General features: G+C 72.3%; 54 protein-coding genes and 1 pseudogene (1 of these 55 only partly in view). 23 read left to right on the top strand and 32 right to left on the bottom strand.

The features are described from left to right. From tnpB to ACNAVT_RS26065, 4 genes and pseudogenes are all read right to left on the bottom strand, one after another. Positions 1-924 (bottom strand): IS607 family element RNA-guided endonuclease TnpB (gene tnpB / locus ACNAVT_RS26050; RefSeq protein ID WP_416299941.1); only part of this gene is annotated, 924 nt, incomplete at its 3' end. Continuing rightward, positions 921-1504 (bottom strand): annotated as a pseudogene (locus tag ACNAVT_RS26055) (IS607 family transposase). The pseudogene ACNAVT_RS26055 and the gene tnpB, both read right to left, overlap by 4 nt. Positions 1505-1709: 205 nt before the next feature. Next, complete coding sequence (locus ACNAVT_RS26060; protein WP_416299942.1) at positions 1710-2051, bottom strand: RNA polymerase sigma factor; 342 nt, start codon at positions 2049-2051, stop codon at positions 1710-1712. Between the two features lie 93 nt (positions 2052-2144). Continuing rightward, positions 2145-3506 carry a hypothetical protein gene (locus ACNAVT_RS26065; RefSeq protein WP_416299943.1) on the bottom strand — a complete coding sequence of 454 codons (1362 nt, stop codon included), beginning with the start codon at positions 3504-3506 and terminating at the stop codon, positions 2145-2147. 157 nt (positions 3507-3663) lie between these two features. On the opposite strand from ACNAVT_RS26065, the gene ACNAVT_RS26070 reads away from it, so the two are divergent. Further along, positions 3664-4479: a GNAT family N-acetyltransferase gene (locus tag ACNAVT_RS26070; RefSeq protein WP_416299944.1), complete on the top strand. Its 816-nt coding sequence runs from the start codon at positions 3664-3666 to the stop codon at positions 4477-4479. Positions 4480-4594: 115 nt separating this feature from the next. On the opposite strand, the gene ACNAVT_RS26075 is transcribed toward ACNAVT_RS26070, so the two are convergent. The 6 genes from ACNAVT_RS26075 to ACNAVT_RS26100 form a co-directional block, all read right to left on the bottom strand. After that, a complete protein-coding gene (locus ACNAVT_RS26075) occupies positions 4595-5239 on the bottom strand; it encodes a class I SAM-dependent methyltransferase (protein WP_416299945.1) in 645 nt (214 codons plus the stop codon). Between the two features lie 81 nt (positions 5240-5320). Next, positions 5321-5650, bottom strand: coding sequence for a DivIVA domain-containing protein (locus ACNAVT_RS26080; protein ID WP_416299946.1), 330 nt, complete (start codon positions 5648-5650; stop codon positions 5321-5323). Positions 5651-5728: 78 nt separating this feature from the next. Further along, positions 5729-7285 (bottom strand): FAD-dependent monooxygenase, encoded by a 1557-nt coding sequence (locus ACNAVT_RS26085; protein ID WP_416299947.1) that lies wholly within the window; start codon positions 7283-7285, stop codon positions 5729-5731. 69 nt (positions 7286-7354) lie between these two features. Further along, positions 7355-7924: a TetR/AcrR family transcriptional regulator gene (locus ACNAVT_RS26090; protein ID WP_416299948.1), complete on the bottom strand. Its 570-nt coding sequence runs from the start codon at positions 7922-7924 to the stop codon at positions 7355-7357. After that, complete coding sequence (locus ACNAVT_RS26095) at positions 7914-8381, bottom strand: SRPBCC family protein (protein ID WP_416299949.1); 468 nt, start codon at positions 8379-8381, stop codon at positions 7914-7916. The genes ACNAVT_RS26090 and ACNAVT_RS26095 overlap by 11 nt, the downstream gene beginning before the upstream one ends. Before the next feature lie 30 nt (positions 8382-8411). Beyond that, positions 8412-9752 carry a nicotinate phosphoribosyltransferase gene (locus ACNAVT_RS26100; protein WP_416299950.1) on the bottom strand — a complete coding sequence of 447 codons (1341 nt, stop codon included), beginning with the start codon at positions 9750-9752 and terminating at the stop codon, positions 8412-8414. 241 nt (positions 9753-9993) lie between these two features. Here ACNAVT_RS26100 and ACNAVT_RS26105 point away from each other — a divergent pair, with 241 nt between their 5' ends. Both ACNAVT_RS26105 and ACNAVT_RS26110 read left to right on the top strand, forming a co-directional pair. After that, a complete protein-coding gene (locus ACNAVT_RS26105) occupies positions 9994-10554 on the top strand; it encodes a hypothetical protein (RefSeq protein ID WP_416299951.1) in 561 nt (186 codons plus the stop codon). Between the two features lie 9 nt (positions 10555-10563). After that, positions 10564-10896 (top strand): putative quinol monooxygenase, encoded by a 333-nt coding sequence (locus ACNAVT_RS26110; protein WP_416299953.1) that lies wholly within the window; start codon positions 10564-10566, stop codon positions 10894-10896. A 9-nt stretch (positions 10897-10905) separates the two neighbouring features. On the opposite strand, the gene ACNAVT_RS26115 is transcribed toward ACNAVT_RS26110, so the two are convergent. Continuing rightward, entirely contained in the window at positions 10906-12480 is a 1575-nt protein-coding gene (locus tag ACNAVT_RS26115; protein WP_416299954.1) for a Na+/H+ antiporter, read from the bottom strand. Between the two features lie 120 nt (positions 12481-12600). Further along, on the bottom strand, positions 12601-13221 hold the full coding sequence (locus ACNAVT_RS26120) for an L-threonylcarbamoyladenylate synthase (RefSeq protein ID WP_416299955.1): 621 nt from the start codon (positions 13219-13221) through the stop codon (positions 12601-12603). Between the two features lie 128 nt (positions 13222-13349). Here ACNAVT_RS26120 and ACNAVT_RS26125 point away from each other — a divergent pair, with 128 nt between their 5' ends. The 10 genes from ACNAVT_RS26125 to ACNAVT_RS26170 all read left to right on the top strand — a co-directional run bounded on the left by ACNAVT_RS26125 (position 13350) and on the right by ACNAVT_RS26170 (position 25054). After that, positions 13350-13721, top strand: coding sequence for a hypothetical protein (locus ACNAVT_RS26125; protein ID WP_416299956.1), 372 nt, complete (start codon positions 13350-13352; stop codon positions 13719-13721). A gap of 123 nt (positions 13722-13844) precedes the next feature. Next, positions 13845-14582 carry a GntR family transcriptional regulator gene (locus ACNAVT_RS26130; RefSeq protein WP_416299958.1) on the top strand — a complete coding sequence of 246 codons (738 nt, stop codon included), beginning with the start codon at positions 13845-13847 and terminating at the stop codon, positions 14580-14582. A 151-nt stretch (positions 14583-14733) separates the two neighbouring features. Continuing rightward, positions 14734-16131 (top strand): extracellular solute-binding protein, encoded by a 1398-nt coding sequence (locus ACNAVT_RS26135; protein ID WP_416299960.1) that lies wholly within the window; start codon positions 14734-14736, stop codon positions 16129-16131. After that, entirely contained in the window at positions 16106-17053 is a 948-nt protein-coding gene (locus ACNAVT_RS26140) for a carbohydrate ABC transporter permease (RefSeq protein WP_416299961.1), read from the top strand. Before ACNAVT_RS26135 ends, ACNAVT_RS26140 begins: the two co-directional genes overlap by 26 nt. After that, positions 17050-17925, top strand: a complete 876-nt coding sequence (locus ACNAVT_RS26145) for a carbohydrate ABC transporter permease (protein ID WP_416299962.1) — start codon at positions 17050-17052, stop codon at positions 17923-17925. Before ACNAVT_RS26140 ends, ACNAVT_RS26145 begins: the two co-directional genes overlap by 4 nt. After that, positions 17925-19061: an ABC transporter ATP-binding protein gene (locus ACNAVT_RS26150; RefSeq protein ID WP_416299963.1), complete on the top strand. Its 1137-nt coding sequence runs from the start codon at positions 17925-17927 to the stop codon at positions 19059-19061. The genes ACNAVT_RS26145 and ACNAVT_RS26150 overlap by 1 nt, the downstream gene beginning before the upstream one ends. Before the next feature lie 2 nt (positions 19062-19063). Continuing rightward, a complete protein-coding gene (locus ACNAVT_RS26155) occupies positions 19064-20272 on the top strand; it encodes a CehA/McbA family metallohydrolase (protein WP_416299965.1) in 1209 nt (402 codons plus the stop codon). Next, complete coding sequence (locus ACNAVT_RS26160; RefSeq protein WP_416299967.1) at positions 20263-21174, top strand: sugar phosphate isomerase/epimerase family protein; 912 nt, start codon at positions 20263-20265, stop codon at positions 21172-21174. Before ACNAVT_RS26155 ends, ACNAVT_RS26160 begins: the two co-directional genes overlap by 10 nt. After that, entirely contained in the window at positions 21171-22307 is a 1137-nt protein-coding gene (locus tag ACNAVT_RS26165) for a Gfo/Idh/MocA family protein (RefSeq protein WP_416299969.1), read from the top strand. The genes ACNAVT_RS26160 and ACNAVT_RS26165 overlap by 4 nt, the downstream gene beginning before the upstream one ends. Further along, positions 22307-25054 carry a hypothetical protein gene (locus ACNAVT_RS26170; RefSeq protein WP_416299971.1) on the top strand — a complete coding sequence of 916 codons (2748 nt, stop codon included), beginning with the start codon at positions 22307-22309 and terminating at the stop codon, positions 25052-25054. Before ACNAVT_RS26165 ends, ACNAVT_RS26170 begins: the two co-directional genes overlap by 1 nt. 49 nt (positions 25055-25103) lie before the next feature. Here the strand turns inward: ACNAVT_RS26170 and ACNAVT_RS26175 are convergent, their stop codons facing one another. Continuing rightward, a complete protein-coding gene (locus tag ACNAVT_RS26175; RefSeq protein ID WP_416299973.1) occupies positions 25104-25730 on the bottom strand; it encodes an SGNH/GDSL hydrolase family protein in 627 nt (208 codons plus the stop codon). 289 nt (positions 25731-26019) lie between these two features. Between ACNAVT_RS26175 and ACNAVT_RS26180 the strand changes: the two genes are divergently transcribed. From ACNAVT_RS26180 to ACNAVT_RS26195, 4 genes are all read left to right on the top strand, one after another. Continuing rightward, entirely contained in the window at positions 26020-27444 is a 1425-nt protein-coding gene (locus tag ACNAVT_RS26180; RefSeq protein WP_416299975.1) for a M1 family metallopeptidase, read from the top strand. Between the two features lie 287 nt (positions 27445-27731). Beyond that, complete coding sequence (locus ACNAVT_RS26185; protein WP_416299977.1) at positions 27732-29126, top strand: MFS transporter; 1395 nt, start codon at positions 27732-27734, stop codon at positions 29124-29126. Positions 29127-29136: 10 nt separating this feature from the next. After that, entirely contained in the window at positions 29137-29703 is a 567-nt protein-coding gene (locus ACNAVT_RS26190; protein ID WP_416299979.1) for a GNAT family N-acetyltransferase, read from the top strand. Positions 29704-29974: 271 nt separating this feature from the next. Next, positions 29975-31120 (top strand): MFS transporter, encoded by a 1146-nt coding sequence (locus ACNAVT_RS26195; protein WP_416299981.1) that lies wholly within the window; start codon positions 29975-29977, stop codon positions 31118-31120. Positions 31121-31138: 18 nt separating this feature from the next. On the opposite strand, the gene ACNAVT_RS26200 is transcribed toward ACNAVT_RS26195, so the two are convergent. The 14 genes from ACNAVT_RS26200 to ACNAVT_RS26265 form a co-directional block, all read right to left on the bottom strand. Further along, on the bottom strand, positions 31139-31936 hold the full coding sequence (locus ACNAVT_RS26200) for an ABC transporter permease (protein WP_416300041.1): 798 nt from the start codon (positions 31934-31936) through the stop codon (positions 31139-31141). Next, positions 31936-32874: an ABC transporter ATP-binding protein gene (locus tag ACNAVT_RS26205; protein WP_416299983.1), complete on the bottom strand. Its 939-nt coding sequence runs from the start codon at positions 32872-32874 to the stop codon at positions 31936-31938. Before ACNAVT_RS26205 ends, ACNAVT_RS26200 begins: the two co-directional genes overlap by 1 nt. Then, positions 32871-33242, bottom strand: a complete 372-nt coding sequence (locus ACNAVT_RS26210; protein ID WP_416299984.1) for a hypothetical protein — start codon at positions 33240-33242, stop codon at positions 32871-32873. Before ACNAVT_RS26210 ends, ACNAVT_RS26205 begins: the two co-directional genes overlap by 4 nt. A gap of 46 nt (positions 33243-33288) precedes the next feature. Beyond that, positions 33289-33915, bottom strand: a complete 627-nt coding sequence (locus tag ACNAVT_RS26215; protein ID WP_416299985.1) for a helix-turn-helix domain-containing protein — start codon at positions 33913-33915, stop codon at positions 33289-33291. 253 nt (positions 33916-34168) lie between these two features. Continuing rightward, on the bottom strand, positions 34169-35215 hold the full coding sequence (locus tag ACNAVT_RS26220; protein ID WP_416299986.1) for a P1 family peptidase: 1047 nt from the start codon (positions 35213-35215) through the stop codon (positions 34169-34171). Positions 35216-35235: 20 nt separating this feature from the next. Next, positions 35236-35658 (bottom strand): glutaredoxin domain-containing protein, encoded by a 423-nt coding sequence (locus ACNAVT_RS26225; RefSeq protein ID WP_416299987.1) that lies wholly within the window; start codon positions 35656-35658, stop codon positions 35236-35238. 63 nt (positions 35659-35721) lie between these two features. Further along, complete coding sequence (locus ACNAVT_RS26230) at positions 35722-37224, bottom strand: FtsX-like permease family protein (RefSeq protein WP_416299988.1); 1503 nt, start codon at positions 37222-37224, stop codon at positions 35722-35724. After that, entirely contained in the window at positions 37221-37952 is a 732-nt protein-coding gene (locus ACNAVT_RS26235; RefSeq protein ID WP_416299989.1) for an ABC transporter ATP-binding protein, read from the bottom strand. The genes ACNAVT_RS26230 and ACNAVT_RS26235 overlap by 4 nt, the downstream gene beginning before the upstream one ends. Next, positions 37949-38491: a PadR family transcriptional regulator gene (locus tag ACNAVT_RS26240; protein ID WP_416299990.1), complete on the bottom strand. Its 543-nt coding sequence runs from the start codon at positions 38489-38491 to the stop codon at positions 37949-37951. Before ACNAVT_RS26240 ends, ACNAVT_RS26235 begins: the two co-directional genes overlap by 4 nt. A 79-nt stretch (positions 38492-38570) precedes the next feature. Continuing rightward, on the bottom strand, positions 38571-41366 hold the full coding sequence (locus ACNAVT_RS26245) for an FAD-binding and (Fe-S)-binding domain-containing protein (protein ID WP_416299991.1): 2796 nt from the start codon (positions 41364-41366) through the stop codon (positions 38571-38573). 84 nt (positions 41367-41450) lie between these two features. Continuing rightward, the gene (locus ACNAVT_RS26250; RefSeq protein WP_416299992.1) at positions 41451-42245 is read right to left on the bottom strand and encodes an ABC transporter permease; all 795 of its coding nucleotides are present in this window, start codon (positions 42243-42245) and stop codon (positions 41451-41453) included. Further along, positions 42242-43042: an ABC transporter permease gene (locus ACNAVT_RS26255; RefSeq protein ID WP_416299993.1), complete on the bottom strand. Its 801-nt coding sequence runs from the start codon at positions 43040-43042 to the stop codon at positions 42242-42244. Before ACNAVT_RS26255 ends, ACNAVT_RS26250 begins: the two co-directional genes overlap by 4 nt. Beyond that, positions 43035-44003 (bottom strand): ABC transporter ATP-binding protein, encoded by a 969-nt coding sequence (locus ACNAVT_RS26260; RefSeq protein ID WP_416299995.1) that lies wholly within the window; start codon positions 44001-44003, stop codon positions 43035-43037. The genes ACNAVT_RS26255 and ACNAVT_RS26260 overlap by 8 nt, the downstream gene beginning before the upstream one ends. A gap of 75 nt (positions 44004-44078) precedes the next feature. Then, positions 44079-44891: an SAM-dependent methyltransferase gene (locus tag ACNAVT_RS26265; protein ID WP_416299997.1), complete on the bottom strand. Its 813-nt coding sequence runs from the start codon at positions 44889-44891 to the stop codon at positions 44079-44081. On the opposite strand from ACNAVT_RS26265, the gene ACNAVT_RS26270 reads away from it, so the two are divergent. Beyond that, complete coding sequence (locus ACNAVT_RS26270; protein ID WP_416299999.1) at positions 44866-45726, top strand: IS607 family transposase; 861 nt, start codon at positions 44866-44868, stop codon at positions 45724-45726. The two genes, ACNAVT_RS26265 and ACNAVT_RS26270, sit on opposite strands and share 26 nt — an antisense overlap. Before the next feature lie 9 nt (positions 45727-45735). Here the strand turns inward: ACNAVT_RS26270 and ACNAVT_RS26275 are convergent, their stop codons facing one another. The 4 genes from ACNAVT_RS26275 to ACNAVT_RS26290 are packed head-to-tail and all read right to left on the bottom strand — an operon-like array spanning position 45736 to position 50196. Then, positions 45736-46515: a nucleotidyltransferase domain-containing protein gene (locus tag ACNAVT_RS26275; protein ID WP_416300000.1), complete on the bottom strand. Its 780-nt coding sequence runs from the start codon at positions 46513-46515 to the stop codon at positions 45736-45738. Positions 46516-46547: 32 nt separating this feature from the next. Continuing rightward, entirely contained in the window at positions 46548-47594 is a 1047-nt protein-coding gene (locus tag ACNAVT_RS26280) for an ABC transporter ATP-binding protein (protein ID WP_416300001.1), read from the bottom strand. After that, complete coding sequence (locus ACNAVT_RS26285; RefSeq protein WP_416300042.1) at positions 47591-49102, bottom strand: ABC transporter permease; 1512 nt, start codon at positions 49100-49102, stop codon at positions 47591-47593. Before ACNAVT_RS26285 ends, ACNAVT_RS26280 begins: the two co-directional genes overlap by 4 nt. A 56-nt stretch (positions 49103-49158) precedes the next feature. Then, a complete protein-coding gene (locus ACNAVT_RS26290; protein WP_416300003.1) occupies positions 49159-50196 on the bottom strand; it encodes an iron ABC transporter substrate-binding protein in 1038 nt (345 codons plus the stop codon). An 83-nt stretch (positions 50197-50279) separates the two neighbouring features. Here ACNAVT_RS26290 and ACNAVT_RS26295 point away from each other — a divergent pair, with 83 nt between their 5' ends. Together ACNAVT_RS26295 and ACNAVT_RS26300 are read left to right on the top strand one after the other, a co-directional pair. Next, entirely contained in the window at positions 50280-52919 is a 2640-nt protein-coding gene (locus ACNAVT_RS26295) for an AMP-binding protein (protein ID WP_416300005.1), read from the top strand. Positions 52920-52933: 14 nt separating this feature from the next. After that, positions 52934-53452 carry a hypothetical protein gene (locus ACNAVT_RS26300; protein WP_416300007.1) on the top strand — a complete coding sequence of 173 codons (519 nt, stop codon included), beginning with the start codon at positions 52934-52936 and terminating at the stop codon, positions 53450-53452. A 45-nt stretch (positions 53453-53497) separates the two neighbouring features. On the opposite strand, the gene ACNAVT_RS26305 is transcribed toward ACNAVT_RS26300, so the two are convergent. Beyond that, on the bottom strand, positions 53498-54427 hold the full coding sequence (locus tag ACNAVT_RS26305; RefSeq protein WP_416300009.1) for a diacylglycerol/lipid kinase family protein: 930 nt from the start codon (positions 54425-54427) through the stop codon (positions 53498-53500). A gap of 150 nt (positions 54428-54577) precedes the next feature. Here ACNAVT_RS26305 and ACNAVT_RS26310 point away from each other — a divergent pair, with 150 nt between their 5' ends. The 3 genes from ACNAVT_RS26310 to ACNAVT_RS26320 form a co-directional block, all read left to right on the top strand. Next, the gene (locus ACNAVT_RS26310) at positions 54578-55411 is read left to right on the top strand and encodes a hypothetical protein (RefSeq protein WP_416300011.1); all 834 of its coding nucleotides are present in this window, start codon (positions 54578-54580) and stop codon (positions 55409-55411) included. 159 nt (positions 55412-55570) lie between these two features. Beyond that, positions 55571-56251: a hypothetical protein gene (locus tag ACNAVT_RS26315; RefSeq protein ID WP_416300013.1), complete on the top strand. Its 681-nt coding sequence runs from the start codon at positions 55571-55573 to the stop codon at positions 56249-56251. A gap of 135 nt (positions 56252-56386) precedes the next feature. After that, positions 56387-57177, top strand: the beginning of a protein-coding gene (locus ACNAVT_RS26320; protein ID WP_416300044.1) for a transglycosylase domain-containing protein. Its footprint extends 1534 nt past the window's final position; the window shows 791 of its 2325 coding nt (coding positions 1-791); its start codon is at positions 56387-56389; its stop codon lies beyond the right edge, outside the window.

A 57177-nucleotide genomic window follows, 5' to 3' on the forward strand; every position in this document is an offset into this window, starting at 1 on the left:
CTCCACCACGATCGTGCCGTACTCACGAGCAAGGCGGGTTGTGAGCTTGTGCAGACCGTCACGGCGCAGGTTCGCCACCCGCGCATGCGCCTGGGCGACCTGCCTGCGTGCGCGTTCCCACCGCATCGAGGGCCGCTGACCGCTACGACGGTCTGGACCGACACGGCGGGACAACCGGCGAGCCAGACGCCGCATCCGCCGGGCCGCCTCCTCAAGGTGGCTCGGGTTGGGCTCCATCTTGCCGGTGGACAGCACCGCCAGGTGCGTGATCCCGACGTCCAGCCCAACCACCGCCTGCCGGCGAGCGGGGGTGCGCTCGGCCCGGTCGACCTCAACGCAGAACGCGACATGCCACCGCCCGCCGTCACGACGCACCGTCGCGGACAGGATCCGCGCCGTGTCCGCCTCCAGACGCCGGGCGAGCTTGCGGGCAGACTCGTGCAACTTCAACCGGCCCAGCCGGGGCAGCACGACGTGCTGGCGGTCCGGCTCCACCCGGATCGCGCCCGTGGTGAACCGGATGCTCGGCGTGCTGCGGCGCCGTGACTTGAACCGCGGGAACCCGACTCGCCGCCCCTTTCGCTTGCCGGTCCGCGAGTCGGACCAATTCTTCAAGCCGCAGGCCAGGGCGTCGAGGCCGGTGTTGAACGCCTCCTTGGAACACTCCGGCCACCACGGCGCCACGTCCGGCTTCGCCTGGTTCCACGCCTTGCGCAACGCCGGAAGATTCCACCCGACCGTCGGGGTGAGCAGTTCGTCGGGCACGCCGTAGGTGCGTTCCGCGGCGCGCTGGTCCATGACCGCCTTCACTCGGGCCAGGGCCCAGTTGTACGCCACCCGCGCCGCGCCGGCGTGCGCCAACACCGCCCGCTCCTGTGCCGGGGTCAGATCAAGCGCGTACCGGTACGCCTGCACCACCTTCACGCGGTGCCGCCATCGTTCATCGCCGCTGCGACGGCCCGCCGGGCCCGGTCGGCGGCGCCCCGACGCCCATAAAGGCGGACGCACAGGCCGGTCAGAATCTCGCTGACATCCCGCACCAGATCGCCGTCCACCTCCACCGGGTCCACCACCAGCAGCCGACGCCCCGAAGCAGCCAGCACCGCCTCCACACACTCGCCACCGAAACGGGCGAACCGGTCCCGGTGCTCCACCACAATGGTCGCCACCGTCGGATCGCGCAACAGGGCGAGGAACTCCTTGCGATCCCCGTCCAATGCGGACCCGACCTCGCTCACCACCCGCGACACGGCCAACTGCTGCCCGGTCACCCACATGGCACGCGCGCCACCTGCCGGTCCAGATCAGACCGCTGCTCCGCCGACGAGACCCGGGCGTACACCACCACCTGCGCAGTACTGGGCGCCGCCGCGGCCAGAGGCTCACCCACCACGATGAGCCGACCCAATCGGAACGTGGGAACAGGCAACGTCCCGGCCGCGTACTGCCGCCGCGCGGTCACATACGCGATGCCCTGCGACGCCGCCCACTCCTTCAGATTCACCCTGCCACCTATAGGACGCCAGAGCGCCCAAGGCGCGCGGCGCTAACTGCCATCAGCCCTCCCGGCGCTTGGTTCGGCAGCGGGCGGCGCAGCGCCGCGATGGCATAGGAGGTCTGGCTCTTGACGGTCCCGGTCGAGCAGCCCAGCGCCGCGGCGGTCTGCGCGACGTCGAGTTCTTCCAGTAACGCAGGACCAGCACCGCGCGCTACCCACGGGACAGCTTCGCCAGCGCAGCCAGCAGGTCGAGGCGGTGTTCCGCGTCGGCCAGTGGCGCCGTCGAGGGCCCGGTCACGTCTGCCACGGGCCGGACCCGGCGGGTCCAGGACCGCTCCCGCTCGGCCAGGTAGGCGTGGACCAGCATCACCCGGACGTAGCCGTCGAGCGAGTCCGCCGCCGACGCCTTGCGCCAATGCCGGTACAGCGCGACGAGGCACTCCTGCACCAGGTCGTCAGCGGCCGCCCACTGCCCGCACAGTCTGTACGCCAGCCGTCGCATCCACGTCATGCGTGCCTGCGCGTACTCGACGTACTCTCGTTCACTCCGCAACCCAGCCTCCCACCAACACTAGGAGTGGCCCGGGGCCTGTTTCGGTTGTGGCGGGTCGTGATCGAAGTCGCGTGGCATCCGTGGCACTGAGCATCACCGGGGGCCGGGCTCGCGGCTCGTGACGGCGAAGGCGCCGTCGCCGAGGGACAGCGATTCGCCCTCGGTGTACGAGACGGCGTGGGGGGCGGTGAGCGCGGCTGTGCGCAGCGACAGACGCGCGGGTCGCGGGAACTCCACCGCCCGCAGTCTCCACGTGTCCTCACTGTCGGGGACGGCGAGGTTGACCACCGCTGAAGCGTCGCGTACCTCGCCGAACGGGGCGTGGGCGGCGGTGTAGGCGGCCAACGTGAGTTGGGCCTGCGCCGGTAGGTCGACCACCGTGGGCCGGGGCGAGCTGGCCGGAACCACCGCTTGAACCCAGTGGTCATCTGCCAACCAGGCGGCCATCCGGCGGGCCACGCTGGGACTCCCGGTGAGCCATTCCTCGGCCAACCGTCGGAACGCACGGTCGCGCGCCGCCCCCCGCTGACCCGCGGCGGTGAGCACGCCGTCGCCGGCGCCCGCGAAGGCGTCGCACAGCTCCCGCAGCGGAACCCGGCCGACGGCCGACGCGTAGCGCACCGAACGGATCTCGAGCATCGCCTGGTGGAGCACGAAGGCCGCCTCCGTCGCCTGCAGTGGCAGCTTGATCCGTCGAGGCTTGCGCCGGGCGGCGCGGCGGTGTGGGGTGTACGCGTCCGCGGCCTGGCCGGCGTGCGACAGGTGCCACGACGGGTCGTCGAACCCGATGGTGGCCGAGGCGGCGCGAAGGTAACCCTGGGCGCCGAGGCGGACCTCGACTCCGGTGGCGTCGGCGGCCAAGGTCGCACCGGCCCCGTCACCGCTGTCGAACTCCACGGCCCACACGCCGCCGAGGAACAACTGAACGACCGCATCCCCATGGTCGCCCGGTGTGGCGTAGCGGCGCGGCGCCGCGAGAGCGATGTAGCCGGAGAGTTCCTGCCCGGCGCGTTCCACCCGCACGGTGCGGACCTGCGCGCGGGCCAGATCGTAGTCCTTCGCGACGCTCTCGACAGCCGCCGCGGTCAGCGGGATGGCGCCGGGCCAGACCTGCCCCTGGTAGTCGCGGTAGTGCACGACACGGTCGACGAGCGGGGGCAGCAGGGGCTCCAGCCGGTGTCCGGCGACTGCGGCCTGCTCGATCATCCACGCCCGGCGGGACTGTCCCAGGTCTGCCATCCATACCAGCGCAGCCTTCGCGCGCCGCTCACGCAGCCACGCCCCGCGACTGAGCGCCGCACCGAACAGCGGGAAGGTGTTGTTGTCCCAGACGTCCGCGATTTCGGCGACAGCCCACCGGTCGAAGCGGCGGCCATCGGCCGCCAGCTCTCCGATCCGGGCCACCGAGCGGTCCAGCAGTGCGGCGAACATCGACATGGCAGACGTCCCGGGCATAGCCGTGGAGCCTAACGGCGACCCGAGGTGCCCGTCCCAGCCACGGGCCTCGAGTCCGAGCCATCCGCGATCACCGCTTCGGTGCTGACGACGTAGCGACGGCATCAGCCACAAACTCATGCGCGAACGGCGAACAGACATGATGTGATGAACCGCTATGAATGAAGGGAAACAGCGGCTCGGCGGCCGCTCAGACCTGATGATCGCGATGGAGCAGAACCTCGCCGAGCATGCCTGTCACTTGCACCGGCATGTGGTGGGCTCGACCGTCATTGAAACCAACGACCTCCTGATCGCCGACAGCGGCTTGGACGACGACACCTTCAACATCGTTGCGGCGGCGCGTCTCACGCCGGACACCGCCTCGACCCGGATCACGCAGACCCTTCAGGCACTCGCCACCACCGGGCGTCCCTTCTCGTGGTGGGTGGGTCCGGCCTCCACACCAACGGATCTCGCCTCGCTCCTGGAAGGCGCCGGTCTCCAGGCATCCGAGACCGAGACCGGCATGTGGCAGGACCTACGTGAAGCCCCACCCCAGCAACCTGCTACGGATCTGGCCATCCGCCGGGTGAGGACCCCCGGCCAACTCGCCGATTACTCGACCGTCCTGGCTGCGAACTGGAACCCACCGGCTGCCACGGTGCGCCGCTTCTTTGCTGATGCCGCCGACTGGGCCCTCGCCCCCGATTGCCCCGCTCACTACCTGGTCGGCTACGTTGGCGGCCGCCCCGTCTGCTCGGCCGAGGTCTTTCTCCACTCGGGAGTCGCTGGGATCTACAACATCGCTACCCTGGCGACCGACCGTCGGCGCGGCTACGGCAGCGCCATCACCGTGGCGACCTTGCGCACCGCGTACGGCGCGGGCTACCGCACGGTGGTCCTGCAAGCCTCTTCCGAGGGCGAATCTGTCTACCGCCGGCTTGGCTTCCAACCCTGCGGCAGCTTCACCGAGTACGCCATCACGCCCTGAAACCAGATATCCACTCGCGCGGCGTGACCCGTCTTTGGCGGTCAGCCCCTGCTGGTCCTCGTTTCCCGCCCTCGCCGTCTCCTTCCCACTCGTGGCGCCACTGGATCCGTTCAGGCTAGGGCAGGCGGCGCGCGAAGAGGACGGCTCCTGGAACGCTCTCGTCCGGATCGATCATCATCTGCGCCTCGACCGTGAATTCGGCATCGCGTAGCCAGGCTGACACCTGGTCAGGCTGGCGGCGGTGGACGTGAACCTTCATCGGATGGCCGCCGTAGCCCTCTGTCTTTAGCCGCGATTCGCCGCCGACGTGAAAGCCGAGCAGCAGCGGTGCGCCGGGACGCAGCGCCCGCCGGAAGTGGCCGAGAACCCTGGGTACCGCGTCGTCGGGGATGTGAATCAGCGACCAGAAGGCGAGCAGGCCGGCAACCGAGGCGTCGGCGAGGTCCAGGTCCGTCATCGAGCCCACCTCGAACCGCACGCCGGGGTGGTCACGCCGAGCCACATCGACCATCGCGGGTGAAAGGTCGATGCCGAAGGCGTCGACACCCAGCTTGCGCAGGTGGGCGGTGACGTGTCCTGGTCCGCAGCCCACGTCAGCCACCGGCCCGCCGCCAGCGGCGTGAACCAGGTCGGCGAACAACGCCAGACTCGCTCGTAGGTAGGGCTTGCCAGCGAGAGCGTCGCGCAGTTGGTTGGCGTAGCTGACCGCGACCGTGTCGTAAGAGGTCCGAGTGTCAGCCAACCAGCCGTGATCGCTCATCCCGAACAGGGTAGTGACTGGATGATTCCGGCAGCCTCCATCGGCGTCGGGAGTCTCCGTCCTCCTGGAACGGAGAGGACCTCAGTGGCCATTGCCAAACAGCGGATCACCGATGGGCGGCCTCAAGCCCGCGCCGGCAACGGCAGCCTCAAGTCGTGCGAGCCGAATCTTGATCTCCTCAAGCTCCGCGGGCACCCCCGGGCCACTGCTTGGTGTGCCGGAGCCTCGGGGCGGAGGAGCGCTGTGGCCAAGTTGGGCACGCAGCGAGGTGACCTCCTCCGTCAGCGCGGCGATGGTCTGTTCGACGGCGTCCAGAAACGTGTCGACATCCTGCTCGTCGTACCCGCGCTTGCCTAGCGGAGGCTTCCTGAAGGCGACGTTCCGGACATCGGCTGGGGTGAGGTTGTGCATCGGTTTGTCTCCCCGGTCTGCGCTGGGGCTTGATCGTATGCGAGCCGCGCCAAGGGCGGCGGCACTGACCGGGGCGGATCAGCCGAGCCAGCGGCGCAGGTACACCGCCAACCCGGTGAGGTCCCCGCCGCCGGACCGGTAGCCGATGTGCCCGTCTGGGCGTACCAGGCAGAGGCCGGCCATGCCGGGAGCGAGGCCGAGGCGGTGGAGCGCCGGGCCGTCGTCGGCCGAGGTCAGCCGGTGCACGGTGACCTGGCGGGCGCGGGTCAGCCGCGCGATGGGGCCCGGTGGCCAGGCCGCGGGCGGACCGCACAGCAGCAGATGCCAGCCGGGCGGGGCGGTGAGCTCGTGCAGGGTGGTGCCGGAGGCCGGGGCGTCGGGCAGCCGGTCACCGGCCCGGGGCCCGGTGCGCGGCGCGGCCGGGCCCTGCGCCGACAGGGGACTGTGGCGGTAGCCGATGTTCAGTTGCGCCATCGTGCGGAAGGCGGTGGCGCGTACGCGCCTGGGGGTGAGCACGGCGGGCATGAGGACGGGAGCGATCCGGGTCCGGGTGAACCGGGCGAGCGGGCTGGTGGAGGTGGCGGCGGTGAACGCCCGGTCGGTGAAGCGCAGCACCATCCGGCCGACCGGTGCCCGTTCCGCCTCGTAGCTGTCCAGCAGTGCCGGGTCGGTGTTGCCCCGCAGCGCCTGGCTGATCTTCCAGCTGAGGTTGACGGCGTCCTGGATGCCGCTGTTCATGCCCTGCGCGCCGACCGGGCTGTGGATGTGGGCGGCGTCGCCGGCCAGGAAAACGGGGCCGGACCGGTAGCGGGTGGCTGCGCGGTGGTGCAGGCGGAAGTTCGTCATCCAGACCGGGTGGTGCAGTCGCAGCGTCGCGCCGGTGTAGTTGTCGGCGAGGTTCTGCACCTCGTCGAGGGTGAGCGGGACGCCCGGCGGGGTCTGGTCGGTGGATGGTCGCATGGCCAGCAGCCGCCAGGTCGCCGGGTGGCCGAGCGGGAAGAGCAGCAGCATCCCCTGACCTGCGAGGAAGGCGTGTGCGGCGTCGCTGTCGACGCCGTCGACCTCCAGGTCGGCCAGCACGAACGTCTGCGGGTACGTGCCGCCCTCGAACCCGATGCCGGTCAGCTGGCGGACCGTGCTGTGCGCGCCGTCGCAGCCCACCACGAACCGGGTCGGCAGCTGTTCGTCACGGCCGTCGCGGTGTCGCAGCGTCGCCACCGGCGCGTCGCCGGTGCGATCCAGCCCGGCCAGCTCGACGCCGCGCTCGACGGGAACCCCGGCCGCCGCCAGGCGCTCGCCGAGGATCCGCTCGGTCTCCGCCTGGGACAGCATCAGCAGGTACGGGTACGGGGTGTCCTGCAGGCCGAGGTCGAACAGCGGCACCGCCTGCTGCCGATTGTGGGCGTGCAGACAGATACGCACCGCTCGGTTGCCTTCGGCGACCAACTGGTCGGTGACGCCGAGGCCGGCGAGGACCTCCAGGGTACGGGGCTGGATCGCCAGCGCGCGGGATTCGTGCGCCCGGTCCAGCGCCCGGTCGACCACGCGTACCCGGACCCCGAGGGCGGCCAACTGCGCGGCCATGGCGAGTCCGGTCGGCCCCGCCCCGATCACCAGCACCTCGACCGCGTCCATGCACACCCCCACGCCGGGATCGGTGACTGCCTCCGCTGAGCGTGACGATATCGGGGCGCTTCCAGCAACTCACGCTGTCGACGGGGGCGGTGCCGTGATCAGACGCGCGAACAGGTCGGCCGCGGCGTCGAGGACGTCCCGGTCACCGGTGATCAGCAGGTCCAGCAGCAGGCCACGGGTCGCGGCGAGGCCCAGCCGGGCCCGCCGGCGGGCTTCGTCGGGGCCGTGTCCGAGCTGGATGAACATCTCCTCGACGGGGCCCGCCCAGGCGGCGATGACCGAGGCCCGGAACGGCTCGGTCCAGGATCGACCGAACAGCGCCTGCGCGTAGATTTCGAAGAACAACCGTTCCGCCGGGGCCAACTCCGGGTCGGCCAGGCGCTGCCAGAACTGCCGGCTCACCTCGACCGGGTCGTCCGTCTCCATGACGAGCGCGGTGAGCGCCGCGCGCTGCTCGGCCTCGATGCGCCGGACCACCTCCGCGAGCAGGCCCTCCCGGCTGCCGAAGTGGTAGATCAGCATCCGGTGGCTGGTGCCCGTACCGGAGGCGATCTCGCGCAGGCTGAGCTGGCTGAACCCGCCTTCCTTCAGGAAGGCGAGGCATCGGTCGAGCAGCGCCTCGCGGGCGTCACCGGCCACCGGTGGACGCCGCGCCGTCGTTCGCCGCCGCAGCGGCACCGGCCTCGGCGGCCGCCTTGAGCCCGGTCGCCTCCATCCGGAGGTACCGTCGCGTCCGCGCTGCGGTCAGCAGCGCGACCAGCCAGGCGAGGGCACCGCGCTGCTGGATGCCGATGCTGATCCGGGTCGTCCCGTCCGGCTGGCGGTCCACCCGGTGGTAGGCGACGGTGTGCACGCCGGGAACGTGTGAGTCCCATTGGAATGATGCGCCGTGTCGCACCTCGCAGACCCGCCACACGGTCGGCGGCAGGCCGGGCTGCCGGACGCGGAACCGGTTGCCCAGCTCCAGCGTCGGGCCGTCGAGGGGTTCCACGGCCGACATGGACGCCGTCCACTGGGGATAGGTCGTCACGTTCGCCACCGCGGCCCAGGCGTGCTCGAGGCCTGCCGTGGTGGTGATTGTCTGCGCGTAATCCATGTACCAGATGGTACACAGCCGCTACGGCGGTCAGTAGGTGCCACCGCGACCCAGTTGCGCGGCCACCCGGTCATGAAGCGCGGCCAGTGCCGGGCTCACCGTGGCGGCGAGCGGAACCGGGTCGGCCAGGCGACGCGCCGCGTCGGGTAGCCAGGCGAGATCGGCGTGGAACCGGTCCTGCGCGGCGCGCAGCTCGCCGGCCGGATCCGCGGCCTCGAGGCGGCGTCCGCCGCGCATGACCGGCACGAGCAGCGGTTCCCGGCCCGCCACAGACGGCTCGTTCCGCAGCCCGATCACGTCGCCGCTGGCCCCGGCGGGGTCACGGAAGACCTGCTTGGGGCCCGGCAGGGTGGCCTTGCCGGGCGACAGCTTGAGCACCGGCCGGTCGCCGACGGAGACAAGCTTGTACGCGCTGTCCAGCGACGGCGCGTCGTAGGAGACGCCCATCCTGGTGCCCACGCCGTACGCGTCGATCGGCGCACCCTGGGCGACGAGTGCGGCGATGACGTCCTCGTCGAGGCTGCCGCTGGCCACGATCTGCGCCTGCCACAGCCCGGCCTCGTCCAGGATCGCGCGGGCCTGCCTGGCCAGCGCGGCGAGATCACCCGAGTCGAGCCGGACCGCCACCGGCCCGGTCAGCCCGAGTTCGGAGATGACATCGACGGCGGCCCGGACGCCGGCGGGCGTGTCGTAGGTGTCGACGAGGAAGATCGGGTTCACGGGGAAGTCGGCGGCGAAGGCACGGAACGCGGCCCGCTCGTCGGTGAAGGCCTCGACGTACGAGTGGGCCATCGTCCCGGACGGTCGGAGTCCGTAGTGTCGGGCGGCCTCGACGTGGCTGGTCGCGGCGAAGCCGGCGATGGCCGACGCCCGGGCCACGCCCGCCCCGGCCTCGATGCCGTGCGTACGGCGGAACGCGAAGTCGATCAGCTGCGCGTCACCGGCGGCGAGCCGGCAGCGGGCGGCCTTGCTGGCCACCGTGGTGTGGAAGGTGATCAGATTCAACACCCCGGTCTCCACCAGCTGCGCCTCCGCGATCGGCGCGGTCACCTCCAGCAGCGGTTCGTCGGCGAACACCGCCCGGCCCTCCGGCACCGCCCAGACGTCGCCGGTGAACCGGAGCCCGGCGAGCGCCGCCAGGGTCGGCGGGTCGAGCCCGACGACATCGCGCAGGTAGCCCAGCTCGTCGTCGTCGAAGGCGAAGCTCTCCAGGAAGGCCAGCGCCTCGGCCAGGCCGGCCGCGACCAGGAACCCCCGCTGGGGCGGCAGGCGACGCACGAAAAGGCTGAACGTGGCGGGCTCCGTCATGCCGCGGCGCAGGTAGCTGGCCGCCATCCGCAGCTCGTACAGGTCGGTACGCAGTCCGCTCACGCCACCTCCTCGGCCACGTCACCACTGTGGTCGAGCGGGAGACGGGCCGGAGGAGAAACGGGGAGATCGATAGCGCCCGGCGAAGGGTCCGAGCTCGACCCGGGAGTTGCGGCCAATTAGCCCAGCGGGCAGCCCCGGTGAGGCCTAGAGTGCGGGCATGGGGGAAGCGGTTGCCGCATCCGCGGTGGCCATCATGGCCACCGTGATCGGTGTTGCCCCGACACCCACAACGAGCCCTCCGGTGGACGCCACACCCGTGCTGACGTCGACCCCGTTCGGCGCGCTGCCCGGGCAACGGGTGACGCACACGGTCACGATCGCCGGTACGGCGGCCCTCGCCGCCGCACGGATCACCTTCACCACCACCGCCGACCTGGAGGCCGTCACGGCTCGCGCCGAGCCGGGCTGGTGCGGGGTGACCGCCCGCGAGGTGGTCTGCGACCTCGGCGACGTACGCCTGGCCACCGGCTCGCCGGCACCACGGGTCACGATCACCGGGAAGGTCCGTTCGGATGCGGCACCCGGCGCGGTGGTACGCAACCTGGTCAGCCTCACCTCCGAGGAGCTGCCCGAGGACGAGGCCCAGATCGCCAGCAACGCCTACCTGGTTCCCGGCTCGACCCCGACACCCATTGATCCGCCGCCCGGCCCGGAGGCCGCGGCGGCTGCCAACCCGACGCCGGCCCGGTCGATGCGGGGCCCGACTGCCGTGGCACTGGTGGCGGCGGGCGTGGCCGCGGCCGGAGTGCTGCTGACACGCCGACGACTGCGGCACCGCCGCACCCGGGGTACCGGTCGGTAACCTGATCCCATGATCTTCATTACCGCGAAGTTCCGGGTGAAGCCGGAGGACGCCGACCGCTGGCCGCAGATCGCGGCGGAGTTCACCGAGGCCACCCGCGCCGAGCCGGGCTGCCTGTGGTTCGACTGGTCGCGCAGCCTGGACGACCCGGCGGAGTACGTGCTGGTCGAGGCGTTCCGGGACGACGCGGCCGGTGCCGCGCACGTGCAGTCGGAGCACTTCCGCACGGCGCAGCGGACCCTGCCGCCGCACCTGGCCGAGACGCCCCGGATCGTCAACGTGACCGTCCCGCAGCAGGGCTGGTCGCTGCTCGGCGAGATGGCCGTGCCCGAGGGCAGCTGACGTCCTCCGTCAGTCCTCGACCGTCGGACCGAGCAGCCGGATCTCCTCGATGTCCAGGGCTGCCTGCACCTCCCGCAGCACGGCGTCGTCGATCTGGTTGGTCCGGCGCAGTCGGGTGAGTTCCTGCCGCTTCTGGTCGAGGACGGCCAGCCGCAGCAGTCGGGCGTTCTCCCGCTCCTCCTCGGCCTGCTGATCCCTCGGGGACCGGATGTCCTCGAGGTGCTCCTGGTAGTCGGAGCGGAGCCGCTCGACGGCGTCCGTGGAGGCACCCACGTGGGCGGCCACCTGGGGCAGGGCGTCGAGCGCGGCCTCGGTGGCGCGGATACGCGCCCAGCGGAGCTCGTCCTCCCGCTCCTGGTCACCGCTCAGGCCGGCCCAGCCCACCACGGCCGGAAGCGTGGTGCCCTGGATCAGCATGGTCAGCACGATGACCGTGACGGTCACGAAGATGATCAGGTCGCGTTCGTGGACGGGCGTGCCGGCGCTGGTGGCGACCGGCACGGCGAGGGCGGCGGCCAGCGAGACCGCACCGCGGAACCCCGCCCAGCCGGCCGCGGTGCGGACCCGCCAGTCGAACCCGCGGCCGCGGCGGGACTCGCGCCGGTCGAGGCTCTGCAGGGTGGACGTGGCCAGGTGCACCCAGGCCATCCGGGTCACCACGACGACGACGGTCACCACCGCCGCGATGCCCAGCGACTGCGCCGGCGAGTGGCTGGTGATGCCGCGCAGGGACCGCGGCACCTGCATGCCGAGCAACACGAACAGACCACCGTTGACCATGAAGGTGGACAGGTCCCAGAACGCGTACGCGGTGACCCGCGAGCGGGCCCGCACGACCCGGGGCGCGGCCCAGGAGAGCAGCAGCCCGGCGACCACCACCGCCAGGACGCCGCTGGCGTGCACGCTGTCCGCGAGCAGGAACGCCACGAACGGGGTGAGGATACTGATCCCGCCCTCACGCAGCGGGTCGTCGACGTGCCGCCGGATCAGGATGGCGGCCCCGCCGACCAGCAGGCCGGCGACGACACCGACAGCGGCCGAACCGACGAACCCCCCGAGCAGCCCGAGCGCCCCGGGCACCGCGCCACCGACGATCACCCCGACCGCGACGGAGAAGAGCACCAGCGCCGTGCCGTCGTTGATCAGGCTCTCCGCGCGCAGCGTGGTGAGGATGCCGCGCGGCATCCGCTTGGCCAGGCCGGCGACGGCTGCGGCGTCGGTCGGCGCGAGCACCGCGCCGAGCACCCAGGCCGGCGCGGGTTCCACGCCGAGCGCCTGCGCGACGTACGCGACGGCGACCGTCGTGAGGATCACCAGCGCCACCGCCAGCAGGACGATCACGGTGAAGTTGGCCCGGATCTCCCGGATGCTGATGACGAGGCTCTCCCGGTAGAGGATCGCGGGAAGGAAGAGCAGCAGCACCACCTCGGGTGGGAGCAGCACGTGCGAGAACGGTGGAAGCAGTCCGAGCAGCGCGCCCATGGCGATGAGCAGGACCGGGGGCGCGACGCTGTAGCGGCCGCCGATCGTCGTGCCGATCAGCACCGTCGCGCCCAGCACCGCGATCAGCACGAGCGGTTCCACGCCGTACTCCCGTCACCCGATCGCCGTGGTGCGGCGGAGGATCACGGGTACGCCCGCCGCTCCAACATCGTGGTACGACAGGCGGACGGCGCGCGGACAAACCGCCTAAATACGACGGGCCTACTCGAACCGCGAAGGATCCCCGGCACCACGACGCAGGATCTCCGGTTCGGGTCCGGACAGGTCGACCACGGTGGTCGGCTCGATCCCGCACTCCCCCGCGTCCACCACGGCGTCGAGCTGGTGGTCGAGCCGTTCCTTGATCTCCCAGCCCTGGGTCAACGCCTCCTCCTCGCCGGGCAGCAGCAGGGTGCTGGAGAGCAGCGGCTCGCCCAGCTCGGCGAGTAACGCCTGGGTGACCGTGTGCTTCGGCACGCGCACCCCGACCGTGCGCTTGCGCGGCTCCTGGAGCCGGCGCGGCACCTCGTGGGTCGCCGGAAGGATGAAGGTGTAGCTGCCCGGGATGGCCGCCTTCACCAGGCGGAAGACCGAGTTGCTGATCTTGACGAACTGGCCGAGCTGGGAAAAGTCGCGGCAGACCAGGGTGAAGTGGTGCCGGTCGTCGAGCTTGCGGATCTCCCGGATCCGGTCCAGGCCCTCCCGGTTACCGACCCGGCAGCCGAAGGCGTAGCAGGAGTCGGTCGGGTAGGCGATCAGCCCGTCGTCGCGAATCAGGTCGACCACCTGCCGCAGGGTCCGCGGCTGGGGGTTGTCCGGATGCAGGTCGTAATACCTCGCCACGGCACCCAGCCTATTCCTCCACCCCGGCGACCCGCTCGACGCGGGGTACGCCACAATTTCGCGGATCGCAGGTTTGGCCGATGCCCGGACCGGAAAGGATGGGTCCCGCTCGAAGAGGGGATCTCATCATGTCCGACGCCAGCACAGACCGCGACGACCGTCCGGCCGAGGTGACCGACCCGCTGCTGTGGCGGCTCGCCGCCGCCGTGGCCGACACCCATCAGCCGGAGGAGAGCGGCGCCTGCGAGAGCGCGAGCTGCCTCGGCGCCGCGTGGCCCTGTGCCGCGTGGAACAGCGCACAGGAGGGGCTGCGGGTGGCACAGGTCGCACCACGCGCCCGCCAGCAGCTCAGCCGGTACGCCGCCGGCGAAGGGGCGCCGGTTGCGGCCGACCCGCAACGCCAGGGCCCGCCGTCCGGGTGGCCCGCCGCCCTGGCGCCACCCATGCCCTGGCAGCCGCAGCCCGGCCAAGCCCCGGCGAAGATCCCGCCCGCCGCCTGACCGGTAGGCGCATTGCGTCAACGCGTTGTCCTGACGTCCTGAGACTCTCCTCAGTCACCGCTTCGGTACAGTGGCGCCCATCATCGCGCCCCCACCCCGGGCATCCGTGACGAGGAGGTCCCCGTGACCGGCCCCGAAATCGTCGTTGACCGGAGCAGCCCGGTCCCCCTCTACTTCCAGGTCGCCGAGCAGTTCGCCGCCGCGATCCAGCGCGGCGAGCTGGCGCCCGGCGACCAGTTGGACAGCGAGCTGCGCCTCGCCGACCGGCTGGGCCTGTCCCGGCCCACCGTCCGGCAGGCCATCCAGCATCTGGTGGACAAGGGCATGATCGTGCGCCGCCGCGGCGTCGGCACCCAGGTCGTCCGCGGCCAGGTCCGCCGCGGCGTCGAGCTGACCAGCCTGCACGACGACCTCGCCCGGGCCGGGCGGCAACCGTCCACGTCGGTCCTGGATCTGGCCACCGTGGACTGCCCGGCGGCGGTGGCGAGCGCGCTCGGGGTGGCCGCCGGGAGCCCGGTGCAGCACCTGCGCCGGCTGCGGTTCGCCGACGGCGAGCCGCTCGCCGTGATGGAGAACTGGCTTCCGCTCGACCGGGCCCGCCTCACCCTGGACGCCCTGCAGGCCTCGGGCCTGTACGCCATCCTGCGTACGGCCGGGCTTCGGGTGCGCAGCGCCCACCAGCGGATCGGGGCCCGGGCCGCGACCACCGCGGAGGCGCAGATGCTCGGTGAACGGCGCGGCGCCCCGCTGCTGACCATGGCCCGCACCGCATACGACGACCAGGGCCGCCACCTCGAGCACGGTGAGCACATCTACCGGGCCTCCCGGTACGCGTTGGAGGTGACCGTGGCCGAGCGGTGAACCAGGTGTTTCACGCTCATTTCAGTGACAGGTATTTACGTCGTCAGGCTGTCATGACATTGTGGCCAGCAAGCACCGTCGGCGATCAATATTTGGCCGGCGGTCGACCCGCGAGTCTCTTCGAAGTCACTCCTTGCGAAGGGAACAGCCCATGTCAGTCACACCGAGACGCGTCACGGGTGTGCTCGCCGCGCTCACCGCCGTCACCCTCGCCACCACGGCCTGCGGTGGCGGCTCGGAGCCCGCCGGCAAGGACGCCAAGAACATCACCCTCACCATCTCCGCCAACGCCATCGCCGGCGGCAAGAACGCCACCAGCGCCGAGTGGATCGAGAAGTGGGTCATCCCACGGTTCATCGAGGCGCAGAAGTCCAAGGGCGTCACCGCCAAGGTGTCGTTCGTGCCCAGCGGCGTCGACGACGAGCAGTACAAGACCAAACTGGCCCTGGACCTGCGCTCCAAGGGCGGCGCCGACATCGTGTCGATCGACGGCATCTGGGTCGGCGAGTTCGTGCAGGCCGGCTACCTCAAGCCGCTGTCCGAGGTAGCCGGTGACCAGGCCGACAAGTGGGACGGCTGGTCGCAGATCCCGGACAGCGTGCAGGGCCTGGGCACGTTCGAGAGCAAGCGGTACGCCATCCCGCAGGGCACCGACGGCCGGGTCCTCTACTTCAACAAGAAGCTCTTCGCCCAGGCCGGCCTGCCCGCCGACTGGCAGCCGAAGAGCTGGCAGGAGATCCTCGACGCCGGCACCAAGCTCAAGGCGCTGCCCGGGGTGACGCCGATCCAGATCAACGCCGGCACCGCGATGGGCGAGGCCACCACCATGCAGGGTGCGCTGCCGCTGCTGGTCGGCGCCGGTGGGGAGATCTGGAAGGACGGCAAGTGGGCCGGCGCCAACCAGCAGGTCAAGGACGTGCTCGACTTCTACACCAAGGTCTACGGTGGTGGGCTCGGTGACCCGAAGCTCCAGCAGGAGGCCAAGGGGCGGGACAAGTCCTTCGAGGAGTTCGCCGCCGGCAAGATCGGCATCCTGGCCGAGGGCGACTACTTCTGGCGCAGCGTCATCAACCCGAAGGACGGCACGGCGAAGATGGCCGACCGGGACAGCACCGTCGGGTACGCGATGATCCCGGCCGAGCAGCCCGGCGCGGGCATCCGGGGGCAGGACTTCGTCAGCATGTCCGGCGGCGGCGTCGACGTGCTGAACCCCAACTCGAAGTACCCCTCGCAGGCGTTCGAGCTGCTGGCGTTCATGCACTCGGCGGAGGCCACCAAGGCGCAACTCGCTGGCGCCGCCCGGATCACCTCCCGGGCCGACGTCAACAAGGAGGTGCTGGCCGGCGACCCGATGCTCAACTTCGTCGCCGAGAAGGTGCTGCCGTTGACCGCGTACCGGCCGCCGCTGGCGGTCTACCCGCAGGTGTCGGTGGCGCTGCAGGAGGCGACGGCCGCCGCGGCATCGGGCAAGAGCGTCGACGAGGCGGCCTCGGCGTACCAGAAGAAGGTCGAGGGGATCGTCGGTGGTCCAGGTAACGTCTCGTCCTGACGAGACGGTCGAGGGAGCGCGCCCGGCAACGGGCGCCTCCCCCGCCCCCGACGCCGCCGGGCTGGGCCGGGCCCGCGCCGCCGGGTTCCTCGTCCCGAGCATGGTGTTGATCCTGCTCTTCCTCGTGCTGCCGGCCGCCTGGACGATCTACCTGGGCACCACCAACTACCGGCTCACCGGCCTGGCCGCGGCCCACCCGGAATTCGTCGGGCTGGACAACTACACCAAGGCGCTCACCGACGAGCGCTTCCGCACCTCGCTGCTGCTGACCCTGCAGTTCGTGCTCGGCTCGGCGGTGATCGGCCAGGCCGGCCTCGGCTTCGCCATCGCCTACGCGCTGCGCGACCGGCGGGGCCCGCTGCGCCGGGTGGTCGAGGCGTTCATCCTGCTGTCCTGGATCCTGCCCAGCTCGGTGGTCGCCTTCCTCTGGATCGCGCTGCTCGACCGGGACGCCGGCACCCTCAACGCCCTGCTCGGCACGCCCGGCATGGCCTGGCTGCTCGACCATCCGATGCTGTCGATCATCATCTTCAACACCTGGCGGGGCACCGCGTTCTCGATGATGCTCTATGCCGCCGCGCTGGAGAACGTGCCCCGCTCGCACCTGGAGACCGCCCGGCTGGCCGGCGCGTCCACCTGGCAGCAGCTGCGCGACGTGGTGTTCCCGCGCATCCGCGGCCACGTGCTGACGAACCTGCTGCTGATCAGCCTCTGGACGTTCAACGACTTCACGCCGTTCCTGATCACCGCGGGCGGCCCCGAGCAGCGTTCGGAGATCCTGGCGGTCTACGTATACAAGGTGGCGCTCTCCGGCGGCGAACTGGGCTTCGGCGCCGCGATCTCGTTCATCATGCTGCTGATCAACCTGGTCATCGCGCTGATCTACCTGCGCATGCTGGGCCGGCGGAAGGAGAGGGCGTGAGCACCGCCACCACGTCGGCAGACGCGGCCCGGACCGCGCCCGCAGCGCACGCGGCCGTGCGGCACGTGCTGGCCCGCATCGGGCGCTACGTCTTCCTCAGCCTCGTGCTGGCCTTCTTCGCCCTGCCGCTGCTCTGGCTGGCCACCGCGCCCTTCGACGACACCCCGACGATCGGCACCTCACTGCCGGACTTCACCCTCGACAACTTCCGCACCCTGCTGGACAACCCCTACGCGCTGACCTCGCTGGTCAACTCGGTCTGGCTGGCCGGCGGCACCGCCGTGCTGGTGGTGGTCTTCGCCGCGTTGGCCGCGTACGCGCTGAGTCGGGTCCGGGTGCCGGGCCGCGACGCGCTGCTCTACGGGCTGCTGCTGCTCTCGTCGATCGTGACCGGCACGGCCACCATGGTGCCGCTGTTCGAGCTGGCGTTCCGGCTCAACCTGATCGACTCCCGGCTCGGCGTGATCCTGGTCCTCACCGGCGGGCTGCTGCCCGCGGCGATCTTCATCCTCAAGGACTTCATGGACGCCACCCCCACGTCGTACGAGGAGTCGGCGCGGGTCTTCGGCGCCAGTGCGTTGCAGATCATGCGGCACATCGTGGTGCCGGTCGTCCGGCCCGGGCTGGCCACGGTGGGCGTGTGGGCGGTGGCGAACGTGTGGGGCAACTTCCTGGTGCCGTTCCTGCTGCTGCGCGGCCCGGACAAGGCCCCCGCCGCCGTGATCATGTACACCCTCTACACCGAGGGCGGGCAGGCCGACCTGCGGCTGCTCTCCACCTTCTCGCTGCTCTACTCGCTGCCGGTGGCGCTGATGTTCGTCTTCGTGAGCAGCAGGTACGGATTCCGCTTCCACGGAGGGATCAAGCGCTGATGTCCGCCATCACCCTGCGCGAGCTGACCAAGGTCTACCCCAACGGGGTACGTGCCCTGGACACCCTCGACCTGGAGATCGCCGACGGCGAGTTCTTCGCCCTGCTCGGCCCCTCCGGCTGCGGCAAGACCACCCTGCTGCGCACCATCGCCGGCCTGGAACTCGCCTCCGGCGGCACCGTGCACATCGGTGACCGTGCGGTAACCAACCTGCCGCCCGGCCAGCGCGACGTGGCAATGGTCTTCCAGGACTACGCGCTCTTCCCGCACATGACCGTGCGCGACAACATCGCCTACCCGCTGCGGATCAAGAAGGTCGGCCGGAGTGCCCGGCACGAGAAAGCCGCGAGCACCGCCGACGAGCTGGGCCTGTCGGCGCTGCTGGAACGCCGGCCCGGGCAGCTCTCCGGCGGCCAGCAGCAGCGCGTCGCCCTCGCCCGGGCGATGGCCTGCCACCCGCAGGTCTTCCTGCTCGACGAGCCGCTGTCCAACCTGGACGCTCGGCTGCGCCTGGAGGCGCGGACCTTCCTCAAGCGGCTGCAACGCGAGCTGGGCGTCACCACCGTCTTCGTCACCCACGACCAGGCCGAGGCGCTGGCCCTGGCCGACCGGATCGCGGTGATGGAGGGCGGGCGGATCCGGCAGGTCGGCACGCCCACCGAGGTGTTCCGCCGCCCGGCCAACACCTTTGTCGCCGGGTTCATCGGCTCGACCCCGATGAACCTGGTTCCCGCCCGGGTCGACGGCGACGCGCTGGCCGTCGCCGGGGTGCGGCTGGCGGCCCCCGAGGACGTCCGCGGCCGGCTCACCGACGGGCAGAGCGTGGTCTACGGAGTGCGGCCCGAATACCTCGACTACTCATCCGAGCCGGTCCCCGACGCCCTCACCGGCCAGGTCGTCGTCGTGGAGAACCTCGGCAGCTTCTCCCTGGTGTCGCTGGACGTGCCCGCCGAGGACGACACCGCCCACAGTGTCCAGGTCGTGGTGCCGGAGGGACGGGAACCGGAGGCTGGCGACACCGGCTGGGTGGTGCCGCGACCCGGCCGCGCCCTGGTCTACACCGACGGCGAGCTGGTGACCGGGGCGGCGGCGCCACCGGTGCCGGCGCCGCGTACCGGCGTCGCGGCGGAGGCCTGACGATGGTCACGCACCGGGGCCGCTGGACGCTGCGGGACCGCGCGGAGAACGTGATGCGCGCCCTGCCGGTCAGCGTGGCCCCGGGCACCGCCGCGCTGACCGTACGGCTCGACTACCCCCGCGACGCGGGCGTGCTGGACCTCGGCTGCATCGGCCCGGCCGGCTTCCGCGGCTGGTCCGGCGGCGCCCGCGACGGCTACACCATCACCGCCGACTGGGCCACCCCCGGCTACCTGCCCGGCGAGCTGGAGCCCGGCGAGTGGCAGGTGCTGCTCCGGCTGCACCGCGTCCCGCCCGACGGGCTGGACTACGAGGTCACCGCCACCACCAGCACCCGCTCCCCCGCCCCGCCAGGCGCGCCCGCGGCACCGCCCCGGCCGCAGCGGTCACCCCGCCCGGCGGTCCCCGATGTCGACGGCCGACGCTGGCTCGCCGGCGACCTGCACGCCCACACCGTGCACAGCGACGGCGCGCACACCGTCGACGAGCTGGCCGCCCTCGCCGTGTCGCGGGGCCTGGACTTTCTCGCCGTCACCGACCACAACACGGTCAGCCACCACCCGTGGCTGCCCGCGTCGGCCCACCGGTACGGGATCACCCTCGTGCCCGGGCAGGAGGTGACCACCGACCGGGGGCACGCCAACGCCTTCGGCTCGGTGGGCTGGATCGACTTCCGGGAGCCGGCCGACCACTGGCTCGCCGCGGCCGAACACGCCGGTGGGTTGCTCTCCATCAACCACCCGCTCGGCGGCGACTGCGCCTGGCGGCAGCCGGTGACCACCCGGACCAGGCTGGTGGAGGTGTGGCACTCCGGCTGGTGGGATCGCACCTGGGGAGCGCCGCTGGCCTGGGCGCGGGCGTGGCGGCCGGACGTCGTACCGGTCGGTGGCAGCGACTTCCACCGGTCCGGCGCGGACGCGCTGCCCGGGGCACCGACCACGTGGGTGCTCGTCGACGGCGACCCGACCGACGAAGCGGCGGTACGCGACGCCCTGGCCGCCGGTCGTACCGCCGTCTCCGCCGGCCCCGACGCGCCCCTGCTGCTGCGGCTCGGCGACGAACTGCTGGCACTCGACGCGGACGGCGCCCTGCTCGGCTACCCGGACGGCCGCCACCGGGTCGTCCGGGGCGACCGGTGCCTGCTGCCGGCCGCCGACGGACTGCACGTCCTGGAGTCCCACCGCATGGAGGTGATCGCACTGTGCAGCTGACCGGACGGACCAGAGTGGCGGGAGCCCCGGTCAACTACGGCATCCACCAGCCGACCGACCCGGACATCGATGCCGAGGACCTGCTCGCGTCGCTGGCCGCCGACGGTTACAGCGGCGTGGACTCCGGACCGATCGGCTACCTCGGGACCGGTGCGGTGCTCACCCGACGGCTCACCGACACCGGTGTCGGGCTCGCCGGCGGCTGGGTCGACCTGCGCTTCGCCGATCCGCACGGGTTCGCCGAGGACCTCGCCGCGCTCGACGCGGCGCTGGACGTGTTCACCGCCGTCACCGTCGACGATCCGCGCTTCGCGCCCCGACCCACCCTCGCCTGCCCCGGCAACGCGGCCCGGATGGCCCGCCCCGGCACCCCGCCGGACCTGGCCTCCGCGCTGCCGGCCACCGCCTGGCCGGGCTTCGCCGACCGCGTGCAGCAGGCCGTCGACCGGTGCCGGGACCGTGGCCTGGAACCGGTGTTCCACTACCACCTGGGCACCGACGTGGAGACCGAGGCGGAGGCCGACCGGCTGCTGGAGCTGACCGACGTCGCGCTCTGCCTCGACACCGGGCACCTGCTGCTGGCCGGCGGCGACCCGGTCGCGGCGGTCCACCGGTGGGCCGGGCGGATCGGCCAGGTGCACGTCAAGGACGCCGACCTGGCCGCGCACCGGCGGGTTCGCGACGCCGGCGGTGGCCTCGCCGAGGTGGTCGCGGCGGGCGGCTTCTGTGCCCTGGGAACCGGTGACGTCGACCTGGCCGGGGTGCTGCGCGGCCTGGACGAAACCGGCTACACCGGCTGGCTGGTGATCGAGCAGGACGCGCCGGCGCAGGGACGCGACCTGGACCGGATCCGCGCCGACCAGCACGACAACCGCCGGTGGCTGGCGGAGGCGCTCGGATGACCGCCGGGGACAAGCGGATCAGGATCGCGGTCGCCGGGCTGGGCGTCATCGCCCGTACCGTGCACCTGCCGCTGCTGGAACGCCGCGCCGACCTGTTCGACATCGTCGCGCTCAGCGACCTGTCTGCGGCACGGCTGGCCGAACTCGGCGACCGGTACGGTGTCGAACCGGCCCGGCGGCACACCGACGCGACGGCCATGCTGGCCGGCGGCGGCTGCGACGCGGTGCTGCTGGCCACCTCCGGATCGCACGGCGAACTCGCCGCCGCCGCCCTGCAGCGGGGACTGCCGGTGCTGTGCGAGAAGCCGCTGGCCTACACCCTGGCCGAGACGCAGCGGCTGACCGGATCCGGGGCGGCCCTGATGGTCGGATACATGAAGCAGTACGACCCGGCGGTGGCCGAGGCCGCGCGGCTGCTCGACGGGATCGGCGGCCCCGCCGTCGTGCACGCGGTCGAGGTGACGGTCCGGCACGCGTCCGGAGATCAGCAGCTCGCCTTCGCCAACCTGCCCCCGGCACCGCGGGACGTCCCGGCCGCGGCAGCGGCCCGGCTGGTCGAGGCCGACCAGCGGTTGCTCGACGCCGCGGTGGGCGGCGACACCGGCGCGCGGACCCTCTACCAGATCCTGATCAACAGCATCTCCCACGACCTGTCCCTGCTGCGGCTGTTCACCGGAGCGCCGGCGACGGTGGACCACGTGGCGACCTGGCCGCTGACCCCCGCCGGGCCGGCCGAGCCGTCGGTGGAGATCTCCGGCAGGCTGCCCGAGGGGGGCCGGTACGGCATCCGCTGGCTCAACCTGCCGGACTGCCCGACATACCAGGAGACGGTGACGCTGCACCACGCCCGGGGCGCGCTGGAACTGGACTTCCCGTCGCCGTACCTGCTCAACGCGCCGACCACGCTGACCGCCGTGGACCGGCACCGCGGCGGGGAGCGGCGCACCGTGTTCCGGTCGGTGACCGAGGCGTTCGAACAGGAACTGGTCGCGTTCCACGCGATGGTGACCGCGGGCGCGCGCCCGCTGACCGGCATCACCGAGGGCGCGGCCGACCTACGGACCAGCCAACAGGTGGTACGCCGCTACGGGGAGCTGACCGGGGCGGCGATCGGCGGAGAGGCGGCGAGCTGATGGACCAGCCGACCGAGATCATCGTGGTGCCCCACACGCACTGGGACCGCGAGTGGTACGAGCCGTTCCAGCGGTTCCGGCTGCGGCTGGTGGCCCTGCTCGACGACGTGTTCGACCGGATGGCGCACGACGAGCGCCAACGGTTCACCCTGGACGGGCAGCTCGCCGCGGTCGACGACTACCTGGAGGTCCGCCCGGAACGCCGGGAGCAGGTCGTCGCGCTGGTGCGGGCCGGACGGCTGGCCGTCGGACCGTGGCAGATCCTGCTCGACGAGTTCCTCTGCTCCGGGGAGAACATCGTCCGTAACCTGGAACGCGGGCTGACCCGCAGCGCGACGCTGGGCGGGGCCATGCCGGTCGGCTACCTGCCCGACATGTTCGGCCACATCGCGCAGATGCCGCAGATCCTCACCGGCGCGGGGCTGGCGCACGCCTGCGTGTTCCGCGGCGTACCGGACCGGGTCCGCTCCCACGCGTTCGCCTGGCAGGCGCCGGACGGCACCGCGATCCGCACCGAGTACCTGCCCGGCGGCTACGGCAACGCCGCCGGGCTGATGGACGACCCGCGCCTGATCAACCGGCGGGCCGTCGACCTGGCCGAACGGCTGCGCGGCTGGCGGCCCGCCGACGACGCCACGCCGGTCCTGGCGATGTACGGCACCGACCATGCCGCCCCCGCGCCAGACGCCCCGGACCTGCTCGCCGCCGCCGCCGTCGACGGCGTGCAGCTGCGGCTCGGGACCCTCGCCGAGTATTTCGCCGCTCAACCGGCCACCGTGGCGGGGCTGCCCACGATCGTCGGCGAGCTGCGCTCACACGCCCGCGCCAACATCCTGCCCGGCGTGATCTCCGTACGCGCCCATCTGAAGCAGGCGATGGGTCGGGCCGAGCGGCGGGTCGAGCGGTACGCCGAACCCCTCGCCGCGCTCTACCACGACCCGTCCGTGCAGCGGTTCCTGGACATGGCCTGGACCCGGCTGATCGACGCGAGCTGCCACGACTCGGTGACCGGGTGCGGCTGCGACGAGACCGCCGAGCAGGTGGCCGCCCGGCTGGCCGAGGCGGACCAGCTCGGGCGGGCGGTCTGCGACCTGGTGGGGGCACGGCTGGCCGCCCCGGTGCCCCGCGACGGGCACCTGCTGTTCAACCCCACCCCGGCGACCCGGACCGCCCTGGTCCGCCTGGAGGTCGAGGCGCCCGCGGACGGCCCGGTCGGCCTGCTCGACGCCGAGGGCACGGTCGCGCCCGCCCAGGTCCTCGAGCGGGCCCGGACGCTGCTCGCCGACGACCTGGTGCCGGCGGCGGACCTGCCGGCGATCCTCACCCGGGTGCACGGGCGCGAGCTGTACGGGCAGGAGGTCACCACCTGGTCGGTGTCGTCGGCCGACGCCACCCTCACCTTCGAGGTGGCCCGGCACGGTGACCCGATGTTCGACGTGGAGGATGTGCGGCTGGCGCTCGCCGCCGCGGCCGGCCCGGACCACTGGCGGGTACGGATCGTCGCCGCCCCGCGGCTGACCGTCGCCGCGCTGGTCGAGGTGCCGGCGCTCGGTCTCGCCGCGCTCCGCCCGGTGGCGCTGCCGGAGCCCGTCCAGGCCCGCTCGGCGCCGGTGACGGTGATCGACCGGACCGTCGATAACGGCCTGCTCCGGGTCGAGGTCGCCGAGGACGGCACGCTGGGGCTGTCCACCCCGGACGGGGTGCGGGTGGACGGCGTCGGCCGGCTCGTCGACGGCGGCGACGTGGGCGACAGCTACAACTACGCCCCACCGGCTGCCGACGAGCTGGTCGACAAACCCCGGGCGGTGCGGACCGTCGTCGTGCACGACGGTCCGGCGGTGGCCGTGCTCGACGTGATCCGCGAGTACCGCTGGCCGGTCGGCGCCGACGTGGATGCCGGGTCGCGCCGGGTGGACCGGGAGACCGTCACGGTGACCACCCGGGTGGAGGTCCGGGCCGGTGAGCCCTTCGCCCGGCTGCGGCTCAGCTTCGACAACCGCTGCGACGACCACCGGGTCCGCCTGCACCTGCCACTGCCCGCACCGGCCCGCTCGTCGTACGCGGAGGGTCAGTTCGCGGTCGTCGAGCGCGGGTTGGCCGCCGAGGGTGGCGGCGGTGAGGTGCCATTGCCGACGTTTCCCGCCTCCGGGTTCGTCGCCGCCGGGGGCGTCGAGGGGTCGCTTGCGGTCCTGCTCACCCAGCCGACCGAGTACGAGCTGGTCGACTCCGGCCGGGAACTGGCGGTCACCGTGCTGCGCGCGATCGGGATGCTGTCCCGCAACCGGCACGCCCTGCGCGACGAGCCCGCCGGCCCGCAGCTGCCCACCCCGCACGCCCAGTGCCGGGGCGAGCGCAGCGTCGAGCTGGCGGTGCTGCCGTTCCGGGGCGACTGGGACTCGGCCCGGGTGCCGGCGGCGGCCGAGGTGTACCGGCACGACCTGCTGACCTTCCCGGGCTCCGGCGAGCCGTCCGCCGGGCTGCCCACGCCGGTGACCGGACTGGCCGTGGACGGGGACGGCGTCACGCTGACCAGCGTCCGCGACCGGGACGGGCGGGTCGAGGTGCGGGTGGTGGCGACGCGGGACACCAGCGCGGTCATCGGCGCCGCCCGTGAGGTCCGCGGCGCGTGGCGGGCCGACCTGCTCGGCCGGCCGGGTGAGCCGCTGTCGGTCGACGGCGACGGGTTGGTCCGGCTGGCGCTACGGGCGTGGGAGATCGCCACGGTTCAGCTCGACCTGGCCGGCTGAGGTCAGGTCGCCGGGGTGGGGCGGGTGCGGGCAGCGCACCGCCCCGCCCTCAGGCCGGCGGGGTGACCGCCCGCAGCCACTGCTGGGCGAGCAGCGCGTGCCCGAACGGCGTGAGATGCACCCCGTCGTTCGTCCACACCCGCTCGTCGACGTCGGCGGCCTGGAACAGCTTGTCCACCGCGACCAGCGTCGCGTCGAACTCGGCGGCGAGCCGGCGGACCACGTCGACCTTCGGGTCGAGGTCCTCCCGCCAGGCGCGCTTGGCGTCGTCGAGGGGGATGACGAAGGGTTCGACGAGGATGATCCGCGCGCCCATCCGTCGAGTCGACTCCAGGATGTGCCGGTAGTCGCGGGCGAAGTCCGCGGGGCTGGTCGGGTCGTCCTCGGAGTAGCGCCGCCAGGTGTCGTTGATGCCGATCAGCACCGACACCACCTGCGGGACGAGGGCCAGGCAGTCGCTCTCCCATCGGGCGCGCAGGTCGCGTACCCGGTCGCCGCTGACGCCCCGGTTGAGGAAGGTGGCCCGGTGCTCGGGATGGCGGGCGGTGAACCACGCCCCGGCCATCATCGCGTACCCGGTGCCGAGGTCGTCGCCACCGGACCGGTCCCGTCCGGCGTCGGTGATGCTGTCGCCGATGAAGAGCACCCGGCCGCCGCGCGGCACCTCCACCGTCATCCGCCCCTCCCCTTTCCGTTCGACGTCGCTGACATGATCATGCCGCAATCGGCCGGACCACGGGGACCGGCCCGCGCCGACGCCACAGCGGTTCTGCTGCCTTCGTCGGGATCTTTGGTGCTACAGGTCGCCGAATGGATGAGCGCATGATCGTCTGGCGGGCGGACCGTGCAGCCGGCGACGGCGAGGGTGGACTGTAGATCTTGACGAACCCGCGTTCGATGGGGGTGGATAGGGAGTACTCATCTGAGGGCCAATTGCAATGGCACTCCCACAGAGAGGGACTCCCATGACAATTCCACGCCTGCGCGGCGCCGCGATGGCCACCGCCGCCCTGGTGGTCGCGGGGTCGGCGGTGGCCCCGCATGCGGCCAGCGCGGCTCCGGGCAACCCTGGCGCCCCGCGCTACTCGGCCGGCGCGGCGAACGTCGGTGACCCGTACTTCCCTGACCAGGGCAACGGCGGGTACGACGTCCAGCACTACGACCTCAACTTCTCCTACGATCCGGCGACCCGGTTCATGGACGCCACCGCCACGATCACCGCGATCGCCACCGAGGACCTCCACCAGTTCAACCTCGACTTCCTCGGTCCGGAGATCTCCTCGCTGACGGTCAACGGGCACGCGCACGACTTCACCCGTGACGGCCAGGAACTGATCGTCACCCCGCGTCCGAAGCTCAAGGCCGGGCAGACGTTCACCGTGGTGGTGAAGTACGCCGGCGTGCCGACCGTGATCACCGACCCGGACGGGTCGATCGAAGGCTGGGTGCCGACCGACGACGGTGCCTTCGTCGCCGGGGAGCCGCAGGGCGCGCCGGGCTGGCTGCCCACCAACGACCACCCGACCGACAAGGCCACCTACCGGTTCACCGCGAAGGTGCCGGAGGGGCTCACCGCCGTCGGCAACGGCCAGCTGCTCTCCCAGGAGACCAGCGACGGCTGGACCACCTTCGTCTGGGACTCGACCGAGCCGATGGCCAGCTACCTGGCGACGGTCACCATCGGCAATTTCGTGGTGACCGAGTCGACCACGTCGAGCGGGATCCCGGTGTACGTCGCGGTCGACCCGCGGCTGGTCGCCGGGTCGGCCAGCGCGGTGTCGCAGATCCCCAAGATGATCGACTTCTTCTCCTCGAAGTTCGGTCCGTACCCGTTCGCCTCGACCGGAGCGATCATCGACCGGGCCCCGAACGTCGGCTACGCACTGGAGACCCAGACCAAGCCGATCTTCTCCAGCACGGCGAGCGTCAGCACCATGGCCCATGAGCTGGCCCACCAGTGGTACGGCGACAGCGTCTCGCCGGAGCGCTGGTCGGACATCTGGCTCAACGAGGGCTTCGCCACCTACGCCCAGTGGATGTACACCGAGTACAACGGTGGCGCGTCGGTCACCCAGACCTTCAACAGCAGCAGCAACTACGGTCGGGCCGCGTCGTCGTCGTTCTGGCAGACCGTCCTCGCCGACCCGGGCCCCGTGGACATGTTCAGCAGCATCCCGTACAACCGGGGTGCGATGACGCTGCACGCGCTGCGCGGCAAGGTCGGCGACGACACCTTCTTCCGCATCCTGCGTGAGTGGGCGGCGAGCAACCGCTACGGCAACGCCAGCACGGCCGACTTCATCGCCTTCGCGAAGAAGGAATCCGGGCAGGACCTCGACGCATTCTTCGACGTGTGGGTGTACCAGAAGGGCAAGCCCACGACCTGGTGACGCCCTCGGGCCCCGCGACCGCCCGTCGGTCGCGGGGCCCAACGGCTCGCATCGAGGGCCCAGATCCCCTCTGCTCCACCCCAGCTCAAAAGGCCGTCTCCGTCAGCCGGAGGCGGCCTTCTCGCTCCTGTTTGGCGGCGTAGCACGGCTGGGTGTTCCGGCTTGCGGCGATGTCGGGCCGGATCAGGTCGAGTGCAGGCCCCCGGTGCTGGACCTTCCCCCTGGGTCAGGGCCCAGCATCGCCGGTGCCGGCCACCGCCGGCATGAGCCGGACGGAGGGTGTGGGCATGCGACCGTCGACGACGGCAACCGGAACTGGTGGCAGCACCGGCAGCGGAATCGGCGGTGCCGGACGGGCAGCCAGGGGACGGAGGCTGGGCACCTACCTCGTGGACCGGCGCCCGGTGGGCATCCCCGCGTACCGGCGGCTGTGGGTCGCGTCGGTGATCGCCGCGGTGGGTGGTTCGTTCAGCACGTTGGCCATCCCCGCGCAGCTGTTCACACTGACCGGCTCGTCCGCGACCGTGGGGGCCTCCGCGGCGGTGTCGCTGGTCGCGCTGGCGGTCTCGGCGCTGTGGGGTGGCACCCTCGCCGACGCCATGGACCGGCGCCGGCTGCTACTGGTCGCCGACGGCTGCCTCGCGCTGACGTACGCGGGGCTGTGGGCGCAGGCCGCGCTGGACCTGCGGTCGGTGCCGGCGCTGATGGCCCTGGTCGCCTGCCAGGGCCTCAGCTACGGAGCGATCATGACGGCGACGGGAGCGACCGTGCCCCGCGTGGTACCGGCCGACCTGCTGGCCGCCGCGAACGGATTGAACGCGCTGGTCCGGTACACCGGGGCGATCGTGGGTCCACTGCTGGCCGGGGCGCTGATCCCGGTAGTGGGGCTGGGCACGCTGTATCTGTTGGACACGCTGGCGCTGCTCGTTGTCGCATGGTCGGTGTTCCGGCTGCCCCCGCTTCCGCCGCAACCACCCGTGGTGTCGATGCTGACAGCACCGCCCGAGACGCCCTCCCCTGTTGGCGCGCGCGCCGCGCCTCGCCGGCCGATGGTCGGCCAGCTGCTGGACGGTTTCCGCTACCTGTTCTCCCGGCGGCTGCTGGTGGCGCTGATCGGGGTGGACCTCGCCGCGATGGTGTTCGGGGCGCCGTGGGCGCTCTACCCGGAGCTGGCCGAGCGGGAATTCGGGGGCGCAGCCGGGGGCGGTTTCCAGCTCGGTGTGCTCTACGCCAGCTACCCCGTCGGCGTGTTCGCGGTGGGGTTGGTGTCGGGCGTGTTCACCCGTGCCCGGCGGCACGGTGCGCTGATGGCCTCCGCCGCCGTCGTCTGGGGCGTGACGGTCGTGCTGCTGGGGCTGGCGCCCCGGCTGTGGCTCGCCGCCGTCGCCCTGCTGGCCGGTGGAGGCGCGAACTTCGTGCTCAGCACGTTCCGCCGGGCCATCAGCCAGGCGAACACCGACGACGCGCTACGCGGCCGGATCGAGGGATCGATGATCGTTGTGACGATGGGCGGGCCGCAGATCGCCAACGTCGTGCACGGCGTCGCGGGTGCGGCATGGGGACCACGCTGGGCGATCTCGGTGGGCGGGGCGCTGACCGTCGTGGCCGTCGCAGGCATCATCCGGGCCGTGCCGCAGTTGTGGCGGTACGACGCGCCGCAGCGGCCCGAGCACGGCGGATAGGCTCCTGGCCGTGAGCACGACCGTGGCCAGCAGCGGGCCGGCCATCTTGGATGCGATGGAGCTGACATCCGACCCGGACCTCGGGCCCCGTTTGGTGGAGTCAGCCCATCAGATCCTGGCGGACCTGGTCCGCGCAGGCGCCGCGCTCGGCTGGGTCGAACCGCCCTCCCGCGCTGACGTGGCGGAACTTCTCGGCCACGTCGTCAGTGCGGTGCAAGCCGGGGACGGGTCCCTGCGTGCCGCATATCTCGACCGTCGGCTGGTCGGGCTGGGTTACTGGCTGCGCTATACCCGACCGACTCACCGGCCGCACGCCGACCTGGAGAAGCTCGCGGTGGATGCTGCCGCCCACGGGTGTGGCATCGGTCGAGCACTGACCGCCGCCTTGATCGCTGACGCCCGGCGGGCAGGTATCGAAGTCCTCACCCTGGACGCCCGTGGCGACAACAGCAGCGCCCTGCACCTTTACCGGTCGCTGGGCTTCACCGAATACGGCCGTCTGCCTGATTTCGTCGCAGTCGGCGAGCGCCGCTACGAGAAGGTCTTCCACATGCTGGACCTTCGCCGGCACGGCTGACACCACCGGCCGCTTGCCCGCTATCTGGCCGACGCAGCACCAGCAGGGGCAGGCCGGAAAGGGTGGTTCGCCGGCGCTCATGGCGCTCCGTCACTGATCAAGGTCGCTCCGCAGCACAACTTCGCCGGCTGGGCACCGTATCGGCCACGCGGAGGTCGCCGGTCTGCCACCGTTGACGGCAGAGTCCGCACCGGTCGGGGGTGAACGGGTGACTGAGCGGCCGCCCGATGAGCCGAACGGCGTCACGCCCGGTCAGCCGGCTGGTTCCTGGTTGACCCGGAACTTGAAGGTCCTGTCCGGGGTGTCGCTGTTGCAGGACGCCGCGTCGGAGTTGCTGTACCCGATCCTGCCGATCTTCCTCACCGCCGTGTTGGGGGCGCCCGCCGCCGTGGTGGGGGTGGTGGAGGGTATCGCCGAAGGTTCCGCCGCGCTCAGCAAGATCATCAGCGGCCGGATCGCCGACCGGTTCCGGGCCCGGCCGATGATCGGCCTCGGGTACGGGCTTGCCGCCGTCGGGAAGATCGTCATCGCCGCCGCCACCGTCTGGCCGGTCGTCCTCGCCGGTCGCAGCGTGGACCGGCTGGGAAAAGGCATCAGGGGTGCGCCCCGCGATGCGCTGATCGCGACCGGAGTGCCGGAGACCGCAAGAGCACGGGCGTTCGGTTTCCACCGGGCGATGGACACCGCCGGCGCAGTGATCGGGCCGCTCATCGGTCTGGCCGGCTACGAGCTGCTGCACCACCACATCCGGCCGTTGCTCATCATCGCCGTGGTGCCCGCCGTGGCCAGCGCCGTCCTGGTCGTCGCCGTCCGCGAGGCACCCCGCCGCCTTCCCCGTACCGAACGTTGGCATTTTCGGCAGCTGCCCGGCCGCTACTGGCGGGTGGTCGCCGTCCTGACGCTTTTCGGCCTGGTCAACTTCCCCGACGCACTCCTGCTCCTCCGCCTGAACGAGATCGGCTTCTCCGTCCCCGCCGTCATCGGCGCCTATGTCACCTACAACGCGGTCTACGCCGTACTGAGCTATCCGGCCGGGGTCGTCGCCGACCGATTGTCACCACCCGTGGTCTTCGGCGCGGGCCTGATCCTGTTCGCCCTCGCCTACACCGGGCTGGGCCTGACCCACTCCCACACCGCCGCGTGGCTGCTCCTGGCCGTCTACGGCGGATTCACCGCCTTCACCGACGGAGTCGGGAAAGCCTGGATCTCCGGCCTCCTGGCCGCCCACGAACAGGGCACCGGCCAGGGCCTGTTCCAGGGACTGACCGGCCTGGCGATCCTGCCCGCCGGCCTCTGGGCCGGGCTCGCCTGGGGCCACGACGGCACCCTCCCGCTACTGGTCTCGGGAATCGCCGCCGCCGTCCTCGCCACGTGGCTCCTCACCGGGCCCATCCGACAGCACGTCGGCCCACTCTGACCGCCGCCCGGCGGCTGGTCAGGTGACGTCCCGGCGCAGCGGCACGAGCACCGCGACCGCCGAGGCCACCAGCGTGTATGCCAGCATCAACAGGGCGCCGGCCACCGGTGACAACAGGTGCACCGGCCTGGTGGCGAGCTGCTCCGCCATCGCGTCGGCCAGGTAGGTGTAGTTGGTCAGGGCGGCGGTCGCGCCGCCGGGCAGGAACGGATAGGCCAGGTTCACCCCGGGGATCATCATCAGCAGCGTCTCGCCCAGATACAGATAACCGACCACCACGGCGAGCGCCGCGATCTGGTTGCGCAGCAGGGCGCCGGCGGCGACGCCGAGCAACAGATAGGCGACCATCGCCACGCCGATCCGGGCGACCAACACCAGCACGGTGCCGACCGGCAGGCCGAGCGAGACACCGCGGAGCGCCGCCGCGCCGAACAGGCCGAGCGCTCCCGTGCCGGCCAGCACGATGCCGTACGCCAGTCCGGCGACCCCGTACGCGACGAGTTTGGCGGTCAGCACCTGCCAGCGGCGCGGCGCGAACAGGAAAGTCACCGCGATCGTGCGGTGGCGGTACTCGCTGGCCATCGCCACGGTGCCGAGAGCGGCCGGCACGAAGGCGGTGAAGCCGACGATGCCCAGCACCGACCGGATCCCGGGCTCGGTGTCCAGGCCGGGCATCGGCGGGGTGAAGTTCTCCGGGCCGACGAGGGCCAGCGCGCCGATCAGCCCGCCGCCGATCAGCGCGGCGACCACCAGGGCCACGACCCACATCCGGGTGGCCAGCAGTCGACGGAATTCGGCCCTGATCACATCCAGCATCACAGATCCACCTGTCGAGGAGTGGTCGTCGGGGCACTCGTGAGGCGCAGGAAGAGCTCTTCGAGTCCGGCGGTTTCGGTGCCGAGTTCATGGATCCGCAGCCCGTGGGTGGCCGCTATGGCGGCGATCTCGGGCGTCGGCATGCCGTACACCCGAAGCCGGTCGGCGTCGACGGCTGTCACCTGGAGCGCGCTGGCGCGGTCCGGTCCGGCCGGCTGGAGCGCGGCGGCCAATGCCGCGGCGTCGGGGGTGCGCACCAGCGCTGCCGGCGGGCCGGCCAGGCGGGACCAGGGGCCGGCGGCGACAAGCTCGCCGTCGCGGATCACCACCACGTCGTCGGCCAGCTGTTGCACCTCGCTGAGCACGTGACTGGAGACCAGGACCGTGCGCCCGTCCTCGGCCAGGGCGCGCAGCAGGGACCGCAGCCAGGCCATGCCCTCCGGGTCGAGGCCGTTGCTCGGCTCGTCGAGCAGCAGGACACGCGGGTCGCCGAGCAGCGCGGTGGCCAGGTTCAGCCGTTGCCGCATGCCGGTGGAGAACCCGCCGACCCGACGGTCGGCCACCGCGGTCAGGCCGAGCCGGTCCAGCATCTCGGTGACGCGTCGGACGGGATGGCCGCCCAATGCGGCGTACACCCGGAGGTGGTCGCGGGCGGTGTGGCCGGGGTGGGCCGCGGTGGCGTCGAAGAGCGCGCCGACGCTGCTGGACGGGCGGTGCAGCCGCGCGTACGGCTGGCCGCCGATAGTGGCGTGGCCCGAGGTGGGGGCCACCAGGCCGGTGATCATCCGCAGGGTGGTGGTCTTGCCAGCGCCGTTGGGCCCGAGGAAGCCGGTGACCCGGCCGGGTTCGACGGTGAAACTGATGTCGCGGACGGCGGTGACCGCCCCGAACCGTTTGGTCAGCCGGAAGACCTCGATGGGCAGTCGCTTGTCGGTCACGGCTGGCCCGCCATCGCGTGCCGGATCGCCTCCACGAGCTGCGGCGCTGCCGGGTCCGACAGCACGATCTCGTCGTACTCGAGGTTTGCGGTCGACCGCTCGAGGACCAGGTGCAGGCCGGGCTCGCCACGGCGGGCCGAGACGAGCTGGCGGGGGCCACCAAAGACGCCCCAGACACCGATCTTGATGAAGCCGGAGACCACGAAGCCGCTCCGGGCGCCTCGGGCCAGGCGCAGCGGCTGGTCGACGCAGGCCGCCTGCCGTACGGCGGAGAGCGGGACGGTCAGCTGGTCACGGCGCAGCCAGATCCGCTCGCCGGAGCTGAACCGGATGTCGAGTTGCTCGCCGGTGACGGCCACTACGGCCATGGAGACTCCTTCCGTTGGGCCCGGAGAGGCGGGCCGGGGGCGGTAATCAGCTCTGGTCGGCGTCGCCGGGTGACCCGGGCGCGGGGTCGGCGGTCGGCGGTGGCGCTGCGGTGGCGGCGGAGTCGGTGTCGGGTGCCGGATCGAGCGGCATCAGGATGGTGGCCAGCACGCGGGCCACCCGGTCCGGGTTGGGTTGGTTGGCAAGCCGCGGGGCGATCACCGCGACGAGTTCCGCGGCGAACTCGGCGAATTCCGCGTCGGAGAGGTGCAGCACCACCTGCTGGTAACCGACGCCGTCGGCGACCACGTCGATCCGCTCCCGGGACAGGTACCGGGAGAACTCCGCGAGCAGGCTGGACACGAACGCCGTGAACCACCGCCCATGGTCGTCGGCGCTGGCGGCGGCCAGATCCTGCGGGCCGAGTGCCGCGCCGTGGGCGGGCAGCGCGTACACCCGTTCGACGGTGCCGCGCACTTTCCGCTCCTCGACCACCTCGAGCAGCCCGCCCGCCACCAGCGTTGCCACGTGCCGGTAGACCGTCGCCTGCGGCACGTCCGGCAGTGCGGCGACCAGGTCACGAGTGGTGCGACGGGCGCCGGCGACCGACCGCAGGATCCGGATCCGCACCGGATGCAGGGCGAGTTCCGCCCAACCGTTTGCTGACGAGGCCATGGCCAGACATTATCATTCTCGATAATGAGAATGCCACCTCACCTTCGGCCTCCCGCCCGCGGCCGTCGTCGGGGACCTGCGACGGGCCGGAAGCCGAATGCTGGTCCCGGTGGCGCACCGCCGCCGCCCGCGCCGGTGACCCCGACCACCTGCACCTGTGGGCCGGCAGCGGCTGGCGCACCGCCCGGGCCGCCCCGGCGGCCGAGATCATCACTGAGCTGACCCGAGCGCTCTGGCCGCAGAGCCCCGCGGGTCAGTGATGAAGCTCCACGCAGTGGGCCCGCAGCAGGTCCAGCATTCGATCATGCGGGACTTCGTACTTGACGTGGCCCTGGAATCCGACGGTGGTCCGCGCCATGAACAGCGAGTTCAACAGCGCCTCCTCGACCGCCTCGAGCACGGCCGCGAAGACCGGCTCCAGGTCGCCCTCCTCAGCTGCCGGAGTGTCGACCGGGGCTGTCGAGAAGGCCAACGCGTAGTCACCGCTGCCACCGGCGAAGTCCGAACCCACCCGGCCCATCGCGAAGACCGCCCGGCGAGCGACCCGGCCCAGCTGGCGGGCGTCGAGCCGGGCGTCGGTGGCGACCACGATCACGCAGGAGTTTCCGGGATGCTCGGGCTGGTGCGCGACCGCCGGGACGCCAACCTTCCCGGCGGGAATGGGCACTCCCGACACCTGCAGGACTCCGGAGAAGTTCGCCTGCACGAGCACCCCGAGCGTCACCGAGCCCCGCGCGGTGGCGGCAGTACGCGACGAGGTGCCGACGCCCGCCTTGAAGCCCAGCGCTGCCGTGCCGGTCCCGGCGCCCACCGCGCCCTCCGCGGGTAGCCCACCCCGGGCCCCCGTCAACGCGCCGAACACATGTTCGGCCCGCACCGGGCGCGCCCTGATGTCGGACAAAAAGCCGTCGTTGGTTTCCGCCACCAGCGGGTTCAGGGACTGGACCGCTTCCCTGCCCGGCTGCTGCAACATGTAGCTGACCAGCGCGTCGGCGGCCCGGAACGTCGACAGGGTGGCGGTCAGGACCACCGGGGTCTCGATCTCGCCCAGCTCGATCACCTGAGTCGACCCGACCAGCTTGCCATGACCGTTGCCCACGTCCAGCCCCGCCGGCAAGGCCCGCCGCTCGGTGAGCTGGTCCGGCACGATAGCCGTCACCCCGGTCCGGATGTCGTCACCGTCGATCAGGGTGGTGTGACCGACCCGTACGCCCGGGACGTCGGTGATGGCGTTCACGGGCCCGGTGGGCATCTTGCCGACCACGATGCCCAGCTCCCGTGCGCGGCGAGGTTCCTGCACGATCGGCTCCTCAGGTTCGGTCACGGCACCAGCCGCTGCAGCAGCCAGGTCGGCTCCGGGTTCACCACCGCCTCGCCGTGTGCCACCACGGTCGGGACCGTCTCGTCGCCGCCAGTGATGGCCCTGACCGCCGCCGCCCCGGCGGGATCACTCCAGATGTCGACCCAGTGCACCCGGCCGGCGTTGCGGCCGAGCCGCAACCGCAGCCGGAGGCAGTACCGGCAGCCGGGCCGCCAGTACACGATCGGGCGGCCGTCGCGCGCGCTGCGCTCCCGTGCCTGCGTTGCGGTCACCGACCTGGGAAAGACCAGCGGCGAGAACAGGACGGCGAGCCCCGCGAAGACCAGGAACTCAATGCCGGCCAACGCCGGGTTGTCCTGCCTGAACCCAACGACAAGCCCGCACGCCAGCATCAGGCCGGCCAACCACCAACTCCGCAGCACGCCGCCGGATGCTACACCTCCCCCGCCAACCTCCCCCGGGGCACGACGGTTCGGCGGCGTCGGTCAATCGGCGCGCAGTTCGGACGGGTCGGTGCTGGAGCGTTGCAGGAGGATGCTCGCCGCGATCACGAGAAGGATCACCAGGAGCGCTGCGGCGGCGAGGGCCGCGACGTCCGCCCACGGCAGCGGCACCGCAAAGGTCAGCTCGACGGCCTGGTAGCTGGTGTGCAGGGCGCGCAACGCCGGATCAGCACATTCCGCCACGGTCCCGGTGCACACCTCCTGGTCCCCACCGGCGCTGGCCGTGGCGGTGAAGGAGCGCACCGCCATCAATCCGTACAGGCAGGCCAACGCGATGCCGGGCACAGCGGGTATCAGCACCCGCCAGCACAGCGCCCGGGCGAGCACGGCGCGCGGCGTACCGGCGGCGACGAGCGCGGCCAGGGTACGGCGCCGGGCCACGCCCGACTCGACCAACGCGACCAGCAGCGCGAGCGCGGCCAGCACGAGCAGGCCGAGCAGCACCATGTTGATGATCTCGTAGACGTCGGCGCGGAACGCGGCCGTGCCGCTCGGATCCCACGAGGGCCCGTACGCGGCGGCGCGGACGGCGACGTTGGTAACCAGCCAGGAGTGCAGCATCATCGCGCCGGCACCGAACGCGGTGGTGACCAGGATGACGGTGTAGGTGCGGCTGCCGTCGTACGGGTCGGCGAGGGTCTGGCGGGCGGCGATCAGCGCACTGGGGCGTCGGGTCAGGCGCAGCAGCAGGCGTGCGCTGACCTGCCCGATCCACGCGGTGCCGAGCATCAGTCCGAGCATCAACAGCACCGCGCAGGCCAGGATCGCCAGCACCCACAACGCTTCCTTGTGGCCGCCGAGCCCGCCCTGTTTCACGAAGTCCGAACGAGACGCCACGTTCAACGCGGTGAACCCGGCCAGGCCGGCCAGCCCGAGCAGGCCAGGCCAGGCATGCACCGTTTGGCGCCGCGATTGGCGCAGCACGCCGAAGGGCGTGATCACGACGCGGCGCAGCAGCAGGACGGCCAGGGCTGTGGCCAGCAACGGAACGCCGAGCACGATGGCGACGATCAACGGCAGTGCGGGCAGCACGTCGGTGGGCAGCGGACGGGTGCCGTCGAGGTCCGGCCGGTCGAGGATCGCCCGGCCGGCGAGGTAGGCCACGGTGCCCAGCAGCGCACCGATCGAGGCGGCGAGGCCGGTTTCCACGGCGGCTACCCACGCCACCTGTGTCGGGGAGGCCCCGGCGAGCCGGAACGCCGCCAGCCGCCGGTTGCGTCCGGGTGCGCCGAGCCGGGCGCACTGCGCCAGGAAGAACATCGCCGGCACGGTGAAGAGCATCATCGACAGGGCGAGGTTCTCCAGCACGGTTTCGCTGGTGAACAGGCGGTTGCTGTACGGGCCATTGGGCCCGATCGACACGACGGTCGCCCAGCACAGCAGCACCAGCACCGCCGCGGCTGCGGCGAGGGTGGTGATGGTGACGCGGGCGCGGTCGGCTCGGGTGCCGGCGAAGGCCAACCGCAACGTGTTGCCGAGCCTCATCGGACGGTTCCGCCGATGGTGATCCGGCCGTCGGTCTCCACCTGGCCGTCCCGCATGGTGATCTCGCGGTCTGCGTACGCGGCCACTTGGATGTCGTGTGTCACCAGCAGTACCGTGGTGCCCTGCTCGCGGGCGAGGCGGATGAGTCCGGTGAGGACCTGCTCGCTGGCGAGGCTGTCCAGCGCTCCGGTCGGCTCGTCGGCGAAGAGCACCTCGGGGCGGGTCACCAGCGCGCGGGCGAGCGCGACCCGTTGCTGCTGGCCGCCGGATATTTCGCCGGGGCGCTTGTGGGCCAGTTCGCCGATGCCGAGTTGGTCCAGCCACCGGCGGGCTTCCGAGGCGGCGTTGCGGTAGCGTGCGCCGCCGAGCTGCAGCGGCAGGGTGACGTTCTCGATTGCGGTCAGTTCCGGCACCACCTGGCCGAATTGGAAGAGCACGCCGAACGTGGTGCGGCGCAGCCGGGAGCGGACGTGCTCGCTCTCGGCAGCGATGTCGCGGTGCTGGAACCGCACCTGTCCGTTGTCCGGGCGCAGGATGCCGGACAGGCAGTGCAGCAGGGTGGACTTGCCGCAGCCGCTGGGCCCGGTGACCGCGACGATCTCGCCACGGTCGACCGACAGGGACACGTCACGCAGCGCCTGGGTTGGTCCGTACGCCTTGCTGATGTTGCGCGCCTCGAGCAGGGGGCCGCTGTTGCCTGCTGCGGCGTCGAACGGTTGGGCGGTCATGCCAGGACCTCCGCGCGGATCGCCGTGATGCGTTCGAGGGTGGTGGCCATCCAGCGCAGGTCGGCGTCGAGATGTTTCAGCAGGTAGTCGGCGGCGGCCAGTTCGGACAGTGGTGCCTTGCCGTCCGTCTTGACCTTGGTGAGCTGGCGCATCTGCTCGAGGTGGCTGGCCCGCTGGGCAGCCAGCAGCGCCCGGGCGACGGTCTCGTCCTGCGTGGCCAGCAACGCGATGATCACTTTGATGAACAGCGGCGCGGACACGTGTGGGCTGGGCGGCACGGGCTGCGCCAACCAGGCCATCAGTTCGGATCGGCCGTCGTCGGTGAGCCGGTAGGCCACCCGGTCCGGTCCGGCCACCCGCTGGTGTGCCGCTTCGGCGATGTGCCCGGCGCGCAGCATGCGCGCCAGCGCCGTGTACATCTGGCCGAAGGCGAGCGGGCGGACTCCGGCGAGCCGACGGTCGTACTCGTGTTTGAGTTCGTAACCGTGCTTGGTCCCCTGTGCGGCGAGGATCCCGAGCAGAGCATGGGAGGCTGCCATAACGGCCACTATTCCCCATGGGAATAGTGATGGTCAAGGGCCGCAATCCCTATGGGACGGTTCGGTCCTCTTGAGCCGGTCAGGCGGTGGCGTCGGCGAGCAGTTCCAGCAGGTGGCGGTACGGCTGCCCGGTCGCCCGGGCCATTCCGATCTCGCAGGTCCGATTGACCGAGGCGTACCCGTCGAAGGGCCGCGCGGAGACCGCGTGGGCCTCGTCGCGGGTGGCGGCGGCGGTCAACTCCGGGTGCAGCAGCCCCCGGTCCCCGGCGAAGCCGCAGCACTGCCAGCCGTCGGGCACCACGACCTCGTCGGCGATCGCCCGGGCCACGGTGAGCAGCGCCTCGTCGAGCCCCAGCCGGGTGGACGAGCAGGTCGGGTGCAGGGCGAGGGAGCCCAGCCGGCGCCGGACGGTGAGCCGGGGCAGCAGTTCGGTGGCGGCGTACGCGACGGCGTCGACCACCCGCAGCTCACCGGCGTCGGCGAGCAGCTTGGTGAAGCCTTCGGTGCAGGAGGCCGCGTCGCTGACCACGGGCAGCGCGCCGTCCCGGCTGGCTGTCCGCAGCGCCGGCGGCACCCGGTCGCGCATCGTCTGGTAGCCGGCGGTGAGGCCCTTGGACGACCAGGGCGTGCCGCAGCACATGCTGGTCACCCCGTCGGGCACGAGCAGGCGTATCCCGGCCCGCTCGGCCAGGGTGAGCAGCGCGGTGGCGACGCCCGGCCCGGCCTCGGCGGGCGCGAACAGGGTGCCCAGGCAGGACGGGACGAAGACCGCGTCCGGCTCGTCGACCGGGTGCGGCCGGCGCGCCTCGCCGCCGCGCGGCAGGTCACGCCGCCACTGCGGGATCCGGTCGGCGCCGAGCACGGCCCGGGCGGCGCGGGTGGCGGCCTCCGGCAGTGCGGGCGGCACCGCGCCGGCCAGGTTCAGGCCGCGGGCCATGCCCCGGTTGGCCGCGCCCCACCGGTTGGCCGCGCCGCGCCAGCCGGCCTGCGCGGCGCGGCCGGTGCGCTCGGTACGCAGCCGCTTCACCAGGTCACCGGTGTTGATCAGGACCGGGCAGGCGGTGGCGCACATGCCGTCGACGGCGCAGGTGTCCACCCCGTCGTACCCGTACGCGTCCTCCAGCTCGCGGGCCAGCGCCAGGTCGCCGGCGGCACGGGCGGCGGCGATCTCCCGGCGCAACACGATCCGCTGCCGGGGCGTGGTGGTCAGATCGCGGCTGGGACAGACCGGTTCGCAGTAACCGCACTCGACGCACCGGTCCACCTCGGCTTCGACCGTGGGCACAGTCTTCAGGTGCCGGATGTGCACGTCGGGGTCGTCGCTGAGCAGCACACCCGGGTTGAGCACCCCGCCCGGGTCGCAGAGCGTCTTCAGCTCGCGCATCACCGCGTACAGCTCGTCGCCGAACTGGCGGCGCACGTACGGGGCCATCACCCGGCCGGTGCCGTGCTCGGCCTTGAGCGTGCCGCCGTGGCCGAGCACCAGGTCGACCAGCTCCTCGGTGAAGTCGGCGTAGCGCGCCGGGGCCTCACCGCCCGCGAACCGCTCGTTGAGCATGAAGTGCAGGTTGCCGTCCTTGGCGTGGCCGAAGATCACGCTCTGCTCGTACCGGTGGCGGGCGAACAGGCCGGCGAGCGCGGCGCAGGTGTCGGCGAGCGCGTCCACCGGGACGGCGATGTCCTCCAGCAACGCGGTGGTGCCCGAGGGGCGGGCGCCGGCGACAGCCGCGTACAGGCCCTTGCGGATGTGCCAGAGCGCGGCGCGGGCCGCAGCCTCGCCGCTGAGCCGGGCCGGGGCGGTCAGCGGCAGCTCGGCGAGGACTGGCCGGGCCGCCGCCACCCGCGCGGCGAGCGCCTCCGGGTCGGACTCCTGCCACTCGACCAGCAGTGCCGCGTGCTCGCGGACCGCCAGGCCGCGCAGCGTGGCGTCCGCCTTCGGGTCCAGCTGGGCGACCCGCAGCGCGGCGGCGTCGAGCAGCTCGATCGCGGCCGGCCCGGCGGCCACCAGCGCCGGCATGGCCGCCATCGCCGCGGCCAGGGTGTCGAAGACGAGCAGGCCGGTCGCGACGTGCCGATGCGCCGGTACGGTGCGGAAGGTCGCCCCCGCCACGAAGGCGAGCGTGCCCTCGCTGCCCACCACGAGCCGGGTGAGCAGGTCCGCGGGCGCGTCGTGGTCGAGGAACGCGTTCACCCCGTACCCCATGGTGTTCTTCATGGCGTACTGGGCGCTGACCCGGCGCACCGAGTCGGGGTTGCCGCGTACCCGGTCACGCAGCCGCAGCAGTCCGGCGTGCAGCTGCGGGTCCGTGGCGCGCAGCCGGGCGTCCGCGTCCGGGGCGCCGGTGTCCAGCACCGTGCCGCTGGGCAGCACCAGCAGCAGCGACTCCAGCGTCCGGTAGGTGTTGAACTCGGTGCCGCAGGTCATACCGCTGGAGTTGTTGGCGACCACGCCGCCGACGGTGCAGGCGGACTCGCTGGCCGGGTCCGGACCCAGCCGCCGGCCGTACGGGGCGAGCCGGTTGTTCACCTGCCGCAGCACCACCCCGGGCTGCACCCGAACCCGGCGGCCCTCGTCGAGGACCTCCAGCTCGCGGAAGTGCCGGCGGGTGTCGACGAGGAGCTGATCGGTGACCGCCTGCCCGCTGAGGCTGGTGCCGCCGGAGCGGAAGGTCAGCGGGGTGCCGGTGCGGCGGCTGAGCCGCAGCAGCGCGGCGACCTGCTCCGCGTCGGCCGGGGTGACCACCGCGCTCGGGTGCAGCAGGTAGTGGGAGGCGTCGTGCGCCAGCCGCAGCCGATCGGCGGACCGGGTGAGCACGCCGCCGGGGACCGCCGCCTGCAGCCCGGCCAGTGCCGCACCGCTCATCTCCGACGTCATCGGCCACCTCCCCGCCCCACCCTAATCACCGGCAGGTGCCGATCATCGACCCTTACCCCGGCGATCGCAGGAAGCGGGATATCCCTACGCGCTGGCGCCGGCGTAGGAGCGCAGCGAGCGGCGCCAGGCCAGGGTGGCCAGCAGGACCGCGCCGGCCGCCACCACCGGGGCGAGCAGCAGCAGGTACGCGTCGAGCCGGCCGAGCAGCGCCGCGGCGGGGTACGTGGTGAGGAAGGCGACCGGCACGATGGTCAGGATGGCCTGCGCGGGGTTGCGGTACAGATCCACCGGGAAGCGGGACAGCTCGACGAAGGCGAAGGAGACCCGGCCGAGCTCCTCGGCGGCCACCAGCACCACCGCGAGCGCCATCAGCGCCACGGTCAGGGCGTACATCAGCAGGATCGCGCAGGCCAACAGCAGCAGGAACGAGGCCAGCGCGGCCACCGACACGCCGTGGCCGGACAGGACGATCCCGACGGTGGCCAGGGCCAGGCCCAGCACCGGGTCGAGCAGGTTGTTGACCTGCACCTGCCGCAGGCTCACCAGCAGCTGCGCGTCGAACGGCTTGGTGAGCAGGAAGTCGAGGGTGCCGCGGCGCACGTAGTCGGTCATCCGCTCCAGGTTGGGTTGCAGAAGCGCCTGGCGAAGGCCGTTGAGCGCGAAGAACAGGCCGATGACGACGAGCACCTCGGCGTGGGCCCAGCCGGCCACGGAGCCGGTGAACCGGAAGTAGACCGATGCGCCGAGCGCCGCCCACACCATCCAGAAGGTGCTGAGCGCGACGTTGGAGACGAAGTTGAACCGGTATTCCACCTCGCTGGCCACCGCCGCCCGCCAGCAGATGCCCAGGATGCGCGCGTGCCGCGCCCACCGGCTCACCCTGCCACCGCCTGGTAGCGACGTACGCCGTGCCGCCAGACGAGCCGGTACAGCAGGGCGAACGCGGCGAGCCAGCCGAGCCCGACGGCGAAGCCGACCGCGGTCTGCCGCGCGTCGAGCCGGCCCATCAGCAGCTCCACCGGAAAGCCCATCGCGGTACGGAACGGCAGCACCATCGCGGCCGCACGCAGCCAGTCCGGCATGAGCGCCAGGGGCGCGACCCAGCCCGAGGCGAACGAGCCGAGGCCCCACCACAGCAGCCACACGTGGGACGTCTGGGTGCTCCAGAATCCGATCAACGCGAACGTCGACGCCATGAGCAGGCTGACCGCGTACGCCAGTGCCAGCGCGGCGGCGACGGCGGCGAGCCGGACGGGGTCGGCCGAGTAGGTCAGGCCCGGCACGAGCAGCGCGGCGAGCGCCAGCGCCGGCGCCAGCACGGTCAGGAACACCAGCCGGTGGCCGAGGTCGGCGGTGGCGTACTGGTGGAAGGGATGCACCGGGCGCAGCAGCCGCACGGACAGGTCGCCGCTGCGCATGTCCGCGTCCCACTGCCACACCACGTGGTCGCCCGCGAGGTTCCACATCAGCGTCGCCGCCGCGTAGTAGGACAGGAAGTCACCGGTGGTCCAGCCCGCCGGTGGGCCGCCCTCGGCGACGACGGTGAGCCACACCGCCATCGTCAGCAGCGGGAAGAAGCTGGTGGCCAACGACAGCGCGACCCGGCCCCGGTAGGTCGCCGCCACCAGCGCCGCGCTGCGCACCAGCGGGGGGTACGCGGTGAGGACGTCACGCATGGGCGAAGACCGCCCGGATGATGTCCTCCACCGGCGGGTCCTCGATCGCGACGTCCTCGACCGGCAGGGTGGTCAGCAGCCGGGCCGCGATCGCGGCCGTCTCGGCGCGCGGCACCTTCAGGGTGACCACGGCGCCGTCGACCGACGACACCTCGCCGAGGCCCACCCAGGTTTCCGCCGGTACGGCCTGGCGCAGGGTGACCCGGACCAGCCGGTGCGGCGAGTTGGCCTCGACCAGCGCGGCGAGGTCGCCGTCGAAGCGCAGCGCGCCGTGGTCGATGACCAGCACCCGGCGGGCCAGCGCGGTCACGTCCCCCATGTAGTGGCTGGTCAGCAGGACGGTGGCACCGTAACGGGCGTTGTAGTCGCCCAGGAACGTACGCACCGCCGCCTGGCCGTTGACGTCCAGACCGAGCGTCGGCTCGTCGAGGAACAGCACGTCCGGTCGGTGCAGCAGCGCGCCGGCCAGCTCGCAGCGCATCCGCTCACCGAGACTGAGCACCCGGACCTGCTTGTTCAGCAGCGGCTCGAGGTCGAGCAGCGTGACCAGTTCGTCGAGCGCCGACCGGTACGGGCCCTCGGCGAGGCCGTAGATGGCCCGGTTGACCTCGAAGGCGTCGGCGGCGGGCAGATCCCAGAACAGGGAGTTGCGCTGGCCCATGACCAGCGAGATCCGGCGCAGGAACGCGGACTCCCGACGATGTGGGGTGTGCCCGAGCACCCGTACGGTGCCGGCGGTGGGGTGCAGCAGACCGGTCAGGCACTTCAGGGTGGTGGTCTTTCCGGCGCCGTTCGGGCCGAGGAAGCCGACGACCTCGCCCTCGGGGATCGTGAAGCTGACGTGCTCGACCGCGCGGACGGTGACGTGTTCGCGCCGGACCAGGGAGCGGAGCGCGGCACGCAGCCCGGGTTGTCGCCGGTGCACCCGGTAGTGCTTGGCCAGATCGCGCACCTCGAGCATGAGCCGACCCTACTGGCAAGACACCCGGGATCGGCATCGAGTTTTCGGCATCGCGCCTGGGCGTCCGGCCCCACGTCAGCCGTTCTTGCGGCCCACCGCGCAATACTCCGAGGTGGGGGTGGTGTCGTTGCCGTCCGGACGCCACCGGGAACAGGTGATCAGGCCGGGTTCGAGCAGTTCGAGCCCTTCGAAGTACCGGCCGATCGCCGCCGGGGTCCGGATGGCCATCTGCGCGGCGCCGCCCTCGTTCCACATTGCCAGCGCCCGGTCGACCGCCTCCGGGTTGACCTCCCGGGTCGGGTGCGAAAGGACCAGGTAGCTGCCAACCGGTACCGCGTCGACCAGCCGGCGGACGATGCGGATCGCCTCCTCGTCGTCGACGATGAAGTTGACGACGCCGAGCAGCATGACGGCGATCGGCTGATCGAAGTCCAGCGTGCGGCGGGCCTCGGCCAGGATCACCTCCGGGTCGTGCAGGTCCGCCTCGATGTAGTTGGTGGCGCCCTCGGGGCTGCTGGTCAGCAGGGCCCGGGCGTGCACCAGCACCATCGGATCGTTGTCGACGTAGACGATGCGCGACTCCGGCACGGTGGCCTGGGCGACCTCGTGGGTGTTGTTGGCCGTCGGCAGCCCGGTGCCGACGTCGAGGAACTGCCGAACGCCGGCCTCACCGGCGAGATGGCGGACCGCGCGGCCGAGGAACTCGCGATTGAACCGGGCCGACTGGACGAGTTCCGGCAGGAACGCGAGGACCTGCTCGGCGGCCTGGCGGTCGGCGGCGAAGTTGTCCTTGCCGCCGAGAAGGTAGTTCCACAAGCGGGCCGAGTGCGGGACGCTGGTGTCCAGCGCGTCGGCGCGCACCGTGGCGGTCAAGGGCTTCTCGCTCACCGATGCTCCTTTGTGTCCGGCGGTTCCGGCCAGCGTAGGTGCCCCTACCCCCTACGGCAACGCCGATCGGCCGGTCGGCGGGCGCCGCTGGTCAACCCTGCCGCAGGGCCGGCATCGGCACCGGGACGGCCAGCGCGGTAGCCCCGGCGCCGGCGCAGCGCTCGCCAAGGACAGGTTGGCCCGGCTCGGTTTTGATTTCCTGGAGCATGTGGCGGTCCGTAGCGGCTGCGAGATCATCGTAGCCAATCAGGAGGCCTTGTCTCCGCAGCAGGAGTTGGTTGAGGATTTGTTCGCCGTTGTCCATTCCTTCTCGTGTCGGCTGGACGGTCTGCGACGTTACGACGAGGAGCTCAAAAGGGGCGGACCTGGCTGCGGGAGATGGTCGGTGAAGGTCACTCGCATCGCGTACTCGACCGGCCTGAATCCGGGTAAGTACGGCGTGTTGGTGGAGCAGGCCCGCCGGTTGGGCCGGGTGCGCAGTGAGGTGTGGCAGCGTTACGGGTCGATTTACGGTGTCGGGTCCGGGCTGAAGGACCGACAGGTGCGGGACCGGTGGCTGGCCGACGGCACGCACGTGCGGTTCGGTGTGTTGGCGAATGCGTGGAAGGAAACCGTCCGCGATGCGATCGGCGACATTGCGGCGAACCGGGAGGCGGCCAAGGTTCAGGTACGGCGGGCCATCGCCCGGCGCACGAACGATTCGGTCGAGCTGAAGCGGATGTTCACCGCGCTGAAGGCCGACCGGTGGGCTGCCGACCCGTTCCTGGCGCGACAGATGCGCCAGCATTGGAAACGCGGGAAGAACGCACACATGATCACCCCCTGCTTGCAGTAGACTGTCGAGTCACGTCAATGTGCGCCCGACAATCTCGTCGAGAATCCGGCGCTGTAAGGCACGTGCCTCGAGGCCGCTCGGCGACGGACCGCCCTGACGGGCCGCGATCGCCCGCCCGATCAGGTCGACGTCCTCGCCACGTGCGGCGACCCGCCGCCCGGCGTCCACCTTGGCCAGCCAGACCCCCTCCCGGAAACGGACCAGCGAACGGCAGGCACCCAGCACGGCGTCCTCCGCTCCGGGCGCCGGGCCGTCGCCGGGTGGGGTCGGTAGCGCCAGCCACCAGCCCAGTGCCGCGACCAGCAGGCGGCGCAGGTCCTGCGGCGTGGGATCGGCGAAGACGTCGGCGGCGGGTGGGCCGAGCAGGCTCAGCCCGGCCTGGCGCAGGATGCTGCGGTCGAGGGCGTACCAGAACTGCCCGTCGGCGGCGGGCCGGTCGGCCGGGTCGTGGGTGGCGCGGAACGGCATGGTCGCACCGGTGTTGAGTTCGACCTCGAAGCCCGGTTCGGGGGTGCCGGAGGCGGCCACGTCCCGCCGGTAGGCGACCAGTTCCAGGCCGCGCGCCGGGCAGGGCAGGGCCTCGTGCCGCAGCCGGTCCACCAGCGTCCGCTTCACCACCGCGTCGAGCGGCCGGTCGACCACCAGCGCCACGTCCACGTCGCTGCGCCCCGGCTGGTACGCGCCCAGCCCCACCGACCCGGCCGCGTACGCCCCGACCAGGTTGTCGTCGAGCACCGCCCGGGCCCGGTCGACGAGCTCGGCCAGATACCCGCGTACGTCGTCGTCCATGACGGCATCCTGCCCGTCGCCGCGGCGGACGCTCAGGCCGACCCGGCGTACGCGCGGACCTGCCCGCGGACCGTCACCCCGACCTGGGCGCCGGCGGGCAGCGCGCCGCCCTCGTCGAGGGTCCGCGCGGTGAGCAGGGTGCCGTCGGCCAGCCGCAGGGTGGTCAGCGCGTCGTGCCCGTGGAAGTCCTGCCGGACGACCGTCGCGGCCGAAGCGCCGGCAGGCCCGCCGACCGGGGCGAGCCGGAGCTGCTCGGGGCGGATGAGCACGGTGGCGGCCCCGCCGGTGGCCGGGCCGCGCAGCGGCAACCGGCCGAGTGGGGTGACCGCCACGTCGGCGTCAACGGTGCCCGGCAGCAGCACGGCGTCGCCGACGAAGCCGGCCACCCACGGGTTCGCGGGGTTGCGGTACACCTCGGCCGGGGTGCCACACTGGACGATCCGGCCGGCGTGCATCACCGCCACGGCGTCGGCCATGGACAGGGCCTCCCCCTGGTCGTGGGTGACCAGCACGGCGGTCGCCCCGTCGGCGCGCAGCGCCTGGCGGACATCGGCGCGCAGCTCGGTGCGCAGCTGGGCGTCGAGGGCGCTGAACGGCTCGTCAAGCAGCACCAGCGGCGGGCGGGGGGCCAGGGCCCGGGCCACTGCCACCCGCTGCTGCTGACCGCCGGAGAGCTGGTGCGGCATCCGAGCGCCGTACCCGGCGAGCCCGACCAGGGCCAGCACCTCCTCGACCCGGCCGCCGCGCCGGTCGGCCCGGTCCAGGCCGTAGCCGACGTTGTCGGTGACGGACAGGTGCGGGAAGAGCGCGCCGTCCTGCGGCACGACCACCACCCCGCGGCGGTGCGGCGGCACGTGGGCCCGGTCCCCGGCGAGCTGCCGCCCGGCCACGGTGACCACGCCGGAATCGACCCGTTCGAAGCCGGCGAGGCAGCGCAGCAGGGTGGTCTTGCCGCAGCCGGACGGGCCGAGCACGGCGAGCAGGTCACCTCGGGTGACGTCGAGGTCGACGCCGGCCAGCGCCGCCACCGACCCGTACGACTTGGTCACCCCGGCCAGGGTCACCATGTTGTCGGTCATCGGGCACCTCCGGTGAGTCCGGTTCGGACGGCGAGCAGCCAGGTCGGCACGGCGGCGAGCGCCACCAGGATCGCGGCGTACGGGGCGGCGGCCGCGTACGACGCGGTGTTGGTGTGGCTCCACAGCTCGGTGGCCAGGGTGTCCATTCCGGTCGGGCGCAACAGCAGGGTGGCCGGGAGCTCCTTCATGCAGGTGAGGAACGTCAGCGCGGCACCGGCGCCGATCCCGGGCAGGGTCAACGGCAGGGTGACCGTGCGGAACACCGTGAACGGACCGCGTCCGAGGGACCGGGCGGCCTCTTCGACGGCCGGCGGGCTCTGCGCGGCCGCGGAGGCCACCGCGCCGACGGCCAGCGGCAGGAAGAGCGTCGCGTACGCCAGGGCGAGCAGCCAGGCGCTCTGGTAGAGCGGGTACGCCACGTTGACCGCGAAGAACACCAGGGACAGACCGATGACCACGCCGGGCAGGGCGTGCGCCACGTAGGTGAGCCGGTCCAGGACGGTGGCGACCGGTCCCGGGGCACGGGCGGTGAGCAGCCCCAGCGGCAGGGCGAGCAGCATGGTCAGCGCGGCGCCGGCGAGGGAGACCGACAGCGACGCGCCGGCCGCGGCCGCGACCTCGGCGAGGGAGCCGGGACGCGACACCCCGGCCGTGAGCCACCGGGCCAGCCCGGCGGCCGGCACGCCGAGGGCGAGCAGGTTCACCGCGAGCAGGCCGAGCAGCGCCGGCGTGCGCCACCGGGCCAGCCGCAGCCGTACGGGGGGCCGGACGGTCGTGCTGGCGTACCGGGCGTCGCGGGTGCGGGTGGACAGCTCGGCCCCGATCAGCAGGACGGTGAGCACCACCAGCACGGTGGAGAGCACCAGCGCGCCGGTGCGGTCGAAGCCGAGGTTGAACGCGGTGAAGATGGCCCGGGTGAAGGTGTCGACCCGGACGATGGAGACCGCACCGAAGTCGCTGAGCACGTACAGGGCGACCAGCAGCGCGCCGGCGGCGACGGCCGGGCGGATCTGCCGCAGGGTCACCCCGAACAGGGTGGCCCACGGTCCCTTCCCGAGTGACCGGGACACCTCCTCCTGGCCGGGATCCGTCCGGTTGAGCGCGGCGACCGCGGGCAGGAAGACGTACGGGTAGGAGCAGAGGGTGAGCAGCAGTGCGGCGGCCCAGAAGCCCTCGAAGCCGGTGACGGTGGCGGTCCAGGCGAAGCCGGCCACGTAGGTGGGGACGGCCAGCGGCAGCGCGGCGAGGACGCCGAAGACCCGCCGGCCGGGCAGGTCGGTGCGGGTCACCAGGAGTGCGGTGGCGACGCCGAGCACGGTGCAGGCGGCGGTGACCACGGCGGCGAGGGCGAGGCTGCGCCCGGCCAGCACGGCCACCCGCGCGGTGAACAGCTCGGCGGCGATCCGGTCGCCACCCGCCTCGGCGGCCCGTACGGTGAGGTAGACCAGCGGCAGTAGGGCGACCGCGACGGCGGCGGCCGAGGCGGCGGTGAGCGCCGGGCGGCGGATGAGTCGGCGCGGCGACCGCCGGGTGGATGCCCGACGGTCACCGGCCAGGACGGTGCTCAGGCCAGCCCCGTTTCCTTGATCATGGCAACGGTGGCCTCGAGGGTGTCGAGGTCGTTGAGGTCGATCTTCGGTGCCTCGAGGTTGGCGAGCTGCGGCAGGCCGGCCGCGGCGGGCACCCCGGCCACCAGGGGGTACTCGAAGGTCTGCGTGGCGAAGTAGGTCTGCGCCTCGGTGCCGAGCAGGTAGTCGACCAGCGCCCGGGCGTCCGGGTCCGTCCCGGCCCGCTCCAGCACGCCGACGCCGGCCGCGTTCACCAGGCCACCGGTGTCGCCGTCCGGGAAGAAGTGCAGCTTCGCCTTCAGCACGTCGGGGCTGCCGCCGCGCTCCTTGGCCAGTTCGTAGACGTAGTAGTGGTTGACCAGGCCGACCGCGAGGGTGCCGGCGTCGATGTCGGCGACGATCTGGACGTTGCCCTCCCGGACCTGCGGCTGGTTGGCCTTGAGCCCGGTGAGGAACTCACGGGCCTTGGCGTCGCCGTGCTGCACCCGCAGGGCGGTGACGAAGGCCTGGAACGAGCCGTTGGTGGGCGCGAGGCCGATCTTGCCCCGCCACTTCGGATCGGTCAGCTCGAACACGCTCTTCGGCAGCTCGGCGGCGCGGACCTGGTCGGCGTTGTAGGCCAGGACGCGGGACCGGCCGCTGAGGCCGACCCACCGACCGTCGGCGTCGCGGTACGCGGCCGGGACCCGGTCGAGCTGCTCGGTGGGCAGCGTGGCGAAGAGCCCGGCCTTGCCGACCGCGCCGAGCGCACCCGCGTCCTGGGCGAAGAACGCGTCGGCGGGGCTGCGCTTGCCCTCCTCCAGCAGCTGCGCGGCCATCTGCGAGGTGGTGCCGTAGCGGACGTCGACGGTGATGCCGGTGGCCTTCTCGAACTTCTCCAGCACCGGCTTGACCAGGGCTTCGCTGCGACCACTGTAGACGGTGAGCCGCTTGTCGCCGGGCTTGCCCGGGTCGGTGTCGGAGCCGCCACAGGCGGTCAGGGACAACAGGCCGGCCAGGGTGCTGGCCAGGACGAGACTGAGACGCTTTCGCACAGGTAAGGCTTACCTTACTCGCCCCCGTCGATGCAAACCACCCCCCGTCGAAAATTAGGTGAGGCTCCCCTAATCTGTCCGCCATGCGCGCCCTCCCCGACACCGGACCGGCGCCGTTCGTCCGCGCCCTGGCCGAGCACGGCGACCGGCCGGCAGTGATCACCGCCGACGGCCGGCTCAGCTACACCGAGCTGGCCGAGCAGGTCGGCGAACTGGCCGCCCGGCTCGGCACGGCCCGCCGGCTGGTGCTGCTGGCCGGCGCGAACCGGGTCGACGAACTGGTCGCGTACCTGGCGTCGCTGGCCGGCGGACACCCCGTGCTGCTGGTCCCCGGAGACCAGCACGCCGCGACCACCGAACTGACCCGCGCATACGACCCGGACGTGGTGATCCACCGCGTCGACGGGGAACTCGTCGTGCACGAGCGGCGTCCCGGCAGCCGCCACGAACTGCATCCCGAGCTGGCCCTGCTGCTCAGCACCTCCGGATCGACCGGCTCCCCCAAGCTGGTCCGGCTGTCGTCGGCGAACCTGCAGGCCAACGCCGAAGCGATCGCCGAGTACCTGGGCATCCGCGACAGCGACCGGGCCGCCACCACGCTGCCGCTGCACTACTGCTACGGCCTGTCGGTGGTGAACAGCCATCTGCTGCGCGGCGCGGCGCTGATCCTCACCGGGCTGTCGGTCGCCGACCGCTGCTTCTGGGAGCTGTTCCGGGCCGAGCACGGCACCACCCTGGCCGGCGTGCCGTACACCTTCGACCTGCTGGACCAGGTCGGCTTCGACCGGATGCGCCTGCCCCACCTGCGCTACCTCACCCAGGCCGGCGGCCGGCTCGACCCGGAACGGGTGGCCCGGTACGCCGCCCTCGGCCGCCGCCACGGCTGGCGGTTCTTCGTCATGTACGGCCAGACCGAGGCCACCGCCCGGATGGCCTACCTGCCGCCCGAGCTGGCCGAACACCGACCGGAAACGATCGGGGTGCCGATCCCCGGCGGATCGTTGCGACTGCGCCCGCTGCCGGATCGACCCGAGCCGGACAGCGGCGAGCTGGTCTACACCGGCCCCAACGTGATGCTCGGCTACGCCGAACGGCCGAGCCACCTGGCCCTCGGCCGCACCGTCACCGAGCTGCGCACCGGGGACGTGGCCCGGCGCGGGCCGGACGGGCTCTACGAGATCGTCGGACGGGCCGGCGAGTTCGCGAAGATCTTCGGCCTGCGGGTCGACCCGCGGCGCGTGGAGGAACAGCTTCGCCGGGCGGGCGTCGAGGCGTACTGCGCCGGGACGGACCGCGAGCTGGTGGTGGCCGCGACCGGCGACCACCACCCCGACCGGGTGCGGCGCCTGGCCGCCGCTGCGTCGGGACTGCCGGCCCGTGCGGTCCGCGCGTACGTGCTGGCCGAGCTGCCCCGCCTGGACAACGGCAAGCCGGACCTGGCGGCTGTGCGCGCCCTCGCCGCGCCGCGCACGGCCGTGACCACGCCCCACGGAGCCGGCCCGGACCAGCTCTGCGCGCTCTACGCCGAACTGCTCGACCAGCCCGAGGTCCGTCCCGACCAGAGCTTCGTCGACCTGGGCGGCGACTCGCTTTCCTACGTCGAGGCATCCGTCCGCCTGCAGGAAATCCTTGGCGACCTGCCCCCCGACTGGCACACCACCCCCATCCGGGAGCTGGCCCGACCGGCGCCGGCCCGGCCGACCCGACGTCGGGTGCTGGAGACCGGCGTGGCCCTGCGGGCGCTGGCGATCGTCGTCATCGTCGGCTCACACATCCCGGTCTTCACGATCAAGGGCGGGGCGCACCTGCTGCTCGCCGTCGCCGGGTTCAACTTCGCCCGCTTCCAGCTCACCACCGCGCCCCGGCGGGAGCGGGTACGCGCCGCCGTACGCGCGAGCGGCCGGATCGTGCTGCCGTCGATGGTCTGGATCGCCCTGGCCGGTGTGGTCACCGGCGACTACACGCTCGCCAACGTGCTGCTGCTCAACAGCGTCCTCGGCCCGCACGACGGGGCGACCGAGTGGCAGTTCTGGTTCATCGAGGCGCTGGTCTACCTCCTCCTGGCGGCCACCGCGCTGATCGCCGTGCCGGCGGTGGACCGGATCGAACGCCGCTACCCGTTCGGGCTGCCGCTGGCGCTCGTCCTGCTCTGCCTGGTCACCCGCTACGACCTGCCCGGTCTGGCCACCCGCGGGCACGTGCCGGGCGCGGTGGTGATCTGCTGGCTCTTCGCGCTGGGCTGGGCGGCCGCCAGGGCGCGACGGACCGCGCAGCGATTGGTCGTCACCGCCGCCGCCGCGCTCACCGTGCCCGGCTTCTTCGACCAGCCCTACCGGGAGGCGTTCATCGTCGCCGGCTTCGCCCTGCTGGTCTGGGTGCCGCAGCTGCCCAGCCTGCCGGTCGTCAACCGGGCGACCGCCGTACTGGCCAGCAGCTCGCTCTGGATCTACCTGACCCACTGGCAGGTGATGCCGCTGATTGGGCCGTGGTCACGGGAGCTGGCGCTGGTCGCCTCGCTCGCCGTCGGGATCGGCTGCGCCTCGGCGGTACGCGGGCTGTCCCGGAGCCTGGCTCGCAGGCTGCCCCGGGGCGGGTCCGGCGGTAACGACAGGATGCTGTCCCTCGCCGACATCCACTTCGCCAGCCGGCCCGCACCGCCCCTCTCGGCGTGGCCGTGCCGGCCGGGGCGGGATACCAGGGCAGCGCGGGAGGGCGCCGTGTGATCTCATACCTGCCGATGACGACACCGGACACCTCCGCCACCGATCCCGACACCGCCACGGCCATGCCGCCGCAGGTGCGCCGCATGATCGCGCTCATGCTCGCCAACCTGGCCCTGAGCGCCCTGCTCGCCGTCCTGATGCTGGTCTTCCAGGAGCAGTTGCTCGACTACGAGGTCGCGCACCTCGACCTGCCCGCCGGCACCAACCTGGCCGCCGCCCGAGAGGCGCTGCGCGCCTCGGCGTGGTCCCGCGTGCTACCCGTGGCGCTGATCGCACTCGGCTACCTGTGGGTGATCCGCGGGCTGCAGCGCGGCCAGCGAAAGGCATACCGCCAGGTGGTCGTCATCTCGGTGATCGTGCTGCTCGTTTCCGGCCTGGCCCTGCTCCAGCCGTTGCCCTGGTGGGTGCGGGCGATCAACGTCGCCAAGGCGCTCGTGGTGGTCGCGCTCCTCTTCCTGGCCAGCCGCCCCCAGGTCCGCAGCCGGTTCGCCGCGACCAGCCGACCCGGCATGGTCGACCGCTTCTCGTCCTGATCTCCCGGCCGCCGCCGCGCCTGCTGCACCTGCACGCTGAAATGTTCACAAGGCGGGACAGCAGACCGTCAGCGCCCCGGATACGGCCCTCACCTTCAGCCGCTCCGCCGTGCCCCGCGCGCCGCCGTCCAGCTCGTACGTCTTCGGCGCGGCGAAGCGCACCCGGACCTTGCGGCCGCGGGTGACGCGCACGAACGGTGAGTCCTCGGAGCGCCCGGCGGCCATCCGGCCCAGCGTCCGTGCCCAGTCGACCGCGCCGCTGGCCGTGGACACGCCGATCTCCAGGGCTCCGTCGTCAGGACGGGCGTCATCGAAGGCGGGGATGCCGCCGGTGATCGTGCCGACGTTGCCGAAGAGCACGCAGCTCGCCTCGCCGTCGAACCAGTCGGCGCCGTCCACCCGGATCCGGGTGCGGACCAGGTCGCCACGCACGTGCCGCAGCGCGGTCCAGACGTACGCGAGGCGGCCCAACCTGCCCTTGAGCCTGCGGTCGGCATCGCGGATCAGGTCGCCGTCGAAGCCCGCGCCGGCCATCACGGCGAAGTGCTCCCCGTTGAGCCGGCCCAGGTCCAGCTTGCGCCGCCGGCCGTGCAGGGCGATCCGGACCGCCTCGGACAGGTCGGCGGGGATACCCAGGTTACTGGCGAAGAGGTTGGCGGTGCCGGCGGGCAGGATGGCCATCGGCACGTCCGATCCGGCCAACGCGTCGGCGCAGCGCTGCACCGTCCCGTCGCCGCCCCACACCAGGACCAGCTCGGCACCCTGGTCGAGCGCCTTGCGTACCTTCCTCGGCGCCTTGCGGCTCTTCGGCACCTCGTACCAGAGGAGCCGGCCGACCCCCGCGGCGACCAGGCTGGCCCGCAGCTCGTCGAGGCCGCCGCCGAGGGTCTTCTTCCGGTGGGCGACGACCGCGACGACGCCGGCCGGCCTGGTGGGCGGGGCGACAGCGGGGTGGCCGGCGGTGCTCGTGGTCATGGCCCCGGTGGTACCCAACGGCCGGAGCGCCCATGCCTGCCGGCGGGGAAGTCCGATTTCGATCCGCGGCGGACTGTGATCGGCCGACCGCATTCGGTAGAGTGCGCGTGTTGACCGTCGCCAATGGCCGAGGGTCGGAGGGGTGCCGGCATGACTCCACGGGGCGAGCAGTGGACGCGGGTCGCGCTGCGCCTCGGGCTCCTGCTCGGCGGTGTCGTCGTGGCGTGGGGCGCCTACGAGGCCGCCACCGCCGCGGCCGCCTACGCCGCCGACCGGCCCCCAGCCGCATCGGGCGCCGCCGTCGACCTGCCCACCGACGTCCGCCACCCACCCCACCCGGCGAAGAAGCCCCACAAGGCCACCGCCCGGCCCACGCCGCCGGGCCAGGCCAAGAACCGCACCACGCCGCCGGGGCAGGTCAAGAACCGCACCACGCCGCCGGGCCAGGCCAAGAACCGCACCACGCCGCCGGGCCAGGCCAAGAACCGCACCACCCCGCCAGGCCAGGCCAAGAACCGAGCGAAATCACCCCCGGACCCCGGGCAGATCGGCGAAGACGCGCCGACCCCGGTGGATGACGTCCTCTCGCAACCGGTCCGGAGCGGTGCGCCCAGCCCGGCGACCCACGCACCGCGCCCGGTCACCGAACCGGTGCGGGCCGGGTTGAGTCCCAAACACGCCGGGACCCGCCACGCCACGACGGCGAACCGGCACGCGGTGGCCGCTCTCTGCTCGCCGCCGCCCCTCGACCGGTCGGACGGCCCGCGCCCGCTTCGCTCGGACGCCAGCTCTGCGCCGGTCACGCCGGTCCACCGCAGCAGCGGATCCGCCTCTTCCGCCCCGTCCGGCGCCGCCCACGGCGACTCCGCCGACGCCTCCGCCATCGCCTGGGCGCAGCCCACCCTGTCGGGGCACCCGTGCCGCCCGACCGGTGGCGGCGCCCTCCCGTCCCGCTCGCCCCGCCCGGGCACCCGGCCCACCTGACCGGCGAGCCGGTCCGCGCCGTCCGCGCGGCACCGGCGGTCGCTGTACACCTGTCAGCCTGACGGCCCCTGTGGCCCGCGCCGGCCCGTGGCGTCCCCGCGGCAACGCCGGCATCCCTCCCCCGATGCACTCGATCACGATGGTGACCAGGAGTTATCCATGAACGTGAAGATGACCGCCGTCCGGGCCCGGTGGGGCGACATCGGCCGGATCGTCGATCTCGTCACCGCGGCCCTCTCCCCCACCGATCTCGGCGCCTGGCTCGTCCCTGACGAGCGACGCCGGCATGCCATCCTCGCCGCCGTAGCCCGGATCTGGACCGAACACGCGCTGCTCTTCGGGGACGCGTTCCTGCTCGCGGACGGCACCGCCGCGACCGTCTGGTTCCACCGCTATCGGCCGATCCCGCCCCCGGCCCGGTACGCCGACCGGCTCGCCCTCGCGGCCGGTGAGCTCCAGGACCGTTTCCTCCGGTTCGACCAGGCCCTCAACGCGCGGCGCCCCACCGAGGCGCACAACCATCTGGCTCTGCTGGCCGCGCCGGGTCCGGCGGGTCCGCGTCGCGCCGCGGCGATTCTCGCCGGGGCGCAGCGCTGGATGGACACGCTGTGCCTGCCGACGTACGCGGAGGCGTTCACCGACGCCGACCGCGAGCTGTTCCGGCGACACGGGTACAGCCACCGGGACGCCTTTCCGGTCGGTGACGACGCGACCACGCATTCGATGTGGCGGTTGTCGCCGTTCTGGACCGGCCGGTCCGGTCGCAATGCCGGCTCCCCGGTGCGGCGTCCGCTCGTCGTGCCGCGGAACGGCCCGGTGCGGGGGTGGGCGCTGCGCTGAGCCACCGGCACCGGGTAGCCGACGAACACCACACCCGAGGACGGCGGGGGCGGGCGGGTCACCGCAGGTCCGTTAGCCTGGCGAACCGAGCAATGGACACGATTCGGCCGAGCAGTCGGAGGGTATCGGGTGCGGATGCTGCCAACCGGTGACAACGACAACGCCAATAGTTACACCGTCCCGCGCACGGGGCGGAAGCGTCGACGCCACCGCGTGCTGATCTTCCTGGCGGTCTTCGCGCTGCTGGCCGGCTCCGGCCTGGTCGCCGGCGGCTACTACTTCGACAGCGTGCCCACGCCCACGGACCTCAAACTCCCGGAGTCGACCACCGTCTACTACGCGGACGGTCGCACCCCGATGGCGAAGCTCGGCGATGAGAACCGCACCATCGTCCCGTACGACCAGATGAACGACTCGGCCAAGCAGGCCATCGTGGCGGCCGAGGACCGCTCGTTCTGGACCAACAAGGGCATCGACTTCAGCGGCGTGCTCCGCGCCGCCTGGTCGAACCTCACCGGCGGGCAGCGCCAGGGCGCCTCCACCATCACCCAGCAGTACGCGCGGGTCGCCGCCGATCTGACCGGGGTCACCTACTCGCGGAAGCTGCGCGAGGCGGTCATCGCCTGGAAGCTGGCCGACAAGTACAGCAAAGAGGAAATCCTCGGCTTCTATCTGAACACGGTGCCGTTCGGGCGCGGCGCGTACGGGATCGAGGCGGCGGCGCAGACGTACTTCGGCAAGACGGTGCGCCGGGACGCGCCGGCGTCCCATCAGCTGACCCAGGCGGAGGCGATGGTGCTCTGCGCGATGGTCAAGCAGCCGGAGGCCGATCCGAACGACCCCGAGGGTTCGCCGGGCTACGACCCGCGGCGGAACGCGAAGGCCAAGCAGAACTCGATCGCCCGTTGGACCTACATCCGCGACGG

This window comes from Micromonospora sp. SL4-19 (genome assembly GCF_047921475.1).
Classification (GTDB): domain Bacteria; phylum Actinomycetota; class Actinomycetes; order Mycobacteriales; family Micromonosporaceae; genus Micromonospora.

Coding starts and splice junctions, on each gene's coding strand:
- ACNAVT_RS26185 (WP_416299977.1), top strand. CDS start 27,732: ATGCGACCGTCGACGACGGCAACCGGAACTGGTGGCAGCACCGGCAGC.
- ACNAVT_RS26165 (WP_416299969.1), top strand. CDS start 21,171: ATGACCGCCGGGGACAAGCGGATCAGGATCGCGGTCGCCGGGCTGGGC.
- ACNAVT_RS26170 (WP_416299971.1), top strand. CDS start 22,307: ATGGACCAGCCGACCGAGATCATCGTGGTGCCCCACACGCACTGGGAC.
- ACNAVT_RS26085 (WP_416299947.1), bottom strand. CDS start 7,285: ATGGACGCGGTCGAGGTGCTGGTGATCGGGGCGGGGCCGACCGGACTC.
- ACNAVT_RS26215 (WP_416299985.1), bottom strand. CDS start 33,915: ATGGCCTCGTCAGCAAACGGTTGGGCGGAACTCGCCCTGCATCCGGTG.
- ACNAVT_RS26080 (WP_416299946.1), bottom strand. CDS start 5,650: ATGCACAACCTCACCCCAGCCGATGTCCGGAACGTCGCCTTCAGGAAG.
- ACNAVT_RS26245 (WP_416299991.1), bottom strand. CDS start 41,366: ATGACGTCGGAGATGAGCGGTGCGGCACTGGCCGGGCTGCAGGCGGCG.
- ACNAVT_RS26200 (WP_416300041.1), bottom strand. CDS start 31,936: ATGCTGGATGTGATCAGGGCCGAATTCCGTCGACTGCTGGCCACCCGG.
- ACNAVT_RS26155 (WP_416299965.1), top strand. CDS start 19,064: ATGGTCACGCACCGGGGCCGCTGGACGCTGCGGGACCGCGCGGAGAAC.
- ACNAVT_RS26295 (WP_416300005.1), top strand. CDS start 50,280: ATGCGCGCCCTCCCCGACACCGGACCGGCGCCGTTCGTCCGCGCCCTG.
- ACNAVT_RS26180 (WP_416299975.1), top strand. CDS start 26,020: ATGACAATTCCACGCCTGCGCGGCGCCGCGATGGCCACCGCCGCCCTG.
- ACNAVT_RS26235 (WP_416299989.1), bottom strand. CDS start 37,952: ATGACCGCCCAACCGTTCGACGCCGCAGCAGGCAACAGCGGCCCCCTG.
- ACNAVT_RS26150 (WP_416299963.1), top strand. CDS start 17,925: ATGTCCGCCATCACCCTGCGCGAGCTGACCAAGGTCTACCCCAACGGG.
- ACNAVT_RS26275 (WP_416300000.1), bottom strand. CDS start 46,515: ATGGACGACGACGTACGCGGGTATCTGGCCGAGCTCGTCGACCGGGCC.
- ACNAVT_RS26065 (WP_416299943.1), bottom strand. CDS start 3,506: ATGCCCGGGACGTCTGCCATGTCGATGTTCGCCGCACTGCTGGACCGC.
- ACNAVT_RS26280 (WP_416300001.1), bottom strand. CDS start 47,594: ATGACCGACAACATGGTGACCCTGGCCGGGGTGACCAAGTCGTACGGG.
- ACNAVT_RS26315 (WP_416300013.1), top strand. CDS start 55,571: ATGAACGTGAAGATGACCGCCGTCCGGGCCCGGTGGGGCGACATCGGC.
- ACNAVT_RS26095 (WP_416299949.1), bottom strand. CDS start 8,381: ATGGATTACGCGCAGACAATCACCACCACGGCAGGCCTCGAGCACGCC.
- ACNAVT_RS26230 (WP_416299988.1), bottom strand. CDS start 37,224: ATGAGGCTCGGCAACACGTTGCGGTTGGCCTTCGCCGGCACCCGAGCC.
- ACNAVT_RS26175 (WP_416299973.1), bottom strand. CDS start 25,730: ATGACGGTGGAGGTGCCGCGCGGCGGCCGGGTGCTCTTCATCGGCGAC.
- ACNAVT_RS26110 (WP_416299953.1), top strand. CDS start 10,564: ATGATCTTCATTACCGCGAAGTTCCGGGTGAAGCCGGAGGACGCCGAC.
- ACNAVT_RS26070 (WP_416299944.1), top strand. CDS start 3,664: ATGAATGAAGGGAAACAGCGGCTCGGCGGCCGCTCAGACCTGATGATC.
- ACNAVT_RS26125 (WP_416299956.1), top strand. CDS start 13,350: ATGTCCGACGCCAGCACAGACCGCGACGACCGTCCGGCCGAGGTGACC.
- ACNAVT_RS26240 (WP_416299990.1), bottom strand. CDS start 38,491: ATGGCAGCCTCCCATGCTCTGCTCGGGATCCTCGCCGCACAGGGGACC.
- ACNAVT_RS26300 (WP_416300007.1), top strand. CDS start 52,934: ATGACGACACCGGACACCTCCGCCACCGATCCCGACACCGCCACGGCC.
- ACNAVT_RS26075 (WP_416299945.1), bottom strand. CDS start 5,239: ATGAGCGATCACGGCTGGTTGGCTGACACTCGGACCTCTTACGACACG.
- ACNAVT_RS26255 (WP_416299993.1), bottom strand. CDS start 43,042: ATGCGTGACGTCCTCACCGCGTACCCCCCGCTGGTGCGCAGCGCGGCG.
- ACNAVT_RS26135 (WP_416299960.1), top strand. CDS start 14,734: ATGTCAGTCACACCGAGACGCGTCACGGGTGTGCTCGCCGCGCTCACC.
- ACNAVT_RS26310 (WP_416300011.1), top strand. CDS start 54,578: ATGACTCCACGGGGCGAGCAGTGGACGCGGGTCGCGCTGCGCCTCGGG.
- ACNAVT_RS26260 (WP_416299995.1), bottom strand. CDS start 44,003: ATGCTCGAGGTGCGCGATCTGGCCAAGCACTACCGGGTGCACCGGCGA.
- ACNAVT_RS26305 (WP_416300009.1), bottom strand. CDS start 54,427: ATGACCACGAGCACCGCCGGCCACCCCGCTGTCGCCCCGCCCACCAGG.
- ACNAVT_RS26210 (WP_416299984.1), bottom strand. CDS start 33,242: ATGGCCGTAGTGGCCGTCACCGGCGAGCAACTCGACATCCGGTTCAGC.